The sequence below is a fragment of the Kitasatospora sp. MAP12-44 genome, from assembly GCF_029892095.1.
Classification (GTDB): Bacteria; Actinomycetota; Actinomycetes; order Streptomycetales; family Streptomycetaceae; genus Kitasatospora.
Genome location: NZ_JARZAE010000004.1, coordinates 3,036,372 through 3,092,470, shown reverse-complemented (window position 1 = coordinate 3,092,470; position 56,099 = coordinate 3,036,372). Strand labels below are relative to the sequence as shown.

At 71.7% G+C, this 56,099-nt stretch carries 50 protein-coding genes, 2 tRNA genes and 1 pseudogene (1 of these 53 only partly in view); 26 read left to right on the top strand and 27 right to left on the bottom strand.

What is annotated here, in order from left to right; genetic code table 11:
- Positions 1-40: 40 nt before the first annotated feature.
- The gene (locus P3T34_RS14410) at positions 41-295 is read left to right on the top strand and encodes a DUF2630 family protein (protein WP_280666438.1); all 255 of its coding nucleotides are present in this window, start codon (positions 41-43) and stop codon (positions 293-295) included.
- Between the two features lie 107 nt (positions 296-402).
- Here the strand turns inward: P3T34_RS14410 and P3T34_RS14405 are convergent, their stop codons facing one another.
- Entirely contained in the window at positions 403-1,224 is an 822-nt protein-coding gene (locus tag P3T34_RS14405) for an MBL fold metallo-hydrolase (protein WP_280666437.1), read from the bottom strand.
- Positions 1,225-1,544: 320 nt separating this feature from the next.
- Positions 1,545-3,065 carry a hypothetical protein gene (locus tag P3T34_RS14400; RefSeq protein WP_280666436.1) on the bottom strand — a complete coding sequence of 507 codons (1,521 nt, stop codon included), beginning with the start codon at positions 3,063-3,065 and terminating at the stop codon, positions 1,545-1,547.
- Between the two features lie 324 nt (positions 3,066-3,389).
- On the opposite strand from P3T34_RS14400, the gene P3T34_RS14395 reads away from it, so the two are divergent.
- The 3 genes from P3T34_RS14395 to P3T34_RS14385 all read left to right on the top strand — a co-directional run bounded on the left by P3T34_RS14395 (position 3,390) and on the right by P3T34_RS14385 (position 5,966).
- Complete coding sequence (locus P3T34_RS14395; RefSeq protein WP_280666435.1) at positions 3,390-4,169, top strand: HAD-IIA family hydrolase; 780 nt, start codon at positions 3,390-3,392, stop codon at positions 4,167-4,169.
- A 152-nt stretch (positions 4,170-4,321) separates the two neighbouring features.
- A complete protein-coding gene (locus P3T34_RS14390) occupies positions 4,322-5,017 on the top strand; it encodes a uracil-DNA glycosylase (RefSeq protein WP_280672088.1) in 696 nt (231 codons plus the stop codon).
- A 49-nt stretch (positions 5,018-5,066) separates the two neighbouring features.
- A complete protein-coding gene (locus P3T34_RS14385) occupies positions 5,067-5,966 on the top strand; it encodes an alpha/beta hydrolase (protein ID WP_280666434.1) in 900 nt (299 codons plus the stop codon).
- Positions 5,967-6,000: 34 nt separating this feature from the next.
- On the opposite strand, the gene P3T34_RS14380 is transcribed toward P3T34_RS14385, so the two are convergent.
- From P3T34_RS14380 to P3T34_RS14370, 3 genes are all read right to left on the bottom strand, one after another.
- The gene (locus tag P3T34_RS14380) at positions 6,001-7,293 is read right to left on the bottom strand and encodes a hypothetical protein (RefSeq protein WP_280666433.1); all 1,293 of its coding nucleotides are present in this window, start codon (positions 7,291-7,293) and stop codon (positions 6,001-6,003) included.
- A gap of 263 nt (positions 7,294-7,556) precedes the next feature.
- On the bottom strand, positions 7,557-8,159 hold the full coding sequence (locus P3T34_RS14375) for a VTT domain-containing protein (protein WP_280666432.1): 603 nt from the start codon (positions 8,157-8,159) through the stop codon (positions 7,557-7,559).
- A gap of 327 nt (positions 8,160-8,486) precedes the next feature.
- A complete protein-coding gene (locus tag P3T34_RS14370) occupies positions 8,487-9,779 on the bottom strand; it encodes a multidrug effflux MFS transporter (RefSeq protein WP_280666431.1) in 1,293 nt (430 codons plus the stop codon).
- A 148-nt stretch (positions 9,780-9,927) separates the two neighbouring features.
- Here P3T34_RS14370 and P3T34_RS14365 point away from each other — a divergent pair, with 148 nt between their 5' ends.
- A complete protein-coding gene (locus P3T34_RS14365; protein ID WP_280666430.1) occupies positions 9,928-11,004 on the top strand; it encodes an LLM class flavin-dependent oxidoreductase in 1,077 nt (358 codons plus the stop codon).
- 16 nt (positions 11,005-11,020) lie between these two features.
- On the opposite strand, the gene P3T34_RS14360 is transcribed toward P3T34_RS14365, so the two are convergent.
- The 3 genes from P3T34_RS14360 to P3T34_RS14350 all read right to left on the bottom strand — a co-directional run bounded on the left by P3T34_RS14360 (position 11,021) and on the right by P3T34_RS14350 (position 14,676).
- Positions 11,021-13,018 (bottom strand): GGDEF domain-containing phosphodiesterase, encoded by a 1,998-nt coding sequence (locus P3T34_RS14360; protein ID WP_280666429.1) that lies wholly within the window; start codon positions 13,016-13,018, stop codon positions 11,021-11,023.
- A 388-nt stretch (positions 13,019-13,406) separates the two neighbouring features.
- Positions 13,407-13,832, bottom strand: coding sequence for an OsmC family protein (locus tag P3T34_RS14355; RefSeq protein WP_280666428.1), 426 nt, complete (start codon positions 13,830-13,832; stop codon positions 13,407-13,409).
- Between the two features lie 79 nt (positions 13,833-13,911).
- Positions 13,912-14,676 carry a VOC family protein gene (locus tag P3T34_RS14350; protein WP_280666427.1) on the bottom strand — a complete coding sequence of 255 codons (765 nt, stop codon included), beginning with the start codon at positions 14,674-14,676 and terminating at the stop codon, positions 13,912-13,914.
- A 274-nt stretch (positions 14,677-14,950) separates the two neighbouring features.
- On the opposite strand from P3T34_RS14350, the gene P3T34_RS14345 reads away from it, so the two are divergent.
- The gene (locus P3T34_RS14345) at positions 14,951-15,286 is read left to right on the top strand and encodes a chorismate mutase (RefSeq protein WP_280666426.1); all 336 of its coding nucleotides are present in this window, start codon (positions 14,951-14,953) and stop codon (positions 15,284-15,286) included.
- Between the two features lie 17 nt (positions 15,287-15,303).
- On the opposite strand, the gene P3T34_RS14340 is transcribed toward P3T34_RS14345, so the two are convergent.
- The gene (locus P3T34_RS14340; protein WP_280666425.1) at positions 15,304-16,296 is read right to left on the bottom strand and encodes an EamA family transporter; all 993 of its coding nucleotides are present in this window, start codon (positions 16,294-16,296) and stop codon (positions 15,304-15,306) included.
- Between the two features lie 142 nt (positions 16,297-16,438).
- On the opposite strand from P3T34_RS14340, the gene P3T34_RS14335 reads away from it, so the two are divergent.
- A complete protein-coding gene (locus tag P3T34_RS14335; RefSeq protein WP_280672086.1) occupies positions 16,439-17,308 on the top strand; it encodes an alpha/beta hydrolase in 870 nt (289 codons plus the stop codon).
- 2 nt (positions 17,309-17,310) lie between these two features.
- On the opposite strand, the gene P3T34_RS14330 is transcribed toward P3T34_RS14335, so the two are convergent.
- A complete protein-coding gene (locus tag P3T34_RS14330) occupies positions 17,311-18,450 on the bottom strand; it encodes a histidine kinase (RefSeq protein WP_280666424.1) in 1,140 nt (379 codons plus the stop codon).
- A gap of 236 nt (positions 18,451-18,686) precedes the next feature.
- Between P3T34_RS14330 and P3T34_RS14325 the strand changes: the two genes are divergently transcribed.
- The gene (locus P3T34_RS14325; protein WP_280666423.1) at positions 18,687-19,082 is read left to right on the top strand and encodes a nuclear transport factor 2 family protein; all 396 of its coding nucleotides are present in this window, start codon (positions 18,687-18,689) and stop codon (positions 19,080-19,082) included.
- 83 nt (positions 19,083-19,165) lie between these two features.
- On the opposite strand, the gene P3T34_RS14320 is transcribed toward P3T34_RS14325, so the two are convergent.
- From P3T34_RS14320 to P3T34_RS14295, 6 genes and pseudogenes are all read right to left on the bottom strand, one after another.
- Positions 19,166-19,239: transfer RNA gene (locus P3T34_RS14320), tRNA-Lys, on the bottom strand.
- A 99-nt stretch (positions 19,240-19,338) separates the two neighbouring features.
- Positions 19,339-19,983, bottom strand: coding sequence for a LysE family translocator (locus tag P3T34_RS14315; RefSeq protein WP_280666422.1), 645 nt, complete (start codon positions 19,981-19,983; stop codon positions 19,339-19,341).
- A 91-nt stretch (positions 19,984-20,074) separates the two neighbouring features.
- Complete coding sequence (locus tag P3T34_RS14310) at positions 20,075-20,641, bottom strand: DJ-1/PfpI family protein (protein ID WP_280666421.1); 567 nt, start codon at positions 20,639-20,641, stop codon at positions 20,075-20,077.
- 128 nt (positions 20,642-20,769) lie between these two features.
- A complete protein-coding gene (locus P3T34_RS14305; protein WP_280666420.1) occupies positions 20,770-21,399 on the bottom strand; it encodes a DUF4232 domain-containing protein in 630 nt (209 codons plus the stop codon).
- A gap of 424 nt (positions 21,400-21,823) precedes the next feature.
- Positions 21,824-22,060 (bottom strand): annotated as a pseudogene (locus P3T34_RS14300) (helix-turn-helix transcriptional regulator); the annotation flags it as partial.
- A gap of 20 nt (positions 22,061-22,080) precedes the next feature.
- On the bottom strand, positions 22,081-22,647 hold the full coding sequence (locus P3T34_RS14295; protein ID WP_280666419.1) for an AAA family ATPase: 567 nt from the start codon (positions 22,645-22,647) through the stop codon (positions 22,081-22,083).
- A gap of 82 nt (positions 22,648-22,729) precedes the next feature.
- Here P3T34_RS14295 and P3T34_RS14290 point away from each other — a divergent pair, with 82 nt between their 5' ends.
- Positions 22,730-22,951, top strand: coding sequence for a hypothetical protein (locus tag P3T34_RS14290; protein WP_280666418.1), 222 nt, complete (start codon positions 22,730-22,732; stop codon positions 22,949-22,951).
- An 89-nt stretch (positions 22,952-23,040) separates the two neighbouring features.
- Here the strand turns inward: P3T34_RS14290 and P3T34_RS14285 are convergent.
- The 4 genes from P3T34_RS14285 to P3T34_RS14270 all read right to left on the bottom strand — a co-directional run bounded on the left by P3T34_RS14285 (position 23,041) and on the right by P3T34_RS14270 (position 27,207).
- A tRNA-Lys gene (locus P3T34_RS14285) sits at positions 23,041-23,114 on the bottom strand.
- A gap of 69 nt (positions 23,115-23,183) precedes the next feature.
- The gene (locus P3T34_RS14280) at positions 23,184-25,244 is read right to left on the bottom strand and encodes an ABC transporter ATP-binding protein (protein WP_280666417.1); all 2,061 of its coding nucleotides are present in this window, start codon (positions 25,242-25,244) and stop codon (positions 23,184-23,186) included.
- Positions 25,241-26,149 carry an ABC transporter permease gene (locus P3T34_RS14275; RefSeq protein ID WP_280672084.1) on the bottom strand — a complete coding sequence of 303 codons (909 nt, stop codon included), beginning with the start codon at positions 26,147-26,149 and terminating at the stop codon, positions 25,241-25,243. The genes P3T34_RS14280 and P3T34_RS14275 overlap by 4 nt, the downstream gene beginning before the upstream one ends.
- A gap of 74 nt (positions 26,150-26,223) precedes the next feature.
- Entirely contained in the window at positions 26,224-27,207 is a 984-nt protein-coding gene (locus P3T34_RS14270) for an ABC transporter permease (protein WP_280666416.1), read from the bottom strand.
- Positions 27,208-27,570: 363 nt separating this feature from the next.
- On the opposite strand from P3T34_RS14270, the gene P3T34_RS14265 reads away from it, so the two are divergent.
- The 7 genes from P3T34_RS14265 (at position 27,571) to P3T34_RS14235 (ending at position 34,880) form a co-directional block, all read left to right on the top strand.
- Positions 27,571-29,283, top strand: a complete 1,713-nt coding sequence (locus tag P3T34_RS14265) for an ABC transporter family substrate-binding protein (protein WP_280666415.1) — start codon at positions 27,571-27,573, stop codon at positions 29,281-29,283.
- 428 nt (positions 29,284-29,711) lie between these two features.
- On the top strand, positions 29,712-30,893 hold the full coding sequence (locus P3T34_RS14260) for a low temperature requirement protein A (RefSeq protein ID WP_280666414.1): 1,182 nt from the start codon (positions 29,712-29,714) through the stop codon (positions 30,891-30,893).
- Positions 30,894-30,946: 53 nt separating this feature from the next.
- Complete coding sequence (locus P3T34_RS14255) at positions 30,947-31,612, top strand: pentapeptide repeat-containing protein (protein ID WP_280666413.1); 666 nt, start codon at positions 30,947-30,949, stop codon at positions 31,610-31,612.
- Positions 31,613-31,851: 239 nt separating this feature from the next.
- Complete coding sequence (locus tag P3T34_RS14250) at positions 31,852-33,900, top strand: phospholipase C, phosphocholine-specific (protein ID WP_280666412.1); 2,049 nt, start codon at positions 31,852-31,854, stop codon at positions 33,898-33,900.
- 143 nt (positions 33,901-34,043) lie between these two features.
- Positions 34,044-34,298: a type II toxin-antitoxin system Phd/YefM family antitoxin gene (locus P3T34_RS14245; RefSeq protein ID WP_280666411.1), complete on the top strand. Its 255-nt coding sequence runs from the start codon at positions 34,044-34,046 to the stop codon at positions 34,296-34,298.
- Entirely contained in the window at positions 34,295-34,543 is a 249-nt protein-coding gene (locus P3T34_RS14240) for a type II toxin-antitoxin system RelE/ParE family toxin (RefSeq protein WP_280666410.1), read from the top strand. Before P3T34_RS14245 ends, P3T34_RS14240 begins: the two co-directional genes overlap by 4 nt.
- A 133-nt stretch (positions 34,544-34,676) precedes the next feature.
- Positions 34,677-34,880 (top strand): hypothetical protein, encoded by a 204-nt coding sequence (locus P3T34_RS14235; protein ID WP_280666409.1) that lies wholly within the window; start codon positions 34,677-34,679, stop codon positions 34,878-34,880.
- A 44-nt stretch (positions 34,881-34,924) separates the two neighbouring features.
- Here P3T34_RS14235 and P3T34_RS14230 read toward each other — a convergent pair whose 3' ends face one another.
- Positions 34,925-38,146, bottom strand: a complete 3,222-nt coding sequence (locus P3T34_RS14230; protein ID WP_348534659.1) for a S41 family peptidase — start codon at positions 38,144-38,146, stop codon at positions 34,925-34,927.
- A gap of 156 nt (positions 38,147-38,302) precedes the next feature.
- On the opposite strand from P3T34_RS14230, the gene aspS reads away from it, so the two are divergent.
- Positions 38,303-39,610, top strand: a complete 1,308-nt coding sequence (gene aspS, locus P3T34_RS14225; protein WP_280666407.1) for an aspartate--tRNA(Asn) ligase — start codon at positions 38,303-38,305, stop codon at positions 39,608-39,610.
- Between the two features lie 52 nt (positions 39,611-39,662).
- Here aspS and P3T34_RS14220 read toward each other — a convergent pair whose 3' ends face one another.
- Positions 39,663-40,103 (bottom strand): hypothetical protein, encoded by a 441-nt coding sequence (locus P3T34_RS14220; protein WP_280666406.1) that lies wholly within the window; start codon positions 40,101-40,103, stop codon positions 39,663-39,665.
- A 338-nt stretch (positions 40,104-40,441) separates the two neighbouring features.
- On the opposite strand from P3T34_RS14220, the gene P3T34_RS14215 reads away from it, so the two are divergent.
- The 5 genes from P3T34_RS14215 (at position 40,442) to P3T34_RS14195 (ending at position 46,159) form a co-directional block, all read left to right on the top strand.
- A complete protein-coding gene (locus P3T34_RS14215) occupies positions 40,442-42,271 on the top strand; it encodes a fatty acyl-AMP ligase (RefSeq protein ID WP_280666405.1) in 1,830 nt (609 codons plus the stop codon).
- Positions 42,271-44,094 (top strand): acyl-CoA dehydrogenase family protein, encoded by a 1,824-nt coding sequence (locus P3T34_RS14210; protein ID WP_280666404.1) that lies wholly within the window; start codon positions 42,271-42,273, stop codon positions 44,092-44,094. Before P3T34_RS14215 ends, P3T34_RS14210 begins: the two co-directional genes overlap by 1 nt.
- A gap of 62 nt (positions 44,095-44,156) precedes the next feature.
- A complete protein-coding gene (locus P3T34_RS14205) occupies positions 44,157-44,471 on the top strand; it encodes an acyl carrier protein (protein WP_280666403.1) in 315 nt (104 codons plus the stop codon).
- Positions 44,468-45,373, top strand: coding sequence for a 4'-phosphopantetheinyl transferase superfamily protein (locus P3T34_RS14200; RefSeq protein WP_280666402.1), 906 nt, complete (start codon positions 44,468-44,470; stop codon positions 45,371-45,373). The genes P3T34_RS14205 and P3T34_RS14200 overlap by 4 nt, the downstream gene beginning before the upstream one ends.
- Positions 45,374-45,550: 177 nt before the next feature.
- Positions 45,551-46,159, top strand: coding sequence for a response regulator transcription factor (locus P3T34_RS14195; protein WP_280666401.1), 609 nt, complete (start codon positions 45,551-45,553; stop codon positions 46,157-46,159).
- 42 nt (positions 46,160-46,201) lie between these two features.
- Here the strand turns inward: P3T34_RS14195 and P3T34_RS14190 are convergent, their stop codons facing one another.
- The 4 genes from P3T34_RS14190 to P3T34_RS14175 form a co-directional block, all read right to left on the bottom strand.
- Positions 46,202-47,485: a histidine kinase gene (locus P3T34_RS14190; protein ID WP_280666400.1), complete on the bottom strand. Its 1,284-nt coding sequence runs from the start codon at positions 47,483-47,485 to the stop codon at positions 46,202-46,204.
- Positions 47,486-47,558: 73 nt separating this feature from the next.
- Positions 47,559-49,064, bottom strand: a complete 1,506-nt coding sequence (locus P3T34_RS14185) for a SagB family peptide dehydrogenase (RefSeq protein ID WP_280666399.1) — start codon at positions 49,062-49,064, stop codon at positions 47,559-47,561.
- A 76-nt stretch (positions 49,065-49,140) separates the two neighbouring features.
- Entirely contained in the window at positions 49,141-51,426 is a 2,286-nt protein-coding gene (locus tag P3T34_RS14180; protein WP_280666398.1) for a TOMM precursor leader peptide-binding protein, read from the bottom strand.
- A gap of 2 nt (positions 51,427-51,428) precedes the next feature.
- Entirely contained in the window at positions 51,429-51,713 is a 285-nt protein-coding gene (locus P3T34_RS14175) for a TIGR04351 family putative TOMM peptide (RefSeq protein ID WP_280666397.1), read from the bottom strand.
- 335 nt (positions 51,714-52,048) lie between these two features.
- On the opposite strand from P3T34_RS14175, the gene P3T34_RS14170 reads away from it, so the two are divergent.
- The 4 genes from P3T34_RS14170 (at position 52,049) to P3T34_RS14155 (ending at position 55,297) form a co-directional block, all read left to right on the top strand.
- The gene (locus P3T34_RS14170) at positions 52,049-52,867 is read left to right on the top strand and encodes an AfsR/SARP family transcriptional regulator (RefSeq protein WP_280666396.1); all 819 of its coding nucleotides are present in this window, start codon (positions 52,049-52,051) and stop codon (positions 52,865-52,867) included.
- Positions 52,868-52,989: 122 nt separating this feature from the next.
- Positions 52,990-54,648: an acyl-CoA carboxylase subunit beta gene (locus P3T34_RS14165; protein ID WP_280666395.1), complete on the top strand. Its 1,659-nt coding sequence runs from the start codon at positions 52,990-52,992 to the stop codon at positions 54,646-54,648.
- A 27-nt stretch (positions 54,649-54,675) separates the two neighbouring features.
- Entirely contained in the window at positions 54,676-54,876 is a 201-nt protein-coding gene (locus tag P3T34_RS14160; protein ID WP_280666394.1) for an acyl-CoA carboxylase epsilon subunit, read from the top strand.
- Positions 54,877-55,018: 142 nt separating this feature from the next.
- The gene (locus tag P3T34_RS14155; protein WP_280666393.1) at positions 55,019-55,297 is read left to right on the top strand and encodes an acyl carrier protein; all 279 of its coding nucleotides are present in this window, start codon (positions 55,019-55,021) and stop codon (positions 55,295-55,297) included.
- 87 nt (positions 55,298-55,384) lie between these two features.
- On the opposite strand, the gene P3T34_RS14150 is transcribed toward P3T34_RS14155, so the two are convergent.
- Positions 55,385-56,099 carry the 3' portion of an MFS transporter gene (locus P3T34_RS14150; protein WP_280666392.1) on the bottom strand. The gene runs 650 nt beyond the window's last position, so only the last 715 of its 1,365 coding nucleotides appear in the window; the start codon falls outside the window, past its right edge; it ends in the stop codon at positions 55,385-55,387.

Sequence of the window (56,099 nt, the reverse complement as noted above, 5' to 3'; positions counted from 1 at the left end):
AGGATGGGCGGTGTCCACACGCCGCACCCAGGGAGGCCCGATGGCTGGCGAGCAGAACAACGACATCCTCGGCTCGATCGACCGGCTGGTCGACGCCGAGAAGCAGCTCCGCGCCCGGATCGCCGACGGCAGCGCGGACAGCGATGCCGCCCGGCAGGAGCTGGCCGCGCTGGAGGTGCAGCTGGACCAGTGCTGGGATCTGCTGCGCCAGCGCCGGGCCCGGACCGAGTTCGGCGAGGACCCGGGCACCGCGCGGGTCCGTCCGGCCGAGGAGGTGGAGGGATACGAGTCCTGACGGCCGAACGGGGCCGCTGGTGGCGGGCCAGCTGTGGCCTTGCAGCGTTGAGCGATCGCCGCGACAAGCCGGGACGATGCGGTCACCTGCGGCACATCACTCAGGCGTCACTGTGATGATGCCTTGGCCCGCTTCGCCCCACCCCAGAGTGAGCCTGGATTTGCTCGGTGCGGGTACAGCGCGAGCATCGCCTCGTACAGTTGGGCCGCGGTTTGGGTCTCGGCGTCGAGCCGGTTGAAGTCGGCCAGGTACTTCTTGGTCTCGGCCAGGATCTTCGGGTCGTCGGGCAGGTCGGGGTTCTTGTGGCCGGCGACGACGAAGGCGGGGTCGAGTGCGGCGAGCGTGTCGGTGGCGCGCATCCACTCCTCGCGCGAGGCGGTGGTGGTCTCGCCCAGGTACTGGTGGATGCCGTTGTAGGCGACGTCGCCGGCCACGACGAGCCGCAGGTCCGGCACCCACAGTGCGGTGCTGCCCGCGCAGTCGGTGAAGCCGGTCTCGACCGCCCGCAGCTGGTGCCCTTCGAGGGTGAACGTGTCGCCGTCCAGGACCTCCGGGAAGACCTGCGGCAGCGGGACCTGGCCCGGAAAGCGCGAGGTCCAGAAGGTGTCGACGTAGGGTGGTGTGCCCTCGAACCTCGCCTTGACCACGGCTGCGGCGGTCGAGACCGCCTTGGCCCCCGGAAATGCTTCGAGGAGCTGCTTCACGCCGAAGCCGTGGTCACCATGGCCGTGCGTGATGTAGACGTAGGCCAGATTGCGGTCGTGCGCCTTCACCCAGTCGACGAGCTGTTGGTTCTGTTCGACGGTGAGGAACGTGTCGACCAGCGCGGCGTCACGCTCACCGAAGATCAACGTCGCGGTGTTGACCACCCACTGGAGCTCTTCCGGAGTGCCGGGCGGTAGGTCGCGGGTCAGACCCGACCGGCGCATGCACAAAGTGTCGTACCGCAGTGCTGATGTGGGTTGCGGCATGTCGTGGTTCCCTTTCACTCTCGTTGAGGTCCGGGCCGACGCACTGGGCTGGTCGGTCGCGATGGCCTCGGAACGCGGGGGTGGGGACTCGACGAGCCGCCGACCTGATTCCCAAGAGCAATCCTGCGGGCCCGCATCCGATCCGCAACACGACGACCGGCCCGCCGCCACGCGCCCGCCCCGGAAGTGTCTCGTCGTTGTGGGTGGCGAGCGCGTCGAAGATCAGGTTCTCGCGGGTCTTCCATCGCTGGTAGACCGAGGTGCCGCTTCTGCGGGGGTCAGGGGTTTTCGACCTCGACGGCGTACAGGCCGCGGAGTCGGCCGTCGCCGGCTTCGGACTGCGACGGGTAGAGGAGTTGGACGTCGACGGGCAGCGGGGTGCCAGGGTCGATGGTGTGGCCGCCGCCGCTGGGGGACCCCAGGACGACCGTTCCCTCCAGGCCGTCCTTGATGACCCGGTACCACTGGGTCTGCGCGGGGTTGATGCGCGTGCGCGCGGGGACGTCGAAGGTGATCTCCCAGGCCACCACGCGGTGTTCGTTGGCGGCCAGAGTGAGGTTGTAGCTGACGAGCCAGCCCTTGGCGTCCTCGGGCCAGGTCTGGTCCCACTGCCCGGCGATCTTCTGGGCGACGGTGATCAGCGGCAGTTCGGCGGTGGTGGTGACCTGGCCGGACTGCTGGGCCGCGGTGTTGGCCCGGGTGGCCGAGGTGATCCGGCTCGTGGTGGTGAAGTCGCCTACGTAGTGGGGCTCGACGGTGCCCCTCAAGGTGATTACCGCCTTGCTGCCCTTGGGCAGGCTGAGCGGCTGGTGGAGTTCGCCGTCGGTGGCGGATCCGGGGCCGCACACCGCGCCGTTCTCCCCGCGGCAGGTCACCTCCACATCGAGCAGCTGGGCGGGTACGTCGCCGCGTACGACGGCGTCGGGGGCGTCGTTGGGCCCGTGGTTCTGGACGCCGACGGTGTAGGAGATCCGGTGGCCGGCCTTGGCGGTCAGCGGGCCGTTCATCTCCAGCGGCATGGCGACGGGCAGGGCGACGGTGAGGTTGCGGATGCGGTGGGCGGCGGTGGCGCTGCCTGTGCCGGCGGCGAACCCGAGCTTGAACGTCGCGGGCATCTGCACCTGGCCCGGGCCGGCGGCCAGGTCGAGATCCTCGATCAGCACCGCGCCGTTGGGGTCCGAGGCGCTGGAGTGCCGCACCGTCAGGCGCCCGCCGATGACGGTCACCTGCAGATGCGCCCCCGCCTGCCAGCCGCCCCGGAACCCGCCCGGCACCTCGACACCGGTCAGCCAGGCGAAGCCCGTGAGCAGGTCCCCGGAGCCGCGCACGCCCAGGGTGTCAGGGGTGCGGCCGGGACCGCCGGTACCGCAGGAAGGGGCAGCGAAGTTCCCGTGGTTGTCGAAGCCGATGCCCACGTAGCCGGCACTGACGCCGGGAAGGTTGTTCGAGCCGTCCTTGATGTAGGAGTAGCCCAACGCCCCGCCGCGAGCCCCGGGCTCCGTGGTGCGGCTCCCGTCGATCAGGTAGAGGCTGAACCCGTCCCCCAGGCCCTGGGCACCGCCGCCCTCACAGGAGTAGTCGAAGTCGATGCTCACTCCGAGCGAGGAGGAGAACGGCTGGTCCAGGAACGCCGTACCCGCCTTCCCCCCGGTGTTCGGCGTCAGCTCCAGAGCGCCCTCGTTCAGCCGCGCGCTGCCCAGCAGCTGCCAGTGCGGATTCGACGGGACTGTGCCGGTAAACGACTCGGTGATCGGGAACTGCACCTGCTGCTGTGCGGCGTCGGGCGTCTGACCTGTCATGGAGGACTCCTCTTCTTCGCTGGACTGGGCACCTTCTCGCGGCTCGCTTCGGACACGAACCGTAGGGGCCGCGATGCCCCCGGCGCTGACCATGCCCAAACCCCCGACGTCGTACGCATAGAAACCCACACAAAGTGATCGGGATGTCACCTTCGGTATCGCGTGGCTGCGCGAGGCGGACATAGTGAGGGCCTGGGGTCGGCGTAGGGCGACTAGGCTGATCCGCGTTGGGGCAGCCAGTGGCGCCCGGCCGGCCGACGGTGTCCGGTCCGGAGCGATGTACGAGATCGTTCAGAGCCGTTGCAAGACCAAGGAGACACCGACGTGGCAGAGCGCAAGCCCATCGAGTCGTGGTTGACCGATATGGACGGGGTCCTCATTCACGAGGGCACCCCGATCCCGGGCGCCGACGAGTTCATCCGCCGCCTCAAGGCGTCCGGCAAGCCGTTCCTGGTGCTGACCAACAACTCCATCTACACCCCGCGCGACCTGGCTGCCCGGCTGGCCGGGATGGGTCTGGAGGTGCCGGAGGAGTGCATCTGGACCTCCGCGCTGGCCACCGCCAAGTTCCTGGCCGGGCAGCGTCCGGGCGGCACCGCCTATGTGATCGGCGAGGCCGGCCTGACGACCGCGCTCTACCAGGTCGGCTATGTGCTGACCGACAGCAACCCGGACTACGTGGTGCTCGGAGAGACCCGCACCTATAGCTTCGAGGCGCTGACCAAGGCGATCCGGCTGATCAACAACGGCGCCCGGTTCATCTGCACCAACCCGGACGAGACCGGCCCGTCGCCCGAGGGCGTGCTGCCGGCCACCGGGTCGGTCGCGGCGCTGATCACCAAGGCGACCGGCGTGGACCCGTACTTCGTCGGCAAGCCCAACCCGCTGATGATGCGCGAGGCGCTGAACACCGCGGGGGCGCACTCCGAGTCGGCGGTGATGATCGGCGACCGGATGGACACCGACATCGTGGCCGGCATGGAGGCGGGCATGGAGACCGTGCTGGTGCTGACCGGGCTCACCGCGGCCGCCGACGTCGAGCGGTTCCCGTACCGGCCGACCCGGGTGGTCAAGTCGATCGCGGACCTGATCGAGCTGGTCTGACCGCTCGCCCCGCCCCTTGCCCGCCCCTCGACTCGACGCTTTGTCGGTGCCGCTGTGTACGGTGCGTGGTGAAGGAAGGGGCGGGGCTGCTGGGGCCGCGCCGGCGGAAGGTGGATCTGGTGACCGAGGTTGCTGACGTGAGTGCGGACACGCTGACGGATGAGACGGAGCTGGTGCTTCCGGAGTCCTGGCGCGAGGTGCTCGCGCCGGAGGTGGAGAAGCCCTACTTCGCCGAGCTGACCGCGTTCCTGGCGGCCGAGCGCGCCGAGCAGGAGATCTTCCCGCCGCGCGGCCAGGTGTTCTCGGCGCTGGAGGCGACCGACTACCACGGCGTCCGGGTGCTGGTGCTCGGTCAGGACCCGTACCACGACAACGGCCAGGCGCACGGCATGAGTTTCTCCGTCCTGCCGGGCACCAAGACGCCGCCCTCGCTGCGCAACATCTTCAAGGAGCTGAACGCCGATCTCGGCGTGCCGGTCCCGGACAACGGCTATCTGATGCCGTGGGCCGAGCAGGGCGTGCTGCTGCTCAACGCGGTGCTCACGGTGCGGGCGCACGAGGCCAACTCGCACAAGGGCAAGGGCTGGGAGAAGTTCACCGACGCCGTGATCAAGGCGGTCAGTGATCGGGAGGAGCCGTGCGTCTTCGTGCTGTGGGGCAACTACGCCAAGAAGAAGCTGCCGCTGATCGACACCGAGCGGCATGTGGTGGTGCAGGGGGCGCACCCGTCGCCGCTGTCGGCCAAGCTGTTCCACGGCAGCAAGCCGTTCTCGCAGATCGACGCGGCGCTGGACGGCTTCGGCCAGGAGCCGCTGGACTGGCGACTGCCGAGCCTCAAGGAAAGCTGACGCCGCATCAGCCTTCTCTCCGGGTCGGCCCGGATCTAGGCTGGGCGCCATGGCTGCGACGGCTGCGTACCAGGAGTTCGGATTCGCTGTGCCCGGTGGCGAGTTGGCGGTGCTCCGCTGGCCCGCCGCCGATCCGGCCGCGCCGACCGTGCTGGCCCTGCACGGCATCACCGGCAACGCCGCGTCCTGGACGGATGTCGCCGCCCGCCTGGCGGGCCGGGTCACGCTGCTGGCGCCGGACCTGCGCGGGCGCGGGGCGAGCGGCTCGGTCGCCGGCCCGTTCGGCCTGGCCCGGCACGCGGACGACGTCGCGCTGCTGATCGGCTCGCTGGGCCTGGGCCCGGTGCTGCTGGTCGGCCACTCGATGGGCGCGTGGGTGACCGCGCTGACCGCGGTGCGCCACCCCGCGCTGGTGCGGCGGGTGCTGCTGGTGGACGGCGCGGTCTCGTTCCCGCTGCCGGAGGGTGTGCCGGTGGACCAGGCGCTGGCCGCGGTGCTCGGGCCCGCACTGGCCAGGCTCTCGATGACCTTCGACGATCGGGAGGCCTACCACGCCTTCTGGCGCGCGCACCCGGGGCTCGGCAAGCTGGAGGCCCTCGGGTCGCTGTCGGTACGGGAGTTCGCCGAGCGTGATCTGGTCGGCACGCCGCCGGGGTTGCGCTCGGCCTGCGCCGACGAGGCGATCCGGGCCGACGGCGCGGATCTGCTGCTGGATCCGGCGGCCCGGCTGGCGATCCGCCAACTTCCCTGCCCAGCAGAGCTGTTGTGGGCCGAGCGCGGACTGCTCGACGAACCGAAGGGCCTCTACGACCAGCAGCGGCTGGCCGCAGCGGAGTTGGACGCGGACCGGCCGGCGGTGCGGCTGGTGCCGGACACCAACCACTACTCGATCGTGATGGGCCCGGCGGGTGCCGCGGTGGTCGCCGAGCGGCTGCTGGCGGCGCTCTGAGGCGCAGGCAGCCGGCAACCGCTCGGCGCGGTGGTCAGCTGGTGGGGGTGGGGGAGGCGGGGGAGGCCGGTGCGCCGGCCGCGCCGAGGAAGGTCTCCCAGCCGCCGGCCGGCGACTGGCCGACGTTCAGCGTGCGCAGCTGACGCAGCGTCGACTCGTCCTGGACCTCCAGCCACTCCACCAGCTGCCGGAACGACACCAGCCGGACCTCGGGCTTGCCCGCGATGGTCTTGAGGGTCTGCTCGACGGCGTCCATGTAGATGCCGCCGTTCCACTGCTCGAAGTGGTTGCCGACGAAGAACGGCGCCCGGTTGCTGTTGTACGCCCGGTCGAAGCCCGCCTGGTAGGCGGCGGCCGCCTCGCTGCGCCAGGTGTCGTACTTGGCCGGGTCGCCCTTGACGCTGCCGGCCGACTGGTTGGCCAGGATGTTGTAGTCCATCGAGAGCACCTGGAAGGTGTGCCCGGGGAAGGGTATGGACTGCAGCGGGAAGTCCCAGATCTTGCCGTCCTGCACCTTCTGCGGCCAGATCTGCAGGCCGCCCGGCGAGCTGGCGTCGTACTTCCAGCCCATCGCCGCCGCGGTCGGCAGCAGCGTCTTCTGCCCCTCCAGGCACGGGGTCCGACCGCCGATCAGCTCCTTCTTGTAGTCGAAGGGCAGCGGCGGCAGGTCGGTGAAGCCGGTGTTGGTCTTCCAGTTGGTCACGAAGGAGATCGCCTGGTCGATCTCGCTCTGCCAGTCCGCGGAGGACCACTTGTTGACGCCGTTGCCACCCGGCCGGCTGGAGCAGAAGTGGCCGTTGAAGTGCGTGCCGATCTCGTGTCCCGCCAGCCACGCCTGACTGACCAGCTTGATCGTGTTGCGGATGGCGCCGTCCGAGAGGTACGGGATGTCCGAGGCGCCCACCGAGTGCTGCGGCGGGTGGTAGAGGTCGGTCTTGGTCTTCGGCAGGGTGTAGATGCCCGACAGGAAGAAGGTCATGGTGGCCTTGTACTGCTCGGCCAGCTGCAGGAAGCGCGGGAACTGCTTGTCGTCCGTCGCGCCCGCACCGTCCCAGGAGAAGACCACGAACTGCGGCGGGCGCTCGCCCGGCTTCAGCTTCTCGGGCTTGGGCTGGTTGGGCTGCGCGCCGGTGTCGGAGGTCGAGCCGTCGCCGATCGGAGTGGCCTTGGCGGAGGGTTGCTGGGGGGTCCCCGGCGTGGCCGCGGTCGCTCTGGCATCGGATCCCGAGCCGGCGGTGCTGGTGGCACTGCCACAGGCGGCGACCGCTCCCAGGGCCGCGGTTGCTGCGGTGGCGCTCAGCACTGTCCTGCGCGAGATGTGGCTCATCGTCTCCCCTGCCATTGCGGGCAAATAATAATGATTTCTCAATCAGCATGTCATGGAGGTGTGGTCGGATCTACCGACCCCGCCCCCCACAACAGCCCAGGACGCGGGGTGTGGGCAGCACGGATCCGTGGACTGGTGTTCTGTTGCAGTCCTGAGACAACTCCGGCCCGCCGACGGGCGTCGAAGGGCTCAGCAGCGGACGGTTGGTCAGGTCGGGATCGTTAGGTCGGGATCGTCAGGCCGAGGTCGTCAGGCCGGGATTCTCAGGCCGAGATCGAGGAGAGCCGGCGGCTGCGCCGCACCAGGCGCGCGACGGCGGCACTGATCGAGGTGGCGGCCGCGCAGGAGACCGCGAGGCTCAGCCAGGCGGTGTTGAACCAGTGGCTGTTCAGCCAGCCCAACGTCACGATGTACGCGGCCCAGACCAGCGCGGCCAGCGCGGACCAGCGCAGGAAGCGGCTCGGCTGGCTCGGCGAGTGGCCGATCGCCAGGTCGAGCACCGTCCGCCCGCCCGGCACGAACCGGGCGACGATCACCATCACGGCGGCGGCCCGGCTGGTCCGTCCGTCCAGCGACTGCTGCACCCGCCGGATGCTGGCGGCCAGCTTCGGCCGCCCCTCTATCCGCCGGCGCAGGAACGGCGCGCCGCGGCGCGCCAGGGTGAGCAGCAGGACGTCACCGAGGAAGGAGGCGACGGCGACCGCGCCGGCCAGCATGACCGGGGCGCCGTTGATCCGCTCGGTCTTCAGGACGGCCAGGACGACCAGCGTGCCGCTCGGTAGAAAGGGGAGGAACGCGTCGCCGAGAACGGCCATCAGGGCCAGGACGCAGAACCACGCCGAGCTGACGAGCTGTGTCCTGTCCAAGGTCGAACTCCCTCCAGACCGCCCGGGGGAGACTCAGGTGGCTTCGGTTCTGAACGCTAGCCGCCCAACATTTGATGCCAGCAGGCACCCCCCAAGTGGCGGGGGTCACTCTCGTTCTGAGGGCACATGCGTGAGCCCCTGGACCGGGATTACCGGTACAGGGGCTCACGGGGGTCGGGCGGAACTGGTCCAGTCCGTCAACCTTGCTGGGGAGTAAGGCGTTGGTGCGCGCTCTTCACTGGTGATCAGACTGCCGGATCCGGCGCGTGCTGCGCGAGCTCTGCGGCTGGCGAGTTCCGGCGCTGGCGTCATCCCGCCACGCCGCCGTCACGCAGCGGAGTCGGCGGGCCCGGAGGTCGAGGGGAGCAGCGGGTCGGCGTCCGCTTGCCAGGGGCGGCAGCAGAGCACGAACGCGCCCAGCGCCAGCAGCGCCGTCCCCAGGATCACGGCGGCCATCGGCAGCGCGCTGTCCTGCCCGCCGAGGCCGACCAGGGCCGGGGCGATCGCCCCGGTCAGGAACTGCAGGGTGCCCAGCAGCGCGGAGGCGGTGCCGGCGGCGTGCGGGGCGCGCTGCAGGGCCAGCGCCGAGCTCGGCGGCGTGATCACGCCCAGCGAGCCCGCCATCAGGAAGAGGCCCGCGGTGATCCCGGGCAGCCCGGTGTGCCAGACCGTCGCCATCGCCAGCAGCAGGCCGCCGGAGAGGGTGAGCAGCAGCACGCCGGTCAACTGGATCCGGTGCGAGCGGAACCGCCCGAGCAGCAGCCGGCCGGTGACCTGCGTCATGCCCACCAGGGCGGCCTCGACCAGGGCGAAGAGCAGGCTGTAGGTCTGCGCGGAGCCGTGGTAGAGGTTCTGCACCACGTACGGCGAGGCGGCTATGAAGGCGAAGAGCGCCCCGAAGCCGAAGGCGACGGTCAGCACGTAGCCGCTGAAGAGCCGGTCGGCCAGCAGCGCGCGGATGGTCCGCGCGGTGTCCGGCAGCCCGCCGCGCCGGCGCCGGGCCGGTGGCAGTGTCTCGCGGACCAGTACGGCGGAGGCCAGCAGGATCAGCACGCCGAGGCCGGCCAGCACCACGAACACCCCGCGCCAGGAGGTGAATCGCAGCACCTGGCCGCCCAGCACCGGGGCCAGCAGCGGGGCCGCGCCGGAGACCAGCATCAGGGTGGAGGCGAACCGGGCGGCCTTCAGGCCGTCGAACAGGTCGCGCACCACCGCGCGGGAGATCACGATCCCGGCCGCGCCCGACAGCCCCTGCACCACTCGGCAGGCGATCAGCAGCCGGACGTCCGAGGCGAAGGCGCAGACCGCGGTGGACAGGACGTACAGGGCGAGCCCGGTCAGCAGCGGGCGGCGCCGGCCGAGCGTGTCGCTCAGCGGCCCGGCCACCAGCTGGCCGAGCGCCAGGCCCACCAGACAGGCCGTCAGGGTCAGTTGCACCAGCGCGTCACTGGTGTGCAGGCCGACCGTGATCCGGGGCAGTGACGGCAGGTACATGTCCATCGAGAGCGGCGCCAGCGCGCTCAGCGCACCCAGTACGAGGGTCAGCAGCAGGCCGACCCGCTGGGCGCCGGTGGGCAGGGACGGTATCGCGACGGGTACGGCGGCTGTGGACTCGGTCACAGGACTCTCGGTACGAAGCAGTGGGCGGGCCACTCCGGCCCCGTCACACCGTAGGCGGTGCCGGGAGCCGGGAACACCGCGCCCCGGACTCCGGTTGTCCCCGAACGGACCGGCGGGGATCCCGCGCACCGGCAGGAGGGCACAGGCGATGAGCAACGAGGACCAGCAGACCCGCAGCGACATCCGGGGGCAGGTGCGGGGCAGCGCGCCCGCCCCGCTGTCGATCCTCGACCTGGCCACCGTCGGCGCGGGCCGCACCCCGGCGCAGGCGCTCGCCGCCACCACCGAGCTGGCCCGCAGCGCCGAGCAGTGGGGCTACCATCGGTTCTGGGTGGCCGAGCACCACGGCATGCCGGGCGTGGCGAGCTCGGCCCCCGCTGTGCTGATCGCCCACCTGGCGGCCAACACCAGCACGCTGCGGCTGGGTTCGGGCGGGGTGATGCTGCCCAACCACGCCCCGCTGGCGATCGCCGAGCAGTTCGGGCTGCTGGAGGCGCTGCACCCGGGCCGGATCGACCTGGGCCTCGGCCGGGCGCCCGGCACCGACCAGGCCACCGCCCGCGCGCTGCGCCGGGGCCTGGCCACCGAGGGCGCCGACGACTTCCCGGAGCAGCTCGCCGAGCTCACCCACTTCCTGGACGGCGACTTCCCCGCCGGCCACCCGTACCACCGGCTCACCGCGGTGCCGCGCGGCGCCGAGCGCCCGCCGCTGTGGCTGCTCGGCTCCTCCGGCTTCAGCGCGCAGCTGGCCGGCCGGCTGGGCCTGCCGTTCGCCTTCGCACACCACTTCAGCGCCGCCAACACGGTGCCCGCGCTGGAGCTGTACCGGTCGAGCTTCCGGCCGTCCGCCGTGCTGGCCGAGCCGTACGCGCTGATCGGCGTCAGCGCGGTGGCCGTGGCCGAAGGCGGCCGGGCCGAGGCGCTGCGACTGGCCAGGTCGGCGGCGCTGGGGATGCTGCGGCTGCGCCAGGGCATGCCCGGGCCGATCCCGACGCCCGAGGAGGCCGCGGCCCACCGCTACAGCCCGGCCGAGGCGGAGTTCGTGGAGTCCTGGCTGGGCAACCTCGTGCTCGGCGAGCCCGGCGAGGTGGCGGACGGACTGGAGGAGCTGCGCAAGCGCACCGGCGCCGACGAGCTGATGGTCACCTCGCACATCCACGGCCACCAGGCCCGCCACCGCTCCTACGGCCTGATCGCCGAGGCCTACGGACTCACTGCTGCGTAAGGGTCATGCGTAAGGGTCAGTGGATCCGGCCCTTGCGCAGTATGGCGGCGACCAGCTCGGCCTCGCCGGGGCGGGCGAAGTACCAGCCCTGGGCGGTGTCGCAGCCGGTCAGCCGCAGCCGCTCGGCCTGCGCGGCGCTCTCGATGCCCTCCGCCGTCACGGTCAGCCCGAGGTCGTGGGCCAGCCGGACCATCGCGCGGACGATCTGCTCGTCCGCCTCGCTGCGCCGCGAGCGCAGGTCGGGGCGGCCGGTGGGGGCCGGGTCGCGGAAGCCCTCGATGAAGGTGCCGTCCAGCTTCAGCGCGTGCACGGGCAGCCGGGAGAGGTAGGCCAGGTTGGAGTAGCCGGTGCCGAAGTCGTCGATGGCGATCCGGATGCCCATGTCGGACAGCGCCTGCAGGGCCTGCAACGGGCGGCCGCCGGGGCCGAGGACGGCGCTCTCGGTGAGCTCCAGCTGGAGCAGCCTGGCGGGCAGCCCGGTGCGCTCCAGCACCTGGGCGACGTCGGCCACCACGTCGGAGTCCCAGATCTGGCGGGCCGCCAGGTTCACGCTGACGAAGGCCTCGGTGTCCGGGAACTCGGCCAGCCACTTGCGGGCCTGCCGGCAGGACTCCTCCAGCACCCACTTGCCGAGCGGGACGATCGCCCCGGACTCCTCGGCCAGCGGGATGAAGCGGTCGGGGGAGAGCGTCCCGTAGCGGGGGTGGCGCCAGCGGACCAGCGCCTCGGCGCCGTGCACCGTGCCGTCGGCCAGGCCGACCAGCGGTTGGTACTCGACGGTGAACTCGCCGCGCTCCAGCGCCGGCCGCAGCGCGGTGGCCAGCAGCTGGCGGGTCAACTGGTGGGCGCCGCGGTCGCGGTCGTAGAGCGTCCAGCGGGCGCGGCCGTCGGCCTTGGACCAGTAGAGCGTGGCGTCGGCGTCCTTGACCAGGTCGGTCGGGCTGGTCGAGCTGACCGGCCGCTCGACCACGCCGACGCTGGCGGTGACCACCAGCCGGTGGCCCGCCACGTCGAAGGGCTGCTCCAGCACGCCCAGCAACTGGGCGGCCAGCGCGGTGAGCTGGCCGCTGTTCTCGCTGTCGACGACCAGCACGGCGAACTCGTCGCCGCCCAGCCGGGCCACCAGGTGCCCGGCGGCCTGGGCGGCATGGCGCTCCAGCCGGGCGGCGACGGCCACCAGCAGCTGGTCGCCGATGTGGTGGCCGAGGGTGTCGTTGATGGCCGCGAAGCCGTCCAGGTCGAGGTAGCAGACGCCGACCCGGCGACCGCTGCCGCCTTCGTCGGCGGTCGGCAGGCAGGCCGCGTCCAACTGTTCGAAGAAGCAGGTCCGGTTGGGCAGTCGGGTCAGCGGGTCGTGCAGCGACTCGTACTCCAGCCGGTCGCCGAGCCGGCGCTGCTCGGAGACGTCCTCCAGCATGACCAGGGTGTACAGCGGACGATTGTTGCCGTCGCGGATCAGCGAGATGGTGACGTTGCTCCACACCGCCCGGGCCGGGTCGCGGTGTTTGAGCTTCTTCTCCACCCGCACCCGGTCGCGCTCGCCGGCCACCAGCTCGCGGTAGAGCCGCTGCGGGGTGTCCTCGGGGTCGATGATGTCGTAGATGTGCGTCTGCACCAGGTCGGCGACTTCGCGGCCGATCATGTTGGCGAAGACCGGGTTGGCCTCCAGCACGCAGTCGTTGGCGTCGATCAGCGCCATGCCGATGCCCGCGTCGGCGAAGGCGGCCCGGAACCGGGACTCGCTGGCGCGCAGTGCGGCGAGCAGCTGCTCGGTGTCGGAGACGCTGGCGGTGTTCGCGGCGTTCGCGGTGTTTGCGGCGTTTGCGGTGCTCGTCGTGCTCGTAGCGCTCGCGGTGTTGGCGGCGCTCGTGGCGCTCGTGGCGCTCGCGCTCGGCGAGGAAGTGCGGCCGGCCAGCCCGACCATGGCGATGTCCAGCGGCTTCGAGCAGGTGGGGCAGAGCGCGAGCGGCAACGGCCGGGCCGCGGGCGCCGGTTCGTGGAATGCGTCCGGCACGGCAGCGCGCAGCCGACCGTCCGGTCCTGCGGTAGGGTCGAGCAACTCTTCGCGCCGCACCCCGTGGTGGTGTGCGTCGGCCCCCTCGTTCCGGCCCCGCACGGCACGCTCCCGTCCGCTGCTGACGCTGTTTCGGCCAGTGGCCCGCGCCGGGCCCGCCGACTCCCCGCACTGCTGCGAGAACTTGCGAGTGCGCCTGCTCCCCGGTAAGGGGCGAGGGCACTGTGGCCGATCATAAGGCGCGCGGAGAAGTGGCGGCCACAGCCGGCAGGGTGATTCGCCGGGTTTCGGGTGAAGCGGGCGGTAAACAGCTGCGCCCCTGGCGTACACCGGTCGGTGCGCGCCAGGGGCGTACGCGGGCCTCAGCAGGCCTCAGTGCTGGGCCGGGTCAGGCCAGCTTGGCGGTCAGCGTGATGGTGGTGCCGGACAGCGCCTGGCTCACCGGGCAGTTGGCCTTGGCGTCCTCGGCGGCCTTCTGGAAGCCCGCCTCGTCCAGGCCGGGGACCTCGCCGGTGACGGTCAGGTGGATGCCGGTGATGCCGGTGCCGGGCTGGAAGGTCACGTCGGCCTGGGTGTCCAGCTTGGTGGGCGGGGTGCCCGCGCCGGTCAGGCCGTGCGACAGCGCCATCGAGAAGCACGCCGAGTGCGCGCCCGCGATGAGCTCCTCGGGGCTGGTCTTCCCATTGGCCTGCTCCGCGCGGGAAGGCCAGGAGACCGGGTACTCGCCGATGCCGGAGGAGACGAAGGTCACTTCGCCCTTGCCCTCGATGAGCGAGCCTTCCCAAGCGGTGCGGGCGGTGCGGGTGGTAGCCACGATCGGGTTCCTCCTGTGTGGAAAGGGACTGTCGGAGTGTCAGTTCCGGTCACGCCGCCCCCACCCTACGTGTCCGGCGTTACGGACGGCAGAACGTGACCTGTGCGCCGCCGCGGTCGGTGCACGGGACCATCCGCCCGTACGGCGTGTCGAAGGGCTCGCGCACGAGGCGCCCGCCGAGTTCGCGGACCTGGGCCGCCGCGCGGTCGGCGTCGGCCACCGCGAAGTACGTCGACCAGTACGGCTGCGCGACGGCTGTCCGGTAGCGCCCGCAGACCGGGGTTTCCGGCGCGGCGGGCAGGCGCCAGTCGGTGTAGTCGAAGTCCGCGCCGTCGCCGATCTGCTCCTGGCGGTAGGGGAAGAGCTGGGCGTAGAAGGCGTCGGCCACCGCGCCGTCGGGGGTGTTGAGCTCGTTCCAGCACATCGCGCCCGGCTCGCCGTAGAGGGCGGCGCCGATGTGCCCGGCGGGCTGCCAGAAGCCGACCGAGGCGCCGGTCGGGTCGAAGGCGAAGGCCATCCGGCCGGCGCCGGGCACGTCGTGCGGGCCCATCACCGGTTTGCCGCCCGCCGCGTCGACCTTGCCGTAGACCGTGTCGAGGTCGCTGGTCGAGAGGTAGACGTTCCACATCGTCGGCAGCTGCTCACCGCCGGGCGGCGGCGGCATCAGGGCGGCGACGGGCCGGCCGCCGCTGAGGCACATCTGGTAGCCGCCGTATTCCGGGCCGTTGTCCTGGAACTCCCAGCCGAGGATCGGCCCGTAGAAGGCCCGGGCGCCGGCCGGGTCGGAGGTGGTCAGGTCGGTCCAGCAGGGGGCGCCGTCGGGGTAGGAGTCGCGCATGGGCATGGTCGGGTGGGCCTTTCTCGCAGCGGACCGGTCCGACCGGAGGTCGGGCGGGGCGGGGTGAATCCGTGCGGTCAGAATCGGCCCGGTCGTGACGGAGCGCAACATCTTCGTGGCGGACGGTGGTATGCCGGTGTGTCTCACCGGACTGGTCCACCATGCGGACGATCACCGTAATCGGCGCGATTCGTCGGTCGACGTGCTGTTAGATTTGCCCGGCCCAAGCCAGCCCAGCCCCGGCCCAGCCTGCCGGAAAGCCCGAACCGGAGCGGACGCGATGACGGAGCAGCCCACCCCCGACCAGGCCTCCTCGCTGGAGGAGGTCGACGAAGCCGTCCGGGCCGAGTTGGCCGGCCTGCGCCAGAGCATCGACAACATCGACGCCGCCGTGGTGCACATGCTCGCCGAGCGGTTCAAGGCCACCCAGCAGGTCGGCCGGCTGAAGGCGGCGCACAAGCTGCCGGCGGCCGACCCGGCGCGCGAGCGGGACCAGATCGAGCGGCTGCGCGAGCTGGCGAACGGGGCCCACCTGGACCCGGTCTTCGCGGAGAAGTTCCTCAACTTCATCATCGCCGAGGTGATCCGCCACCACGAGGCGATCGCGCGCTCGTAGCTCCTGGCTCGTAGCTCCTAGCGGAGTGTCGGGGCTGGGCGGTCGTGTTCGGGTTCCGGCTCGGTGGCGGGTTCGGGCGCGGGTGCCGTCGAGCGGCCGGCCTGGGCGGCGAAGGCGCCGGTCAGCACCAGCAGGCCGCCCACCAGCTGCGGTCCGCCGAGATGCTCGCCGAGCAGGACCCAGGCCAGCACGGTGGCGACCACCGCCTCCACGTTCGCGATCACCCCGGCCACCGGCGGCGACAGGTAGCGCACGGACAGCACGCCGGTGAGATAGGCCAGCACCGTCGCCACCAGCACCATCCAGGCCGCGGGCAGCAGGGCCGGGATCCGGTGCCCGTTCATGGTGACGTCCCCGGCCAGCCGGCCCCAGTCGGCCGTCCACGGCTGGGTGACCGCGGTCAGCACCACGGCCCCGATCAGCAGCCCGTAGGCGCTCACGGCCAGCGGGTGGACCGGGTTGTCGCCCTGGCTGCCGGCGTCCGCGAGGACGAAGTAGCCGCACTGGCAGCAGGCCGACGCCAGGGCGAAGAGGACGCCGAGCGGGTCGAGGGTCATCCCGTTCCAGGCCTCCACCACGCAGACCAACCCCGTCAGCGCGACCGCGGCCCCGATCGCCGAGCCCCGGCTCACCGGCTTGCGCTGGACCAGGCGGACGTAGCCGAGCAGCAGCAGCGGGCCGAGGTACTCGATCAGCAGCGCCACCCCGACGGGTATCCGGGATATCGCGGCGAAGTAGCACGCCTGCACCCCGGTGACCCCGAGCAGGCCGAACCCCAGCAGCAGGGCCGGCCGCTGCCGGACCACGGCGCGGTGGCGCCAGGCCACCGGCAGCAGGATCACGGCGGCCGCGGCGGAGCGCAGCCACGCCACGTGCAGCGGTGACAGGCCGGCGTCGATCAGCGGCTTGGCCGCCGTGCCGGAGCCGCCGAAGGCGCAGGCCGAGATCAGCGCGAGGGTGAGCCCGCTGGCGCGGCGGGAGGGTGGGGCGGCGGGCGTTGAGCTGGACATCGGGGCATTGTGCCACTTTGGCCGGGTTGGTCGGATTGGCGTCTCGAATTCGGCACCGGTAGGCTTTTTGTCCCCTTTTGATCGGTCCTGGCCAGACTGGAATCCGATGTCCGAGACGGTGAAGACGAGCCCGATGACCTCGATGACCTCGATGCCCCCCGGCGGCGGGCGGCTGCTGCGGATCGACGGCGCCGCGCTGCACGTGCTGTGCGAGGGCAGCGGGCCGGTCTGCGTGCTGGCCAGCGGGCTCGGCGGCGTCTGGTTCGACTGGGATCACGTGGTCCGCCGGCTCGTCGCGCACCGCACCGTGGTCCGCTTCGACCGCCCCGGCTACGGCCTCAGTGCCCCCGCCCCGCCCGGCCGCGACGTCCCGAGCGCGGCCGGTGAGGCAGAGCGGATCCGGCGGATCCTGGACGCCCTCGGCCTGACCGGCCCGTGCACCGTCGCCGGGCACTCGCTGGCCGCGTTCCACGTCGAGGCGTTCGCCCGGCTGTACCCCGAGCGCACGGCCGGCCTCGTCCTGCTGGACGGCAGCACCGAACCCGAGCCCCGCCCGCGCCCGCTGCCGGCCGTACGCACCGCCGCGGCGCGGACGACCGCCCGGCTGATGACCGCCGCCGCGCTGCCGTACCTGGCCGGGCCGACCGGCCGGCGGCTGGTGGTGCGGGCCTGCACCGTGCGGCGCCGCGACCCGGCGCCCGACGCGCTGGTGCGCCGCTGCTACCGCCCCGGCCGCGCGCTGGCCGCCGTCCTGCTGGAGAACACCCACTACCTGGACGTCGCGGCTCAGCTCGCCGCGCTGCGCACCCGGGCGCCGCTGCCGGACGTCCCGGTGACCGTACTGGCCGCGTACGACCGCAGCGGCTCGCGGCGGGCGCTGGACTGGCTGCGGCGCCAGGAGCGGCTGGCCGAGCAGCTGGGCGGGACGCTGCGGATAGCCGCCCCGGCCCGGCACCTGCTGATGCTGGACCGCCCGGAAGCGGTGGCGGCCGCGGTACTGGACGGCGGCTGAGGTCAGTCTGCTGCTGTGGCCGGCACCCGGGTGAGCGGCAGCCAGAGCCGCACCGCGAAGCCGCCGTCCGCCGCGGGCTCGGCGCTGATCGTCCCGTCCAGCAGCGCGGCGCGCTCCCGCAGGCCCACCAGGCCGTGCCGTCCGCCCGGCAGCTGGGGCTGTTCGGCGCGCAGGTTGGGCGCCGCGTTCTGGATCTGGACCCGCAGGGAGTCCCCGCCGATCTGCACCAGCACCTGGGTCGGCGCGCCCGGCGCGTGCTTGCGGACGTTGGTCAGCGCCTCCTGCACCGTCCGGTACGCGGTGCGCTCGACGGGCTCCGGCAGCGCGCGGTCCGTCTCGCCCTCGACCAGCAGCGTGGCCGCCACCTCGGCGGCGGCCACCAGGCGCGGCAGATCGGCGAGTTTGGGCTGCGGGACGAGCTCGGTGGGCCCCGCGCCGGCCGCCCGCAGCACCAGGATCATGCTGCGCAACTCCTCCAGGGTGGCCACCGCGAGCTTGCGCAAGGTGCCTGCCACCTCCTTGACGTGCGGGTCCTTGGTCGTCACCTGGAGCGCCCCGGCCTGCACCGCGATCAGTCCCGCCTGGTGCGAGACCACGTCGTGCATCTCGCGGGCGATCCGGGCGCGTTCCGCGGCGACCACGGTCTTGGCGTAGAGCGCGCGCTCGTGGTCGCGCAGGACGGCCAGCTCGGCGACCCGCTCCGAGAGGTCCTTGCGGGTCTGCGCGAGCAGCCCGAGCACCACCGGGCCGGTGCCCAGCATGGCCGCGTAGATGAGGTGCTGGGTGATGTCGCTCGCCGTCTCCAGCTTGAAGTCGGTGATCGGCCAGGGCAGGAAGCTGCCGACCGTCACCGCCAGCGCGACGAGTGCCTTCTGCCAGGTCGGCCGCCTGGTTCCGGCCACGCTGCAGGCCGCGACCATGGCGGCGACCATCGCGTTGCCCGCGTACAGCCCCGGCAGGGTGGCCAGCAGGACGGTCAGTGGAAAGCGTCGCCGGAGCACCAGCACGGCCGCCGCGACCAGCGAGACCGCGAAGTGCCAGTCGCGCGGGGGCGGGAAGTTCAGCACCGCGTCGAGGCCGGCCGTGACCACCAGGACCAGGTCGACCGCCCAGGCGTGCCATCGTCGCTGCGGCTGCCACACCCTGCGGACCAGCCGCTCGGCTCGGCTGCCGCCGGTCCGTATCGGCGCTGTCTGTCTGGGAATCGTGCCACTCCTGTTCTGACGTGGGACTGCTGCTCCGCCCGGGTGGAGCTGGTGGAGCTGGTGGAGCTGGTGGGGCTGGTGGAGCGGGGGGACGGTGGACCAGGGCTTCGGGTGGTGACAGGGTTGATGGGTCAGCCAGTGTTCCGGTCTGTCCAGGAAGGTGGCGAAATACCATGGCTGAGCATCCGCATGCCGCACTGATCCGCAAGGGCTACGCGGCGTTCTCGCGCGGCGACATGGAGACCCTCGGTGGGATCATGACGTCCGACTGTACGCACCACGTGCCGGGAAGTCACCAGCTGTCCGGCGACTTCAAGGGCCGGGACGCCGTCCTCGGCTACTACGGCAAGCTTGCCTCCGAGACCGGCGGCTCCCTGCGGGTCGAGCTGCAGCAGGTCCTCGTCGACGGCCGGGGACACGCGATGGCGATGCACCGGATCACCGCCGAGCGGGGCGGCAAGAGCATCGACATGGCCGGCGGCATCGTCTTCCGGGTGGTGGGAGAGAAGGTCACCGACCTCGACGAGTGTGTCGAGGATCTCGCTGCTTCGGACGACTTTTGGTCCTGACCCGGTCGCGGCTACGGCTGGGATACGACTGAGGGCGTCCCCATCGGAATGGGGACGCCCTCAGTCGTACTGGTGTTTCACGGTGCGCCGCCAGGGACTCGAACCCCGGACCCGCTGATTAAGAGTCAGCTGCTCTAACCAACTGAGCTAGCGGCGCTTGTTTCAACGCGGAGAACATTACCTGATCAGCGGCGGAACTCCGAATCCGAGGTGGCGGGGGTGTCCTGTTGAGCGGGCGGCTCCGGTCAGGGAGCGGTCAGGAACCGGCGGCGAGGCGCAGGCCGAAGCCGACGATGGCGGTGCCGGTGATCCGGTCGAGGAGACGGCGGGCGGCGGGTCGCTGGAGCTTGACCCGCAGGGCCCGGGCGAAGCCGACCAGCACCGTCGACCAGAGCAGGCCGAGCAGCACGTGCACACAGGTCAGCAGCACGCCGGTGGTGAAGTGCGGCGCGCCGGCCGGGATGAACTGCGGCAGCACGGCCACGTAGAAGACTCCCATCTTCGGGTTGAGCAGGTTGGTCACCGTGCCCTGGCGCCAGCCGCCGTACCAGGAGTCTGCGCTGTCCACGCCGTCCACGTTGTCGGTGGGGTCGGCCTCGGCCGGGGTGCGGCGGCGGGTGTTCCAGAGCATCCGGGCGCCCATCCACAGCAGGTAGCAGGCGCCGCTGACGCGCAGCGCGTCGTAGGCGAGGTGGGAGGCGGTCAGCAGTGCGGTGACGCCGAGCGAGGTGAGCGCCCCCCACAGCAGCGTGCCGGTCTGGATGCCCAGCACGACGCCCCAGGCCCGGCGGCGCCGGCCGAGGGCGGCGGTGCGCAGGATGAGCGCGCTGTCCAGGCCGGGGGTGAGCGTGAGGAGGCCGACGACCAGGGCGAAGGACCACAGTGCGGTGGTGAGGGTCATGGCTCGTCACCGTATCGCCGGCGCGGGCTGCGCTCCCGGGCGGGTTCTCCCCCTGCCCGCTTTCGGGCAGGGGGAGTTGGGGGGATCACGGTCAGGAGGCGGGGGCCTTGGTTCGCAGGATCTCGATGAAGGCGCGCAGCCAGGCGGGGTGGTCCGGCCAGGCGCGACCGGAGACCAGCACGCCGTCCACGACCGCCTCACCGTCCTCGTAGGTGGCGCCGGCCGCCGCGACATCGGGCTCGAGCGCCGGGTAGGCGGCGGTGCGCCGGCCGCTCAGCACGCCGGCCGCGGCGGTGATCAGCGGGCCGTGGCAGAGCTGCGCGACGGGCTTCTCGGAGCTGAAGAAGTGCTGGACGATGCGCTGGAGGTCGGCGTTGTTGCGCAGGTACTCGGGGGCCCGGCCGCCGGGGATCACCAGCGCCGCGTACTCGGCCGGGTCGACCTCGGCGAAGGCCAGGTCGGCCGGCCAGGTGTAGCCGGGCTTCTCGGTGTAGGTGTCGAAGCCGTCCTCGAAGTCGTGGACCACGAACTGGAGCTTCTTGCGGGCCGGCGCCGCGATGTCGACCTGGTAGCCCTCCTCGCGCAACCGCTGGTACGGATACAGCACCTCCAGCGACTCCGCCGCGTCCCCGGTGACGAGCAGGATCTTCACAGCCATGGCCGGCCTCAATTCTGATGCTGGGTCAACTGTCGTCACAGTACTGCCCCGAGTGGTCACAGGCAGTGCCGATGGTCAACCTCGCGCACCAGCGCTCCGGTGCGCAACAGGGCGCACCGACCGGGTGGTCACTTGCCGGCGCCCACGGGGTCCACCGTGATGGCGGGGCTGGAGCCGCTGTCGGCGGGAACGTTGAAGCCGAGTGACATGGTGTGGGAGTGCGTCTCGTTCGGCGGGGTGACCACGGCGCTGGTGAACGTCACCCCACTGCCGCCGGTGTTGTTCACCGGGTAGTGCAGGGTGAAGTTGGTGGTCTGCCCGGGCGAGAGGCTGACCGTGGGCACGGCCATCGTGCTGCGCACCGCGCTGACCGTGCCGTACTGGCTCTTGAGGTCCACGCCGGGGAAGCCGTGCAGCGAGCAGGTCGTGGACCCGACGTTCTTCAGGTTGATCAGCACCTCGCCCTGCGCCATGCCCCCGGAGCTGCTGAACGACAGGTTCACGGTGTGGCAGTCCGCCCCCGCCGAGGAGCCGGCCCCCGTGCCGGAGCCCTTTCCGGCGGAGCTGGAGCCGGTCGGAGTGGTCGACCCGTTCGACGCCGAGGTGGTGCCCCCCGTGGAGGACTGCGTGGCGTTCGAGCCGGTGGAGGAGGAAATCGTGGCGCTGACCGAACCGTTGGGACCGCACGCGGTCAGCATCAGCCCCGCGGCGACGAGCACGGTAGCCGACAGACCCTGGCGGGCGATCTTCGTACGCATGGTGTCCCTCTTTCGCTTTCGGTGTCGTCGCCCCGCATCCGGTGGCGACGTGTCCGGTCCGACCCGCGGATAAACGCGATCACCGGCGGCAGCAACGACTTTGGCACGCACAATCGCCCAGATCAGCGCCTGTTACGGCCCTGTAGCACAACGTCATAGACCTGACGACAATCGACACCCGAGCATTGCCCAAGCCATCGGCGTCGCCTATTTCGAGCAGGTGTTCCGGCCCGCGGCGGCGTGCACGTCAATGGACGCCGCTATCGCGCGGGCCGTCCCACCCGCTGAGTACCGTTCGATCAGCGGCAGTTGGAGTTCGTTGTGTGGGTCGATCACCCGGCACAGCCGTGTTCGGCGTCGAGGTTGGCTTTGGCTACGCGGCCGCGCAGGGTCGAGGGGTGGTTCATGGGTTCAGTCCGGGCGGTTCGGCGTCCCCGGTGGATGGAACGGCCGGCGGGTCGCCCAGGAGGGACGTGAGTTCCACGCCCAGCCCCTTGGCGAGAGCGTGCAGCGTCGGAAGTCGAGCGGAGTGCTTGCGCTTCTGCTCCAGTTTCTTTACGACATCGGCGGACACCCCCGATTTCTCCGCCAGCCCTTCCTGCGTCAGGCCGGCCAACCGGCGCAGCCGGGACAGCCGGTCCCCGAGGTGTTCATTCGCCATGCATCAGACGGTACGCCCGCTCACGCGTGGGACGCGGAGAGGTGGACCGTGCGCAGGCGGGTGAAGGCGGTGGGGGTTGGGCGGTGGGGGAGGAAGTCCTTGATCTGCTGGGCGCATTGGCGCGGGGTCGCCGTGCTGGTGTCGCATTCCAGGTCGTAGTCGCCGTGGCTGTGGACCAGGTCGTACTGGAGTGCTGCCAGGCCCGCCGGGCGGTCGCCCCGGGCCTGCTCGCGGCGGGTCAGTTCGTCCAGCGAGCAGTGGACGCCGACGAACAGCACGTCCTCCGGTCGCAGCACGGTCAGGCAGTCGAGCAGCCGCCACGGCTCGCTCAGCACATGGTCGACCACGACGTCGTTGCCCACCTCGGCCATGGCCGCGATCGAGCGGTGGAAACCCAGCCTGGTCCGCCGCAGTGCGGCGTCGAGCTCCTCCGCGTCGAGCGCCCGCTTGGTGCGGGTCGCGTTGAAGCCGTCCACCGCCAGGTGGAAGAAGACGCCGTCGTCCAGGATGTCCAGGAGTTCCCGAGCGATGCTCGTTTTCCCTGAGCTGGACGTGCCGTTGAGGAAGATGATCCGACCAGGTTCCATATCGCTAATGATCTCAGTACGCGCGGGCACCGGGTGGGGTGGGTGCGCGTTGGTCATAGCGGGACGGCACGGAGGAGTGGTGATGGGCGGCGAGGAGATTCCGCAGGGGCGGGACTGGGACGAGGTCGAGCTGAACGAGGATTTCGTGCGATCGGCGCCGGTGGCCGAGCCGTCCGGTCGCGCGCGGATGCTGGCCGCCCGCTGGCGGCGCGAGGCGCCCGAGCCGCAGCCGTGGCGTGCGGACCGTCCGCCGGCGGGCTGGTTCTGGGGCCGCGCGCGCAAGCCCCGCCGCTGGCGCCGCTGAGCGGGGGAGGTGAGCGGGGGAGGGGGGAAATGGAGGGGCGGAAACGCCGTAGGGCCCCTCGCCTGAGCGAGGGGCCCTACGGTTGTCTGTGCGCCGCCAGGGACTCGAACCCCGGACCCGCTGATTAAGAGTCAGCTGCTCTAACCAACTGAGCTAGCGGCGCGTGCTGACCCCGAGAACATTACACGCAGATGAGGGATACGCCGAATCGTGGTGGCGCGGCCACAGGGAGTCATCGGGACAGCGGGTAGTGGCAGGCGGCGGCGTGGTCGGCGTCCGGGGCGGCGTCCAGCAGGGTGGGGGAGTCCTGCTCGCAGCGGGTGCGCAGGTCCGGGGCGAGTGCGGTGTAGACGGCGCAGCGGCTGCGGAAGCGGCAGCCCGCGCGGCGCTCGGTGGGGCTCGGCGGGTCGCCGGCCAGCAGGACGCGGGTCCGGGCGCGCTCGGCGACCGGGTCGGGCAGCGGGACGGCGGAGAGCAGGGCGCGGGTGTAGGGGTGGCGCGGGGCGTTGAAGACCTCGTCCACCGCGCCCTGCTCCACCGTGCGGCCCAGGTACATCACGCTGACCCGGTCGGCCAGGTGCCGGATCACCGACAGGTCGTGCGAGACGAACAGGTAGGCCAGGCCGAGCTCGGCCTTCAGTCGCTGCAGCAGGTTCAGCACGCCGGCCTGGATCGAGACGTCGAGGGCGGACACCGGCTCGTCCAGCACCAGGAGTTGCGGCTCGACGGCCAACGCCCGTGCGATGGAGATGCGTTGGCGCTGACCGCCGGAGAACTCGTGTGGGTAGCGGGCCGCGTGGTCGGCCTCCAGGCCTACCAGGCGCAGGAGTTGGGGGATCCGCTGGGCGATCGAGTCCTTCGGTGCGCCCTGGGCGCGCAGCGGTTCGGCGATCACGTCGCCGATCGGCATCCGCGGGTCGAGGCTGGCCATCGGGTCCTGGAAGACGATCTGCAGCTGGGCGCGCAGCCGGTGCGCGGTGGACCGGTCCAGGGCGGCGGTGTCCTGGCCGAGCAGTTCGATCCGGCCCGCCTCGGGCTTGGCCAGGCCCAGCACCTCGAACAGCGTGGTCGACTTGCCGGAGCCCGACTCGCCCACCAGGCCCAGGGTTTCGCCGCGCCGTACGTCCAGCTCGACGCCGTCGACGGCGTACACCTCGCCGACCTTGCGCTTGAAGACGGCGCCCTTCAGGACGGGGAAGGTCTTGGTCAGTCCGGTGACCCGCAGCACCGGCTCGCGGTCCTCGCGGGAGGGGGGCAGGGCGGCTGGCGGGACCGCGGGTACGGGGTAGACCTCGGCGGGGGCGGGGCGCCGCTCGGCCAGCTTGTCGGCCCGTATGCAGGCGGCCAAGTGGCCGTCCGCGCCGGTGAGTTCCGGCTCCGCGGTGCGGCAGCGGTCCTCGGCCAGCGGGCAGCGCGGGGCGAACGGGCAGCCGGTGGGCAGCTGGGCGGGGGCCGGCGGGTTGCCGGGGATCGGGACGAGCGGGCCGCCGCGCGCGTCCAGCCGCGGGACGGCGCCGATCAGCCCGAGCGTGTAGGGGTGGCGGGGAGCGGCGAACAGCTCGTCCACCTCGGCGCTCTCCACCACCCGCCCGGCGTACATCACCGCGACCCGGTCGGCCATCTGGGCGATCACCCCGAGGTCGTGGCTGACCAGCACCAGCGCGGCGCCGGTCTCCCGCTGGGCGGTCCGGAGCACGTCGAGCACCTGCGCCTGGATGGTGACGTCCAGCGCGGTGGTGGGCTCGTCGGCGAGCAGGATGTCCGGTTCGTTGGCCACCGCCATCGCGATCATCGCGCGCTGGCGCATGCCGCCGGAGAACTCGTGCGGGAAGCTGTCGAGTGCGCGGAGCGGGTCCGCGATGCCCACCAGGTCCAGGAGTTCGGCCGCCCTGCGGCGGGCGGCGGCCTTGTCGACGCGCTGGTGGACCTGCACCGCCTCGGCGATCTGGTCGCCGATCCGGTAGACCGGGGTGAAGGCGGAGAGCGGGTCCTGGAAGACCATCGCGATCCGGCTGCCGCGGATCCTGGCCAGCTCGCGGTCCGGCAGCCCGACCAGCTCGCGGCCGTCCAGCAGGACCGAGCCGCCGACGGCGGCGGTGCCCGGCAGCAGGCCGAGTACCGCCAGCGCGGTGACCGACTTGCCGGAACCGGACTCGCCGACGATGCCGAGCGTCTCCCCCCGGCGCAGCGCGAGGTCGACGCCGCGGACGGCCGCGGTGGCGGCCCGGCCACGGGCTCCGGCGAACTCGACGCGCAGGTCGCGGACGGTCAACAGCGCTGCGGGGGAGGTCATCGGGAGCCTTTGGGAGTGCGGTGGGAGCGACGGGTGGTGCGACGGGAGGGTGTGCGGCCGGCCTCGGCGGTCGGGTCGAGCGCGTCCCGCAGGCCGTCGCCGATCAGGTTGACCGCCAGCACGAAGAGCACCAGCAGCCCGGCCGCGAAGTAGAACATCCAGGGATAGGTGGGCGCGGCGTCCGTCCCGTCGGCGATCAGGGTGCCGAGCGAGACGTCCGGCGCCTTCACGCCGAAGCCGAAGTAGGAGAGCGCGGTCTCACTCATCACCGCGCCGCCGACCGCGATGGTGGCGTCCACGATCAGGTAGGAGGCGGCGTTCGGCAGGATGTGCCGCAGGATGATCCGCAGCGGCCGCACCCCCATGAACTGGGCGGCGCGCACGAATTCGCGCTCCTTGAGGGAGATCGTCATCGAGCGCACCACCCGCGCGGTGATCATCCAGTTGAAGGCGGCGAGCAGCACCACGAAGGCGATCCAGCCGGTGTTCTTCAGTCGCGGCGAGATGATGGTGATCACCAGGAAGCTGGGGAAGACCAGCATCAGGTCCACGAAGAAGATCAGCACCCGGTCGGTCCAGCCGCCGAAGTACCCGGCGCAGGCGCCGACCAGCCCGGCCACCACCGTCGAGAGCAGTGCCACCAGCAGGCCGATGATCAGTGACTTCTGCAGCCCGCGCAGGGTCTGCGCGTAGACGTCCTGGCCGAGCCCCCCGGTGCCGAACCAGTGGGTGGCGGAAGGGGGTTGGCGCAGCGCCGCGTAGTCGATGTCGGTATATCTCCAGTGCGTCAGGTACGGCCCGACAAAGGCCAGCAGGAAGAGCAGCAGCACGATCACCGTGCCGACCAGCACCCCCCGCGCGGCCAGCAGCCGCCCGAGCACCAGTCGGCCGCGGCCGGAGCGCACCGCCCGCTCGGGGGTCGGGGGCGCGTTGTCGATCACTGCGTCGGCGGTGGTCACGGTCGGTCCGGCTCCCGTCATCAGTGCCGGACCCTCGGGTCCAGCGCGGCGTGCAGCGCGTCGGCCAGGAAGCCCGAGGCCAGCACCACCACGGCGGCGAAGAGGTTGACCGCGATCACCGCGTTGGTGTCGTTCTCGTTGATCGCGTTGATGAACCACTCGCCCATGCCGTGCCAGCCGAAGATCACCTCGGTGAAGGTGGCGCCGGTCAGGATGCCGAGGAAGCTGTAGGCGAAGAGTGTGGACATCGGGATGACGGCGGTGCGCAGCCCGTGCTTGACCAGCGCCCGGCGCCGGCTGAGGCCCTTGGCCTGGGCGGTGCGCAGGTAGTCGGAGCCGAGTACGTCGAGCATCGTGCCGCGCTGGTAGCGGCTGTAGGTGGCCAGGCCGCCGAGCGCCAGCGACAGGGTCGGCAGCAGCAGGTGGACGGCCCAGTCGGAGAGGTGCGCGCCGAGACCGCCGCTCAGTCCGGGGGTCTCGTAGCCGGTGAAGTTGATCAGCTGGTGGCCGGAGGCCTGGTTGAGCGCGATGGCGCCGTTCTTCAGGAAGAGCGCCATCAGGAAGACCGGGGTGGACAGCACCACGAATGAGAAGACCGTCAACGCCCGGTCGGAGACCCGGTATTGGCGCACCGCGCTCCAGGCGCCGCCGGCCACCCCGAGCAGCATGCCCAGCAGGCTGCCGATCAGCATCAGCCGCAGCGAGACCCAGACCCGGCGGCCGAACTCGGCGTTGATCGAGGTGTCGTGGATGCTGCGGCCGAGGTCGCCGTGCAGCACCAGGCCGCTCGCCCAGTGGCCGAACCGCTCGACCACCGGGGTGTGGTCGTTGATCCCGAGCTCGGTGAGCTGGCGGTCGACGGAGGCGGCCGACGGGCGGGGCTGCTTGGCCTCGAAGTAGGCGCGCGGGTTGAGCGAGGCGCTGGAGAGCGCGTAGGCGAGGAAGACCGAGACGACCAGGAGGACCAGGTAGTAGGCGAGACGCTTCGCCAGATAGCGGAGCATCAGCGGCGCCAGAGCCGACGGGGCCTGATCATCATGACGTTTTGCCTTCGCTCTCGGGGTGTTTGGAGCAGGTTCGTGCAGCGGAATTCTGTGACCGGCGGTCGGCCCGGTCAATACCCGTGCAGCGAGCCGCTTCGCGGGATATGCGAAGCGGCAGATCAGAGTCTTGCAGTGCTCTGCTGACGGGGTATGTCGGCAGTGTTTCGGCGCATTTCGATTCGATCAGTTCTGAACACCGACCCCTGGTGGGCGAACTGATCCGCTGTTACCTTCTGCTGGCTGGACACCGACTTGGCTGCCCACGCTCAAGCGCCGCCACACCTGGCGGCGGACACCTGTTTGAGAACCTGGGGGAACCCCGCCATGGCCGTCACCGCCCCGCGTCGCCGCAGACTCGCCCGTTCGACGACGGCAGCCACCGCCACCGCCCTGGTGCTGCTGGTCGCCGGCTGCAGCTCCAGTGGTTCGGGGGCCGGCGCCGGCGCGACCAAGAGCGCCCAACCGGGCCTGCAGAGCAGCGACATCAACCCGCAGCCGCTGGCCCAGGTCAAGGACGGCGGCGAGCTGCGGCTGCCGCTCGAGCAGTGGATCGACCAGTGGAACCCGATCCAGGTGGACGGCACGTACGGCGACTCGGTCGAGATCATGAAGATGATCGAGCCGGAGCTCTTCCGGGTGGACACCACCGGCACCTTCCAGCCGGTGGCGGACTTCCTGGTCTCCGCCAAGGTGGTCTCCACCTCGCCGCAGGTGGTGCTCTACACGCTCAACCCGAAGGCCAAGTGGTCGGACGGCAAGGCGCTGAGCTACCTGGACTTCAAGGCCGAGTGGCAGGCCGCCAACGGCACCAACCCGGCCTTCAACGTCTCGTCCACCACCGGCTACGACCAGATCAGCGACGTCTCGCAGGGCGCCGACCCGACCCAGGTCAAGGTCACCTTCAGCAAGCCCTTCGCCGACTGGCAGAACCTGTTCTACCCGCTGCTCCCGGCCGCCGGCATCTCCACCCCGGACCAGTTCAACAAGGGCTGGATCGAGAACGTCCCGATCACCGGCGGCGCCTTCAAGATCGGCAGCCAGGACAAGGCCGCGCAGACCATCACCGTCGTGCCGGACCCCAACTGGTGGGGCACCAAGCCGAAGTTGGACAAGTTCACCTACCGGGTGCTGTCCAGCTCGGCGATCACCCAGGCGTTCCTGAACAACGAGATCGACGTGGCCAGCGCCGGTCAGGCGGACACCTACAGCCAGCTCAAGGCCGACGCCGACGCGGTGATCCGCTCGGCCAGCCCGTGGGACGAGGTGCACATCTCGCTCGGCTCCAACGGCCCGCTCGCCGACCTGCACGTGCGCCAGGCGATCGACAAGGCGGTCGACCGCGACGCCCTGATCAAGGTGATGAACCAGGGCGTCCCGGTGGCGTTCCCGAAGCTCGGCAACCACATCCTGATGACCAACCAGGCCGGCTACCAGGACAACTCCGGCACCTGGGGCACCTATGACCTCGCCGCGGCCCAGAAGCTGCTGACCGACGCCGGCTGGCAGGACGCCGGGGCCGGCAAGCCGCGGACCAAGGACGGCCAGACGCTGGAGCTGCACTTCGTCGTCTCGCAGGGCTCCTCGCAGGCGACCGCCGACATGGCCGCCGCCACCGCGAACATGCTGCTGCAGGCCGGCATCAAGCTCGACGTGGACCGGGTGCCGGACAACGACTTCTTCGAGAAGTACGTCAACGTCGGCAAGTTCGACCTGGCGAGCTGGCGCAACACCGGCTCGTTCCCGCCCTCGGCGATCATCCCGTCCTACCAGGAGCCGGTCGGCGACAACGTCTTCTCCAACTACTCCAAGCTGAGCACGCCGGAGATCGACAGTCTGCTGAAGCAGGCCGCCGCCACCCTGGACCCGGTCGCCGCTGCCAAGCTCTACAACCAGGCGGACGCCGACATCTGGGCGCTGGGTCACACCATCGAGCTCTACCAGCGCCCGAGCGTAGGCGCTTACCGCAAGGGCCTGGCCAACTACGGCGCCTCCGGGCTCGCGGACTTCGACTACACGGCGGTGGGTTGGCAGAAGTAGCCGGCCGCCCGTACGCGGGCAGCCTGCGGTGCTGTCGGGCAGCGCGGTGATCACGAGCCCGGTGCGACAGGGAGGCAGCGGTGCCGCCCCCGTCGTCGCCGATCCGGCCTTGACCTTCCGCGTTGCCCGCAGGACGCCCTTCCCGTCGTTCCACTGAGCAGGAATGTAGTCGGGCGCCGCGGTCCCGCGCAGTCGGCCGCGCGGGGCGCGCCCGGTGGTGGGCTTGCTGTCACCCGGTTCGCGCACTGCGGCGTCAACTCTCCTTGACAGCGGCGGCTGTTCGGCGCTTGTCGGCGCGTACGCTCGGCGGCCGGGGTTGCGCGAGCCAGGTGACCGGCCCCGGGGTCTGCGGGCGCGGTGCGTGCGCCCGCTGGTCCGGGGTGCCACCATCGCGGGAGTCGCCCGTCCGACGTCCCGAGAGGGCCCCGATGACCGCAGGACCCGCCCCCGCCACGCCCGCGGATCCGGTGGTGCGCCGCATGGTGCGCCGCAGCCGGGCGGAGGCGCACCGGGCGTCCACCCCGCTGGAGCTCTTCTTCGACCTCTGCTTCGTGGTCGCGGTCGGCCAGGCCGGCCGGCAGCTGGCGTTGGCGCTCGGCGAGGGGCACCTGCGGGTGGCGCTGGTCGGCTATGTGTTCAGCTTCTTCGCCGTGTGGTGGGCCTGGATGAACTTCACCTGGTTCGCCTCGGCCTATGACTGCGACGACGTCCCGTACCGGATCACCACCCTGGTGCAGATCACCGGCGTGCTGATCCTGGCGGCCGGCATCCCGCGGCTCTTCACGGGCGGCGGCTACGGGCTGTCGGTGGCCGGTTATGTGGTGATGCGCCTGGCGATGGTGACGCAGTGGCTGCGCGCCGCGCAGGGGGAGAGCGGCGCGGCGCGGACGATGGCGCGGCGCTACGCGGCCGGGATCACGCTGGTGCAGCTGGGCTGGGTGCTGTTGCTGCTGGTGCCCCACACGGTGACGCCGTACCTGATCCCGCTGGGCGTGCTGGCCGAGTTGGCGGTGCCGGCGCTGGCCGAGCGGTCGGTGCAGACCAGCTGGCACCCCGGGCACATCTCCGAGCGCTACGGGCTCTTCACCCTGATCGTGCTCGGTGAGACGGTCTCGGCGGCCACCGTCGCCGTGCAGGCGGCCGTCGACGAGCACGAGGCGCTGGGCAAGCTGGTGCCGATCGCGATCGGCGGCATCCTGCTCTGCTTCTCCGCGTGGTGGATCTACTTCGCCCGCCCGGTGCACGAGCACCTGCGCTCCAACCGGCAGGCCTTCCTCTGGGGTTATGGGCACTATCTGATCTTCGGATCGGCGGCGGCGATCGGCGCGGGACTGGAGGTCGCCGTCGAGTACGCGGTCGGCGCCGCGCACATCTCCGCCACCGCCGCCACCGCCGCGGTGACCGTGCCCGGTGCGCTCTACCTCTTCACGGTCTGGGCGCTGCACTCCCGGCACACCAAGACCGGCACCGCCCAGTGGGTGCTGCCGCTCGCCTCGCTGGCCGTGCTGGCTTGTACGGCGCTCGGCGAGTCCGGCGTACTGGCCACCGGGCTGGTCGCCACCGCTGCGGTTGCCGTCGGGGTCTGGCTGCACGCCCGGCCCGCGTCCTGACCGCTGCTCTGTCGGCGGCGCGTGCGACGATCGCCAGGACCCGCCCCCGCACCGTGATCGAGGCCCCCGCCGTGCCCCAGCAGCTCGCCGACCTGCCGTACGCCCATCTGCTCCAGCCGCACCGCGGCCCGCTCAGCCGGGACGCCCGCTACGACACCGTGCACTTCGACGGTGGGCAGTACGACGGCGCCCAGGCGGGCGGGGCGACCTTCCTGGAGTGCGCGTTCACCGGTGTCTCGATCACCGAGGCCCGGTTGCGCCAGGCCCGCTTCAACGAGGTCTGGCTGGACGGCTGCCGCTGGGTGGCGACCGACCTGGCCGAGAGCGAGTGGCAGGACGCCACCGTGCAGGCCGGCCTGCTGGCCGGGATCGCCGCCTACGGCTCGCAGCTGCGCCGGCTGACGGTGCGCCAGTGCAAGCTGGAGGCGATCAACCTGCGCGGCGCAGTGCTGCGCGAAGTGGTTTTCGAGGACTGCCAGTTGAAGGACATCGACTTCGGTGGCGCGAAGCTCACCGAGGTCTCCTTCCCCGGCAGTTCGCTGGAGGAGGTGCGGTTCGGCGGGGCCACCCTGAAGAAGGTCGACCTGCGCGGCGCCACCCGGCTCGGCCTCCCCGACGGCCACGAGGGCCTGCGCGGCGCCGTCATCTCCTCAGCTCAACTCTTCGAGCTGGCACCGCAGTTCGCGCAGGCACTGGGTGTCCAGGTGAAGGACGCCTGATCCACTCACAAACGACAGCCGGGGTTCACCCGCGCGCCGTCCGCTGACCGCTGGGCGAACAGTTCGCCAAACTCCCTCCCGCACCCTGGTGCGGCACCTTCGGCTGGGCCAGGATGGCGCGCGGCTCATGTTGTACACACAACCTGTGTATGCGGCATGCGGACAGGGCCTGGGCGCGCGCATCCGCGGTGCGTCGGCGTGCCGCCGGGTGCGGCGAGATCGAAGGGTTGGCGAGCCTGATGACAGAGCTGAGCCGCAGAAAGTTCATGGCGTTGTCGGCGAGCGCGGCGGCGAGTGCGGCCGTGGTCGGGACGGTCGGTGCCACCACCGTCCCCAGCACCACGCTCACCAGCACGGGCACCATCACCGACGTCCAGCACATCGTGATCCTGATGCAGGAGAACCGCAGCTTCGACCACTACTTCGGCATGCTGCAGGGTGTGCGGGGCTTCGCCGACCGCAGCGCGATCCAGATCGCCGGCGGCTACTCGGTCTTCAACCAGCCCAACGGCTCCGGCCGCCAGTACCCGTGGGCGTTCAGCGCCACCAGCCCGGCCGGCGGCGCCGACCCCGAGCGCCTCGCGCAGTGCAACGGCGACCTCTCGCACGCCTGGAGCGACCAGCACGCGGCCTGGAACAACGGCAAGATGGACTCCTGGGTCTCGGCCAAGGGCAACGTCCGCGCGCTGGGCCACCTCGGGCGCGCCGACATCCCGTTCCACTACGCGCTGGCCGACAACTACACCGTCTGCGACGCCTACCACTGCTCGATCCTGAGCGCCACCGGCCCCAACCGCACCTACCACTGGAGCGGGTGGATCGACCCGGCCGGCAGCGCGGGCGGCCCGGCCTACGACGGCGGCGACGAGTCCGGCCTGCGCTGGCAGACCTACGCCGAGGCGCTGCAGAGCGCCGGGGTGAGCTGGAAGGTCTACCAGAACGCCTCCGACAACTTCGGCGACAACGCCCTGGCCTACTTCAGCCAGTTCGCCAACGCGCCGGCCGGCAGCGCGCTCGCCACCCAGGGCATGGGCTCGGTGCCGAGCACCGGCAACACCCCGGTCGACATCGCCGCCGCGATCAAGGCCGACGTGCTGAACGGCACCCTCCCGCAGGTCTCCTGGGTGGTCGCCGACCAGGGCTCCTCCGAGCACCCGTACGCCACGCCCGAGGACGGCGCGCACTTCGTGCACATGGTGGTCGACGCGCTGAACGCCGACCCCAATGTCTACAACTCCTCGATCCTCTTCCTGAACTACGACGAGAACGACGGCTTCTTCGACCACGTCCCGCCGCCGGTCGCCCCCTCCGGCACCGCGGGCGAGACCTACAACGGCACCCCGATCGGCCTGGGCTTCCGGGTCCCGATGATCGCCGTCTCGCCGTGGAGCCGCGGTGGCTGGGTCAACTCCGAGACCTTCGACCACACTTCGGTGCTTCGTTTCCTGGAGACCTGGACCGCCGCGATCGGTAAGCCGGCCACCTGCCCCAATATCAGCGCCTGGCGCCGCAAGGTCTGCGGTGACCTCACCTCGGTCTTCGACTTCGCCAACCCGGTCTACGACCTGCCCGCGCTGCCCGACACCTCGGCCACCATCGGTCTGTCCGCCTGCGGCCCGCTGCCCAACCCGGCGCCGGCGAACAACGCGCTGCCCGTCCAGGAGTCCGGCACCCGTCCGGCCCGCGCGCTGCCGTACCAGCCGAACGCCAACCTGGACCACCTGGAGTTCGACGCCAACGGCAAGACGCTGGTCTGGCTCTCCTTCGCCAACCAGGGCGCCGCGGCCACCAAGTCGGCGCACTTCGCCGCGTACGCCAACGCCTACCGCAGCGGCGGCCCCTGGCAGTACACGGTGGACCCGGGCAGTGCCACCAGCGACTACTTCAATGTCGGCACCGGCTACGGCAATGGCGCCTACGACCTGAGCGTCACCGGCCCCAACCGCTTCCTGCGCCGCTTCACCGGCAACACCACCAAGGCCGGCAAGAACGCCGCCGTCGCTGCCAGCTACGCCATCGAGCCGGGCAGCGGGCAGCTCGCCGTCTACTTCAAGATGGCCAACAGCGCCGCCAGCACGCTCACCTTCACCATCGCCGCCAACAACTACCGCACCGACGGCCCGTGGACGTACCACGTGCCGGCCGGCGGAAACGTCAGCGACTACTTCAACGCGGTCGCTGACACCAACGGCTGGTACGACTTCACCGTCACCGTCGACGCGGACACCACCTGGTCCCAGCGCTTCTCCGGCCACCTGGAAACCGGCACCCCGAGCATCACCGGCTGACCGCCGGCTCATGACCGACACGGAACCCCGGGGCGATCAGCGCCCCGGGGTTCCAGTCGGACCAGGCGCCATCGGCGACGCTGTTGCCGGGCTGATACTGCGATGTTCTGCGCTGAAGTGCGCACTATTGCTATGTTGGTCAGATGGACACCTATCCGATCACCGAGGCCCGCAACAAGCTGGGGGCCCTGGCGCGGCAGGTCAGCGCCGAACAGAAGCGCATCGCCCTCTCGGACCGGGGCCAGACCATGGCCGTCCTGATCAGTCCGGCCGAGCTGGAGGAGCTGGAGTACCACCGGGCCACCGCGGAGTACCTGGCGCGCAAGGCACGCGGCGAGACCGGGCCGAGTGTTCCGCACGATGAGGCCCGCCGCCAGGTTCTCGGAGAGGCTTCGTGACCTACGGCATCGTCTGGGAGCCCGAGGCATTGGCCGTGGCGCAGAAGTACGCGGCCGGCGATCGGGCAGGGATCCAGCAGGTCTTCCAGGCTGTCGACCTGCTCGCTGACAACCCCCGTCCGGCGGGTGCCTTCACGGTCGGGGTCAGCGGGATCTACCGCATTCAGGTCGGCTTCTACCGTGTCCAGTACGAGGTCCACGACCAGACGGTCACGGTCACCGTCTTCCACCTCGGCCGGGCCTGACGGGGGGCACCGATGACGCGACGGCCCGGTTTCGTCTGGGTGGCTGACCAGGGGATCTCTCGACGTGCGGGGGTGGGGGAGCGGTGACATGTTGGTCACAGCCCATTGCCGGACGAGACCCGCAGGAGGAGTCATGGGCGTCTTCGAAAAGTTCAGGGACAAGGCCGACGAGGCGCTGGAGCAGGCCAAGCAGGCGATGACCGGTCACCGGCACCAGCCTTCCGACGCGATGTCGGAGGGTGGTCGGAAGGCGGCCGAGCGGATGGAGAGCGGGCCGGACCCGCTGGAGCAGGCCGAGAGCGACATGGAGAGTGAAGGCGGGCACGAGCCGATGTAGTTGGTAGGGGGAATGGAGGGGCGCACCCAGGAGGGTGCGCCCCATCAGCGTGGTGGTAGCGGGGGGCGACGCAGGTCGGGGCGGGGTTCGGTGGGGGGCGGGGGTGCGGTGGCGGGGGTGTGGCGCAGTAGTTCCAGGGCGACGCGGACGGCCTCCGCCAGCTCGGTGTTGCGCCCGGCCGCCCAGTCGGCGGGGGTGCGCAGCACCGCGATGTCCGGCTCCACCCCGTGGTTCTCCACCGCGAAGCCGTAACCCCCGGTGAACCAGGAGGCGTTGGCGGGTACCGAGATCTGGGTCCCGTCGCCGAGCGGGTAGCGGCCCAGCGTGCCGACCACGCCGCCCCAGGTGCGCTGGCCCAACACCGGTCCCAGGCCCAGGAGTTTGACCGCGGTGATGATGACATCGCCATCCGAGCTGGTCGCCTCGTCGGCCAGTGCGACCACCGGGCCGCGCGGCGCGTCGCGCGGGTAGCGCGCCGGGCGGCGGCCGCGGCTGAAGTCCCAACCGAGCACCCGGCGGGTGAGTTTCTCCAGGACGAGTTCGGAGACGTTGCCGCCGGCGTTCCCGCGGACGTCCAACACCACGGCGGGGCGGTCGAGTTCGCTGCGCAGGTCGCGGTTGAACTGGGCCCAGCCGGAGCCGCCGAGATCCGGGATGTGCAGATAGCCGCACAGCCCGTCGCTGAACTCCCGTACCAGCGCCCGCCGTCGCACCACCCAGTCCTGGTAGCGGATCGGCCGCTCGTCGGTCAGCGGGGTCACCGCGAGGCGGCGCACCGGCCCGTCCGCGCCGCTGCGGACGGTGAGTTCGACCGTGGTGCCGCCGGTGCCGGCCAGCAGCGGCATTGGGCCACGCACCGGGTCCAGCGGTCGCCCGGCCACCGCGAGCAACTCGTCGCCGTCGCGCACGCCGTGGCCGGCCAGCGGGGCGCGGGCGCGCGGGTCGGAGGACTCGCCGGGCAGGATCCGCTGCAGCAGCCAGCGCCCGTCGGGCGTCCGGCGGGCCGAGGCGCCGAGCAGTCCGAGCGGCTGCTGCAGCGGAGCCGGGCCCTCGCCGCGCCGCGAGGGCGTCACATACGCGTGCGAGGTGCCCAGCTCGCCGAGGAGTTCGCGCAGCAGGTCGGCGAAGTCGTCGGGGGTCGCGACGCGCTCCAGCAGCGGCGCGTACTGCTCGGTCAGCGCCGGCCAGTCCAGGCCGCCGAGGCCCGGGTCCCAGAACTGGTCGCGGACGATCCGGGCCGCCTCCCGGTAGGCCTGGCGCCACTCGGCGGCGGGGTGCACGGTGTGCGTGATCCGGCGCAGGTCGACGGTGACCGGGTTGTGCGGCGAGGAGAGCGGCAGCAGCTTGAGGGTGCCGGCCAGGAAGGTGGTCAGCGCGCTGCCGTCGCCGGCCACCGCGTACCCGTCGACCTGCTCCTGCAGCGTGCTGCGGGTGGCGGTGGCCAGGTCGAAGTGCTCCAGCGCCGGGCGCCCGGAGGTGTCGGTGGGGTTGGCGAAGGTCTGGCCGAGCGTCCCCGAGATCGGCCAGCGCAGCCAGATCAGGCCGCCGCGCACCGCCGCCGGGGAGGAGTACTTGGAGGCGATCACCGGGAACGGCACCAGCCGGGTGGCCAGTTCCTGCGGGTCGACCCGCACCGTGCCGTCGCCGCCGGCCTCCTGCGGGTCGAGCCCGCCGACCGCCGGGCGGCCGTCCACCGGCGCGGCGAACGGCGACGGCGTGTCCGCCGCCAGCGGCACCAGGTAGGGGCGGCAGCCGAGCGGGAACGACAGGTCGCCGGTGTGCACGTCGTGCACCGGGTCGAAGCCGCGCCACGAGAGGAAGACCAGGAACCGGCCGTCGCGGGTGAACACCGGCTGCTCGTCCTCGAAGCGGCCGCTGGTGACGTCGACGATCTGCTCGGGTGTGTCGGTGCGCACCAGCCGGATCCGGCGCAGCGAGCGGCCGGCCACCGGCTGCGACCAGGCCAGCCAGCGCGAGTCGGGCGAGAAGGCCGGCCCGCGCACCGGACCGTACGCCGAGCGGGCCAGCTCGCGGACCGTGCCGTCCTCGGCGTCGACCAGCAGCAGCCGCCCGTCCGAGGCGGTGGCGGCCAGGGTGCGGCCGTCCGGGGCGGCGGCCAGCTCCAGGACCCGGCCCAGCTGCCCGCTCGCGATCCGGCGCGGCGGCTCGGCCCGGCGCCCCGCGGCGTCCTCGCCGGGCAGCGCGACCTGCTCGATCGCGTCCTCGCCCTCGGCGTCGGTGACCCAGGCGATCCGCGCGGTGTGGCCGAGCAGCACCGGCAGCCGGACCCGCACCCCGGGCGTGTCGGCGAGCGCCCGGACCGGTCCGTCCCGGTGGGTCAGCCAGTAGAGGCTGCCGCGCACGCCCACCACGCCGGCCCGGCCGGTGGCGTCGCAGACCAGGTCGTTGACGTGGCGCGAGGCCGTCACCTGGTACGGGCGCCGGCCCGCCCGCGCGCCGCCGAGCGGCACGTCGAGCCGGTGCGGCGCGGGCGCGTCCAGTGAGTCGAGCAGCCAGAGGTCGCCGGCGTGCTGGTAGACGATCCGCCGGCCGTCGGTGGCGGCCTCGCGGGCGTAGCAGGACGCGTGGTCGGTGTGCCGGCGCAGGTCGCTGCCGTCCAGCCGGCAGGAGTAGAGGTTGCCGACGCCCTCGTGGTCGGCGAGGAAGGCCACCCGCCCGCCGAGCAGCATCGGCGAGGAGAGGTGGCCCGCGAGGTCGGCCAGCAGCCGCTCGCCGTCCAGCCAGAGCCGGCCGGTGGCGCCGCCGCGGTAGCGCTTCCAGGCGGCCGGCTCGTGCGGGGCGGCGGCGGTCAGCAGCAGGGTGTGCTCCGCGTCCTGCTGCGCGTCGCGGACCGGCCCCCAGGGCTGCCGGCGGCCCGGTGAGCCGTCCAGCGGCAGCGCGTGCGCCCAGGTGTAGTGCGCGAACGGTTCGTGGAACGAGGTCACCGCCAGCACCTCGCCCTGCGGTGTCCAGCCGCGCACCCGGGTGTCCTGGCTGCCCCAGTACGTCAGCCGGACCGCCTCGCCGCCCTCGACCGGCGCCGTCCAGACCTCCGGGGTCAGCGCGGCCGAGCTGGTCCAGGCGACGGTGGCGCCGTCGGGGGAGAGCCGCGGGTGGCTGACCCTGGTCCGGTCGCAGCTGACCCGCCAGGCGCGGCCGGTCCGGGTGCCGTCCAGCGGCGCGAGCCAGACGTCGTCCTCGGCCGTGAACGCGAGCAGGCCGTCGTGCAGGTGTGGGAATCGCAGGTAACCCGGCTGAGTGCTCACCCGGTCCATCCTTCGACCGGCCAGGCGGCCCGGCAACCTGGGCGAAAACCAAGTGACCTGTGGTGATCGCGGTCGCTACGGTGGGCGAGCCCTCAGGTGGCCGTCTACCACCTGCCGAGTGCGCGAGCAACGCGCCAGCGAACCATGGAGCCCGTCATGGCCCGTACCCTGATCCGCGAGCTCGGCTCGCAGCCGGACGCGACCGTCACCGTCCACGGCTGGATCACCACCCTGCGCCGCCAGCGCCGCATGCAGTTCGTGGTGCTGCGCGACCACACCGGCCAGGTGCAGATCACCCACCGCCGGGGCGGCGAGGCGGATGAGGTCGAGGCCGCGCTGGAGCAGCTGACCCCGGAGTCCGCCGTGAAGATCACCGGACGGGTGGTGGCCAACCCGGTCGTCAAGCTCGGCGGCCTGGAGCTCGTCCCCGAGCGGGTGGAGATCGTCTCGCTCGCCGAGGCCGGACTGCCGATCGACGAGCACTCCGGGCCCGACCACCGCCTCGACTGGCGCTTCCTGGACCTGCGCCGGCCGGCCGCGCAGCTGGTGATGGCTGTGCAGACGACCGTCGAGCAGGCGATGCGCGAGGTGGCCGCCGAGGAGGAGTTCACCGAGCTGCATACCCCCAAACTGATGGGCACCGCCTCGGAGTCCGGCGCCGAGGTCTTCGAGGTCGGCTACTTCGACCGCACCGCCTACCTCGCCCAGTCGCCGCAGTTCTACAAGCAGATGGCCATCGCCGGCGGCATCGACAAGGTCTTCGAGATCGGCCCGGTCTTCCGCGCCGAGCCCTCCTTCACCTCGCGGCACGCCACCGAGTTCACCGGCGTCGACGTCGAGATCGCCTGGATCGAGGACGTCGAGGAGGTGATGGCCTTCGAGGAGCGGATGCTGCACCGGGTACTGACCCGGGTCGCCGAGCGGCACGGCGAGGCGATCCGCGAGCAGTTCGGCGTCGAGGTCACCGTCCCCGCACTGCCGTTCCCCCGGATCACCATGGCCGACGCGCTCGCCCGGCTGCGCGCCACCGGCTGGGACGCCGAGGGCGCCAAGGAAGACCTCGACCCCGAGGGCGAGCGCCGGCTGGCCGCGCTGATCGCCGAGGAGCACGGGCACGCGTTCGTCTTCGTCACCGACTACCCGGCGGCGGTGCGCCCGTTCTACCACCACCGGCGGGCCGGCGACCCGAGCCTGACCGCCAGCTTCGACCTGCTCTGGCGGGGGTTGGAGATCACCACCGGCGCGCAGCGCGAGCACCGCTACGAGGTGCTCTGCGCGCAGGCGCGGGAGAAGGGCATGGAGCTGGCGCCGCTGGCGCGGTACCTGGACTGCTTCCGCTACGGCATGCCCACGCACGGTGGCTTCGGGCTGGGTCTCGGCCGGGTGCTGATGGTGCTGCTCGGGCTGCCGTCGATCCGCGAGGCGACCTTCCTCTTCCGCGGGCCGCACCGGCTGACGCCCTGAGTAGCGCGACCCGGACCCCCGCGCGGGGGTCCGGGCCGCTCGAAGAAGCTGGTCAGGGCCGTTCGCAGCCGTCCGGCCAGATCTCGTGCACCCAGAGTCCGGCCTTGCGGGTGAGCGCGGCGATCTCGGCCGGTTCGCTGCCGGGCGTGCCGTCCCAGACCGCGATCAGCTCGTCCACCATGCCCACCAGTGCCCGGCCGACGTCGTCGCCGAGACCGCCGTCCGCCACCGCGGCCAGCCGGTGCACGGCGGTGGCCTCGCGGACGATCTCGGTGCGCGGTAGCGCGGGTGCTCCGGCGGGCAGGACGATCTCGACCTTGCCGCCGTGTTCGCGCACCGCCTGCGCGAACCAGGTCTCCGGACCCGGCCGCAGACAGGTCACCCCGACCAGCTCGTACGGCCCGTAGGTGGTCACCAGCCGCCAGAGTTCGCCGCGCACCAGCATCTCGGAGATCTCCGACAGCCCCTGATACCCGGTGATTCCCACTCGCATGCAGTCCTCCTGACGCCAGGCCGTGCCGCAGCAAGTGTAGGAGGACTGTCCACGGGCGAAAGCGCAGGTCCAGGCCCCCTCCACCGGGTTGCGAGATACCGAGCGCGGGTCGAGAAGGATTCGAGCGCCGCCACCAACGCTAGGGGACGGCGGGACTCTGACACAGGCCCTCGGGCCTGCCCGCCGCCCGCGGCTGTCGCGCAATCCGGCCGCGACTCCTGGACGCACGGACGGGACCGCCCTGGTCGCTCGCCCTGGGCCCGCTCGTCGCATCGGCCGTGCCGCCAAGAGCCGTGGCCGACTACGAGCCGCCCCACACCGAGAAGCGGGGGAAGACGATGACCGGACGACCAGCCACGTTCGTCGAAGCACTGACGGCCCATGCGGAGCAGAGACCGGAACAGGAGGCACTGCTCTTCCTGTCGGACGCCACCGCGCCCGGCTCCCGCAGCGGGCCGACCGCGCACAGCGGCGCGCTGCATGCCGAGCGGCTGAGCTACGCCGAACTCGACCGGGCCGCCCGGCAGGTGGCCGGCTGGCTGGTGGACCGCGGGCTCTTCCGCGAGCACGTGCTGATCGTCCAGTCCGACCCCGAGCGCTTCGCGGTGAGCTTCCTCGGCTGCCTCTACGCGGGTGCCGTCGCGGTGCCCGCGCCGCCGCCGGTGGGCCGGCGCAGCCACCACGACCGGGTGCTCGGCGTGGTCAAGGACGCCGGCGTGCGGCTGGTCCTCACCGACCGCCGATCCGCCCCGGACGTCTCGCAGCTGCTGGCCGCGGCGGGCAAGGGCGAGGTGCCCTGCCTGGCCGTGGACGGCGCCGAGCTGCCCGATCCGGACGACTGGCGGATGCCCGACATCGGCTCGCGCGACCTGGCGGTGCTGCAGTACACCTCCGGTTCGACCAGCGAGCCGCGCGGCGTCATGGTGAGCCACGGCAACCTGCTGGCCAACCAGCGCGAGATCGCGAGCCTGCTGGGCACCGCCCCCGGCACAAGGATCGGCGGCTGGCTGCCGTTCCACCACGACATGGGCCTGGTCGGGCAGTTGCTGCACCCGCTCTGGCAGGGCGGCACCGGCGTGCTGCTGCCGCCGGACCTCTTCGTCCGCCACCCGGTGCACTGGCTGCAGGCCATCACGACCTACGGGATCTCGGTCAGCGGCGGCCCCGACCTGGGCTACGAGCTGTGCGTGCGCCGGGTCACCGACCGCCAGCTCGAAGGGCTCGACCTGTCCGGTTGGCAGACCGCCGTGAACGGCGCCGAGCCGGTGCGCGCCGACACCCTGCGGGCGTTCGCCGAGCGGTTCGCCCCGGTGGGCTTCCGCGCGCAGGCCTTCGTCCCCGCGTACGGGCTGGCCGAGGCCACCCTGCTGGCGGTCGGCCACCGCTCGCGCGCGGCAACCGACTCGGTGTCGGGCGGCAAGCCGCTGGAGCGCGAGGTGGACGCCGCCTCGCTGCAGCGCAACCAGCTGACCGATCCGCACCCGGGCGAGCCCACCCGCACCCTGGTGAGCTGCGGCCGGCCGAGCTCGCCCGGGCCCGACCTGCGGATCGTGGACCAGAAGAGCTTCCGGACGCTGGGCGAGGGCCGGATCGGCGAGGTCTGGATCCGCGGCGCGAGCGTCGCCGGCGGCTACTGGAAGCGGCTGCTGGAGACCAACCGGACCTTCGGCGTCAGCACCGCCGAGGGCGACAGCGGGTTCCTGCGCACCGGCGACCTCGGTGTTCTGAGCGACGGCGAGCTGTTCATCACCGGCCGGATCAAGGACCTGCTGGTGGTCGCCGGGCGCAACCTCTACCCGCAGGACATCGAGCACACCGTGCAGCAGGTCAGCAGCCTGTTCGCGTCCGCCGTGGTGTTCGCGGTGGAACCCGACCGCAGCCACGTCGTGGTGGTCCAGGAGGTACGCACCGGCAGCCGCTACGACCTCGACCTTCCCGCTCTCAACCTGGCCGTGCGGCGGTGCGTGGCCAAGGAGTTCGAGGTGAAGGCGGGCAGCGTGCTGCTCGTGCGGCCGGGCACCGTGCGTCGTACCACCAGCGGCAAGCTGGAGCGTTCCGCGATGCGCAAGCTCTTCCTCACCGGACGGCTGCAGGCCCTGCACCAGGTGGTCGAGCCCGCGGTGGCCAACCTGCTGGCCGCAGCCCCGCCCTACCTGGAGGTCTCCTGATGGACCGTCGGACCGCCGCAACGGCGACCCTCGACCAGTCCGCGCCCGTCACCGCGCCCGTCACCGTGGTCGGCCCCAGCCGGTCCGAGTCGGCCGTCCGGCGGCGGACCGCCGAGCTGGAGAGCGCGCTGGGCGACCCGTGGGACCCGGACAACCCGCACGGCTACCGCGCCGTGCTGGCCGCCGACGACCGCTCCGAGCTGCCCGGCGAGTCGGTGCGGCTGCTGCACCGGCTCGGCCTGAACGCGGAGTTCGTGCCCGAGCGGCTGGGCGGGCGGTTCGACCGGGTGGACGTGCTGGCGCGGATGCTGCGCCCGGTGTTCCGGCGCGACCCCTCGCTCGGCGTCGGCTACGGCGCCGGGTCGTTCCTGGCAGCCATCTCGGTCTGGGCCGGCGGCACCGAGCAGCAGCAGCGGCAGGCCGCCGACCTGCTGCTCGCGGGCGGTCGGCTGGCCGTGGCCTACCGCGACCTGGCGCATGGAAACGCCTTCCTGCGCGACGAGTTCAGCCTGTCGGTCGGCTCGGCCGGGGGCGGCATGCTGCTCAACGGCGACAAGCGGGTGATCGTCAACGGCGCGCACGCCGACGCGCTGGTGGTGTTCTGCCGCACCGACTCGCGGGCCGGCAGCCGCAGCCACTCCGCGGTGCTGCTCGACCGCGCCGAGCTGCCCGCCTCGCGGGTGCGCGACCTGCCCAGGTATCCGACGGTCGGGCTGCGCGGCTGCTGGATGAGCGGCATCGCCTTCGACGACTGCCCGGTGCCACCGCAGGCGCTGCTCGGCGAGTTGGGCGACGGGGTCGGCCTCGCGCTGAGCTCGTTCCAGCTCACCCGCAGCGTGCTGCCCTCGATGGTGCTGGCCGGCTGCGACACGGCGCTGCGCACCGCGCTGCGGTTCGCCCTGGAGCGCGGTGTGCACGGGCGGCCGGTGATGCGCAACCCGCAGGCCAGGGCCAGCCTCTCCGGTGCCTTCGCCGACCTGCTGGTCTGCGACAGCCTGGCGCTCACCAGCACCCGCGGTGTGCACCTCTACCCGGAGGCCACCGGGGTCTACGCGGCGGCCACCAAGTACCTGCTGCCGATCCTGCTCAGCGACACCGTGTACGACCTCTCGGTGCTGCTCGGCTCCAGCCTCTACGTGCGGGAGGGCGAGTACGGGATCTTCCAGAAGCATGTGCGCGACCTGCCGATCACCAGCCTGGGGCACTCCGGCACGGCGGCCTGCCAGTCGACCATCATCCCGCGGCTGCCGGTGCTGGCGGGCGGGGCCTGGTTCGCCGAGCCCCCGGCCGAGCCGGCGCTCTTCCAGCTGCGCGAGGACCTGCCGCGACTGGACACCTCCCGACTCGGCCGGGCCGGCAACAACGATCCGCTGGCCGCCGAACTGGCCTGGTCCGCCGAGAGGTTCGACCGCCTGGGCGCCACCAGCGAGTACCGCGACCTGCTGCGGGTGCTCACCCGCACGCTGGTGGAGGAGCTGCGCGAACTCCAGGACGTCTGCCGGGGGATGTCGGCACACGATCGCAACGGCCTGGCCAACCCGCGCAGTTACGCGCTGGCCGACCGCTACACCCTGCTGCTCGCCGCGGCGTCCTGCCTGGGCGTCTGGTGGCACCAGCAGGGCAGCGAGCAGGACGCCTTCCTCGGGCGCCCGGCCTGGCTGGTGACCGCCCTGCTGCGGATCTGCCGGCGCCTGGGCGTCGGCCTGCCGGACCGCGCGGCCGGCGCCGACGACCAGATGGTGGACGAGCTGATGCGCCGCCACCGCGAGGGCGGCAGCTTCGACCTCTACGACAGTCCGACCGCGGCGCGACCGGCCGGCTGACTCCGTCAACAGCGAAGGGACGTCAAGGACATGACGATCAATCAGCGAGAGCGAGTGCTGTCATGACGCCGGGTGCGGAGCAATCCGGTGCGGTGCTGGCCCGGCCGCAGGATGTCTGGCTGGAGCCGGTCACCCTGGAGGTCGCGGCCGTGGTGGCCGCGCAGGACCCGGACCGGGTCGGGCTGCCGGCGGTGGACGCGCGCTTCTACGACGACCTGGGCTTCGACTCGGTGATGCTGATGCAGCTCAAGTACCGCCTGGAGACCCGCTTCCCGGAGCTCGGCATGCTCTCGCTCTCCGACATGGTGGGCAGCCTGCTGAGCGTCGGGACCCTGGTGGAGTACCTGTCGGATCTGGCCCAGGAGCAGCAGCCGTGACGGCGTACGCGGGCCCCGGTCCCGGCCTGCTGGCGGGGGAGCCGCTACGGGTGTACGGGCCGGCCGGGCCGTGGGACGCGGTGCGCGAGGCGCTCGCCGAGCGGGGCAGCGCCGTGCTGGTCTCGCGGCTCGGCGACTGGCTGCCGGCCGACCCCGACCCGGTCTCCGATGGGTCCGGGGCGGCGGACGCCGTGGAGGCCGCGGACGACTGCGCGGTGCTCGGCCGTGACTGGGCCCGCTACCAGGCGATGTCGCACGACCAGGTCCGCGCCCGCTTCCTGGCCTCCCGGCTGCTGCTCAAGCACGCGGCCGGCGAGGTGCTGCAGGCCCGTCCGGAGACCGTCGACCTGGCCTACAAGCTGGGCGGCCGGCCCTACCTGCGCGGCTGCGACCAGGTGGACATCAGCCTCAGCCACACCGAGGACCTGCTGGTGGTCGGCCTGACCCGGCGCGGCTGGATCGGGGTGGACGCGGAGTTGGCCGCGCGCCGGCTGCTGGGGACCGGGGCGGAGAAGCAGATCTGCACCCCGCACGAGATCTCGCTGCTCGAGGCCGAGCCCGAGCACCGGCGCAATCCCGCGCTGGTCCGGCTGTGGACCCTCAAGGAGGCCTACAGCAAGGCGATCGGCCAGGGGCTGCGGTTCCGCTTCACCGAGTTCGGCTTCGCCCCGGGCGCCGAGCGGGTGCAGGTGCTGCGGCCGGACGGCTCGCCGGGAACCGGCGAGGAGTGGAGTTTCGGCACCTGGGAGATCGACCGGCTGTACACGGTCAGCGTCGCGCTCTTCGACGCGGGTTTCGGTGACACCGCCGACATCGCGGCGCGCACCATGCTGGACGACGGTCTGGTGGACGCGCTGATCGCCTCCGGCGGGCGGGAGGGAGCCGCCGAAGCCCAGTCGTAGCAGCCGTAGTTGCCGTAGAGCCCCTGCGCCGTAAGCGTCTCGTAGGGTGATTGCCATGTTGCCTTCCGCGATCTTCCGGATAAAATCGCGGAACTGGCGGGTCCGCGCCAGGGAAAAGTCTGCGGTGAGGCCTCCCGGGGGAGGGTTTGGCGGCAGTGCAACGGGGCGGGGGGCTCAGTGATCCGGATTCTGCTGGCCGAGGACATGAACATGGTCCGCGGTGCGTTAGTGGCGCTGCTGGGGATGGAAGAGGACATCGAGGTGGTCGCCGAGGTCGAGCACGGTGACCTGATCATTCCCCAGGCGCTGTCCCATAGACCGGACATCGCCGTGCTCGACATCGACCTGCCCGGGATGGACGGCCTGACGGCGGCCGCCGCGCTGCACGAGCAGCTACCGGAGTGCAGAGCGCTGATCCTGACCAGCCTGGGCAGGCCCGGCACGCTGCGCCGGGCGCTCAGCGCGCATGTCTCCGGCTTCATCCTCAAGGACGCGCCGCCGGACCAACTGGCCAGCGCCATCCGCAAGGTGGCGGCCGGCGAGCGGGTGATCGACCCGAAGCTCGCGCTGGCCGCCTGGGACTACCTGGAGAGCCCGCTCACCAAGCGGGAGGTGGAGGTGCTGCGGATGGCCGCGGGTGGGGCGGAGGTGGTCGAGATAGCCTCGGCGCTGTTCCTCTCGGCGGGAACCGTGCGCAACTACCTGACGACCATCGTCACCAAGCTCAACGCCCGCAACCGGGTGGACGCCATCCGGATCGCCGACGAGGCGGGCTGGCTCTCCTGACGACCCCGGCTCCGGGGCCGCTCCCTAGGGCCTGTCCGGGCCCTAGGCGGCTTCGGCCCGGAGGTCGGCGGCCTCGCTGCCGGCGGTCCGCAGCACCGGTCGGGTCGCCTCCATGGGGATCTCGGCGAGCACCTCGAATCTGCCGTCCGGTCTGACTCCGGCGGCCAGCCGTCCGCCCAGGGCTCGGACCCGGCTGTCCAGGTTGCCCAGGCCGCTCCCCGCCCGGGTGCCCTGCCGCTCGGAGTCGGTCGGCTTCTCCTGCGAGACGCCGTCGTTGACGATCCGCAGCCGGACCGTCCGGTCGTGCTCCAGGACCTCGATCAGGCAGTGCTGGACCTTGCTGTGGCGCAGCATGTTGGTGACGGCCTCGCGCAGGACGGTGGCCAGCACGGTGTCCGCCCGGCCGGCGATCGGCGGCCCGGAGATCTCGGTCTTCACCTCGATCTCGGCGGTGGCCAGCATTGCCCCGGCGGCCTCCACCTCGGTGGTCAGCGACATGTCGCGGTAGCTGCTGGCCACCTCGCGGACATCGGACAGGGCCTGCCGCGAGATGCCCAGGATGGACGTCAACTCGTCCACCGCACGGCTTTGGTGGTGGTTCACCAGACGGATCGCCACCTCGCTCTTCAGGGTGATCGCGGAGAGGCTGTAGCCGAGCAGGTCGTGCAGGTCGCGGGCGAACCGCAGCCGCTCCTGGGCGACCGCCATCCTGGCCAACTGGCCGCGTGCCCGGTGCAGTTCGATGAGCAGGGTGACCATCTTGCTCAGCGAGTAGACCATCAGGCCGGTCGCCACCGTGGAGATCGTGATGTAGAGCCACTGGTCGAAGGTGCTGCCGTTGAGCGCGCCGATGACCGAGACCGCGGTCGCCACCAGGGTGAACATGCTCCAGCCGGCCAGCGGCGGAAGGACCAGCAGGGCCGAGCCGCACAGGAACCCGCCGACCGAGCCCCAGATCCGGCCGTAGAGCACGATCGGCGCGAAGGTGAGCACGGCCTGGGCGGCCAGGGTCCAGCGGCCGTAGCGGTTGCGCAGGGCCTGGGCGCGCGGCAGGGAGTGGACCATCTGCAGGGCGTCGACGGCCAGGAGACAGGCCAGGCCGACGAACGAGGCCGAGCTGCCGGGCCTCACCACCAGGAGGTTGACGCCGATCTGGAAGGAGTAGGTCCCCAGCATGACCAGCAGGATGACGACGGCGAACCGTGGCGCCGGCTGCTCGGGGCCGGCGGCTGGGCGGCGCAGGGCTGCCCAGCGGGTACGAGGTGCCGGTTGCCCGTCCTGTTCGGAGCGGCTGGTGCTCGCCGCCTCGTCCGTTGCGATGATCACTGGACCCCCCTCCACCAAAGCTGCTCAGGAGGTCGAGACTACGGGGTGGAACAGACCACGGCACAGTCTTTGCTCAACCGGTGGGACTCGCTGGATGGGTTCCCAGGACGAGTTGACCGACCGTTGACTCGACCCGCCAGTCCGTCCCGACGGTGCGCGGTCCGACCTCGATGTCGCCGGTCCCGACGGCGACGGTGGCCAGCCCCAGGGCGGCGGCCACCAGGCTGAGCAGTTGGATGGCGGCGCCGCTGTCGCGCAGCACCAGCGCGTAGCCCTGGCCGCTGTACTTCCAGGTGGCCCGGGAGAACCGCGCGGTCAGCGTGAGGACGGCGGCCGGCGGCCCGCTCAGGCCGGCCGCCGCCTGAGTGCACTGCAGCAGCTCCGCCAGCTCGGCCTCGCCGGAGTGCAGCAGGGTGAGCGTGTGCAGCACCGGGTCGTAGTGGAACGTGCCCCGCGGCAGCCCACGACATCGGTTGACGGAGACGTACGCCTCCAGTGGGTGGGTACCGCTGACGCGCGCGCCGGGCCGGTCGCTGACCTCGTAGCGGATCGGACCGGCCGGCTGGGTGTCGACCGAGCGGACCCGCATCGATCGGTACAGCAGCTCGCCCAGCTGGTCGATGGTCAGTTCGTCGTGCTCCGCGTCGGGGCGGATGGTCGGCCAGGGGGCGTCCAGCAGGGCGAAGAGCGAGGTGTGGGCGGCGTCCTGGCCGGATGAGCCGGATGAGCCGGATTGGCCGGCTGGGCCGGGTTGCGGTAACGCGTAGCGCGGCCCGGCCGGGGTCGGTTTGACGGCCGGAGCCGGCGCGGAGCGGCCGAGCTGGGCGAAGGTCGCGCCGAAGTCGTTGTTGTGCCGGCCGGTGGTGCTGCGGGTGTGGAACAGCAGGTCCACCGGGGACCAGGCCGCGAGCACCGGGTCGTTGTCCTCGGCGAACCGCGCTTCGGTCTGCGACCGCGACTGCGGTGCCTGGGCCGCGATCGCCATGCCGGTGGCCAGCAGCTGGGCGACGATCTCGGCGACCGCCGGGCCGTGCAGCGGCACGCCCTTCAGCAGGTCCTCCAGCGTGGTCGTCCAACTCAAGGCGCCCAGCAGGTCGGCGGCCGCCGCGCGGTGCGCCTTCACGCGGAACAGCGAGAGCGGCGACTCCATGACGAAGCCGTCACCCTCGCTGTGCAGGGTGGCGAAGCGGGACAGCCGGATCGGTTGGTCGGGGTCGATCCGGTGCGGGCCGAGCCGGGCCTGCGGGGTCATCGGGCTGGCCGAGAGCAGCGGGATCTCCGTGTCGGTCAGCCCGATCGAGCGGACCACCAGGTGCTGGATGTCCTCCAGGACCTGCTCGAGCCGCTCCTTGGCCGCGCTGTCCCCGTCCTCCAGCACGTTGCGCAGCGAGATCGGGCCGAAGCTCATCCGCCGCAGGGCCTCCCGGGTGGTCCGGTCCGGACGGGTCACCCGGTGGGTGCTCCAGCGGCTGTGCAGCAGGATGTCCTCGTCCGTCTCCGAGAACTCGACGTGCACGTCCTCGGTCAGCGACGCCAGCAGACGGAGTGCAGGCGTCTCGTCCCCGGACAAAGGCCGCATGTCAGTTCCCCGCTGGTTGTTGATGAGCCGACGATCCGCTCAGATTCGGCGACGCTACTTGATTCCCGGTGGACTCTCAGACGAACAGTGGAATCGGGTTGAGGTCCTCGTATCGCGTCGGTGCGTCGAGCCGGCCGGTGCGGACCGGGACGTCGAAGAGCCGTCCGGGGGCGAAGCGGGTCCAGAAGTGCCGCAGCCCCGGCACCACCACGCGGGCCACCGGGAGTCCGATGTCCGGGCGGGTCTGGTCGAGCACCAGCAGGTCCATGCCGTTGCGGCTGACCAGGTCGCAGGCGGCCTCCACATCGTCGCGCAGATCCGGCCGGGCTGTCCACGGGTGGCTGTCCGGCCGGCTGCACTGCTGGCGGGGATCGCCCATCAGGTACGGCTGGTTGGCGATGGTCGCGGTGCGCCACCAGCCCAGGGCGTCGGGATCCCCCTGGGCGTAGCCGGCCCCGTCCGGACCGACCTCGACGACGGCGGGGAGCAGCTGGTTCATCTCGGTGAGCGCGCGGCGCAGTGCCACCTTGGGGTCGAGGTGCGCGCCGAAGCCGAAGATGATGTCCTCCTGCGGCTTGTCGGTCCGCCGGGAGAACGCGGCCATCACCGGGATGCCCAGGTCGCAGGTCAGGTCCAGCGCCCAGACCTCGCGGTTCAACTTGCCGTGCACCTGGTGCAGTTCGCCGATCCACGGGTCGGCGAAGGCGGCGAGGGCGACACCCGGCTGACGGGTGCGGTTGTACCACCACTGGGCGACCGCGTCCCGTTCGACCAGTTCGAGGAAGCCCTGCAGGATGGCGTCCTCCAGGCTGCTGCCGGCGGCGCAGCCGTTGGAGTCGGCCACGGCGTAGCGCCGGCCCGGTCCCTCGTGCGGGGCGTCGTAGTAGAGCATCGAGGTGGGCAGCAGGCGCTGGTCGCCCGTGACCAGCGACCAGACCGGGGTCCAGTCGATCGGGGTGTCCTCGTCGAGCGGGTCGCAGACCTGCTGGAAGCCGGAGTGCTGTGCGTTCCACCGCTTGCGGTCGCGGTACTGGCGCTCGTCGTAGAGCTGGCAGCTGTTGGGGTGGATCGCGGCGTCCCCGAGGCCGCGCAGTGTCTCCCGGATCCGCGGCTCGTCGCCCTGGAAGGTGCCCGAGTGGCGTTCCAGCGCCTCGCACAGCGCGCCGACCCGGGCGTCTAGTTCGGTGGTCCCCTTGCCGCCACTGAACATCCGCATCACCGGGCCCGCGGCTGAGCCGTTCTGCTGCGCGGCGGGATTGTGTCCCGCGACAAAGGAGTTGAGGAAGGCCGGTCCGTGCGGATGGCGGCGGATGTCGCGCACCGGTCCGGTCACCGGGCTGACCAGATGGCCGTACCGCTCCATCACCTGCTGCGGCGTCAGGGCGCGGTGCCCCTGTCCGTTCTGGTGCGTCTTGGGGCGCGAGCGCAGGACGACCGGCCGCGTGGTGGGCGCCGCGCCGATCGCCGGGTCGCCGCAGGTCGGGCACTGCGGTCTGCGCACCAGGGTGTGGTGGCGGCCCTGCACGTCCAGCGGGTCCAGGGTGAGGACCGACTGCTGCCCGGGGTGGCGGTAGCCGGCGAGCCATTTGACGGCCTCCAGCGCCACCAGCTGCAGCCCGAGGTCGCGGGTCAGCGCGAGCGAGGCCTCGGGGCAGCGCGAGCGGCTCTCCTGAGCAGCGGTCATCTCAGCCAAGCGATTGGCCCGCAGCGGGTGCGCCAGGCAGGACCAGCAGCCGCTGGTGCCCGGCTGGAACACCGGCCCGACCCAGAGCGTCGAGCCGCTGGGCTTGGCGAGCAGCCAGGGCCGTCCGGCGGCCCGCTGGTCGGCGTCGATCTGCTGGAGCCCGGGGGTCAGGTAGTCGTCGCAGACGACCACGGTGAGCACGGCGTCCTCGACGCCGGCCCCGGCCGGGGCGCAGGTGAGGCCGGCCGCCCGCATGGCGGCCCGGACCTGGGCGGGGGAGTGGCTGCCGAGGGTGATGATCCGTACCGAGCCGGTCGTGGTCTGTGCTGCCGAGTGCGCGCCGTCGAGGCCGGCGAGCTCCCAGAAGGCCTCGGCGGGGCGGTCGCCGGCCGAGGTGGGCTGCTCGGTGGGGCGGTAGGTCACCAGACCGGCCTCGGAGAGGGTGCCGAGCAGGTGGCCGAGCTGCTGGGTGGTCATGGCGGAGCCGGTCTCCCGGACCAGGGCCGACAGGTCCCGGGTGCCGTCCAGCAGCGGGGCGAGCGTCTCCAGGTGGGCGCCGCGCAGATGCGTCACCCCGCGGTCGGAGACCAGGTAGGCGTTGTCGGGGGAGACCACGTGGGCTCGGAGGTGCCTCTTGAACCCGACCAGCGGGCCGCGGCGTTCAGAGGTCCGTATCATCCTCAGACGCCCCTGCCGGAGACCTGGCAGAAGCTGGTGATGCCTTCGGCGGTCAGATCGTCGGCGTTGGTGATGACGAGGCCACCGCCAGCCGGTCCGTCCAGCGACGGCGCGGCGGTCCCGGCTGGCAGGAGCAGGCCGAACTCGGCCAGCACAGCGGCCGGTTCGACGGTGTAGCGAGTACGCAGTGTCGGGTCAAGGTAGGTCCACACGACAAGTTCGGCGAAACGCCAGTCGCACTCAAGGGCGTTGGTGGACGGTGCATCGGGAACAGTTGCGGTGATCACGAAGACACTCCGGTGGCCGAGAGGTTGATCGAGGCTTGAGCGGTGATGTTGGTACGTCACGGAAGTCTGTGTGAAACCACTCGCGCTCGGACAGTGGAACGCTCATGGGTTGAGGGTGAACTTCTCATGCCCCGACACTGCCCGTCCGTGAGGCCAAAGCCGTGAGGATCTCACTGTTGGACGGCCCCGGGTGCGTGCCAAGCTTTCTCAAGCGCACTCGATGCGGCGGCAGCGGAAATCGAACCGGCAGGGAGGCCCGTGCGGGCATGTCGGCCCGTGGCCCGTGCCACCGCTCCGCCCGGAGTGCCATCCAGCTCTCGAAAGGAGGCGGATCCGTGCAGATCAAGCTTCTGGGCCCGTTCGTCGCTCATGAGCAGCAGACGTCCATCGTCCCCAGCGCGCCCAAGCCTCGGCAGATCCTGGCCCTCCTGGCTCTCCAGGCGAACCAGGTGGTGACCGTTCCGACCCTGATGGAGGAGATCTGGGGGGAGCGGCCGCCGCGCAGTGCGGCCACGACCCTGCAGACCTACATCCTGCAGCTGCGCCGCCGGCTCGCGACCGCCTTCGGCGCCGAGCGCAGCGGCTCCGCCAAGGAGGTGCTCGTCACCCGGCACGGCGGCTACCTGCTGGACGTCCAGCCGGGTGAGGTGGACACCAGCGAGTTCGAACGGACACTCGGGCTCGGGCAGGCGGCGCTGGCCGCCGGCGACGACTCCACCGCGTCGCTGATGCTGGGTCAGGCCCTGGCCCTGTGGCGCGGTCCCGCGCTGGTGGACGTGCAGACCGGCCGGGTGCTGGAGATCGAGGTGCTGCGCCTCGAGGAGGCCCGGCTCGGCGCCCTGGAGGGCCGGATCGCCGCGGACCTGCGGCTCGGCCGGCACGCCGGGATGCTCAGCGAGCTGACCGTGCTGGCGGCCAGGCACCCGATGCACGAGGGGTTGCACGCCCAGTTCATGCTGGCCCAGTACCGCTCCGGTCGGGCCTGGCAGGCGCTGGAGACCTACCAGCGGCTGCGCGGCACGCTGGTCGCGGAGCTCGGCATCGAGCCCTCGGCCCGGCTGCGCCGACTGCACGGCGCGGTGCTCGCGGCCGATCCGCGGCTCGACCTGGTCGGCGAGGAGCTGGTGCTGGAGTCCGCCCGCGCGGTCGGCTGAGACCAGTCGGTCCAGGATCGACCGGTCCGAGCCCCACCCCGGCGGAGTCCGACGTCCGTCTCCACCGGGGTTCCAGGCCGAGACCAGCCAGATGCGAGAAGCCGTTTCTACGGTCCGCTGTCATGGCCATCATCGAGGATCTGGAGGTCGGCTCCGCTGAGATCGGGGTCGGCAGTACACCGACGGCGCCACAGGCGCCCCTAGCAGTCGACGACCCACCCACCCGGCCCGCCGAAGCGCGCGGCCGGGTGGTCGCGTTGCACGAACTGCGTGAGCAGGTGCGGCGTGGTCCCAGTGACCAGGCGACCGAGGCGCAGCATGCCAAGGGGAAGTTGACGGCGCGTGAGCGGATCGATCTGCTGTTGGATGCGGGGTCGTTCCATGAGGTGGAGCCGTTGCGTCGGCATCGTGCGACGGGGTTCGGTCTTGAGGGGAAGAAGCCGCACACCGATGGTGTGATCGTGGGGTGGGGCACGGTGAACGGCCGGACGGTGTTCACCTACGCGCATGACTTCCGGATCTTCGGTGGGGCGCTGGGTGAGGCGCATGCGCAGAAGATCCACAAGATCATGGATATGGCGATCGCGGCGGGTGCGCCGCTGGTGTCGCTGAACGACGGAGCGGGTGCGCGGATCCAGGAGGGTGTCACGGCGCTGGCCGGGTACGGCGGCATCTTCCAGCGCAACACCAGGGCGTCGGGGGTGATCCCGCAGATCTCGGTGATGCTGGGCCCCTGCGCGGGTGGCGCCGCCTACAGTCCCGCGCTGACCGACTTCGTGTTCATGGTCCGCGAGACGTCGCAGATGTTCATCACCGGTCCCGACGTGGTGCAGGCCGTCACCGGCGAGAAGATCAGCCAGAACGGTCTGGGCGGTGCGGACGTGCACTCCGCCGTCTCGGGTGTCTCGCACTTCGCCTACGACGACGAGCCCTCCTGCATCGAGGAGGTCCGCTTCCTGCTGTCGATGCTGCCGCAGAACAACCGCGAGATGCCGCCGGCGACCCCCGCCGAGGACCCCGTCGAGCGGCGCTGCGAGGCCCTGCTGGACCTGGTGCCCGCCGACGGCAACCGCCCCTACGACATGCGCAAGGTCATCGAGGAGATCGTCGACCACGGCGAGTACCTGGAGATCCACGAGCGCTGGGCCACCAACGTCATCGTCGCCCTCGCCCGCATCGACGGCCACGTCGTCGGTCTGATCGCCAACCAGCCTCAGTCCCTGGCCGGCGTCCTGGACATCAACGCCTCGGAAAAGGCCGCGCGCTTCGTGCAGATGTGCGACGCCTTCAACATCCCGCTGGTCACCCTCCTGGACGTCCCCGGCTTCCTGCCCGGCGTCGACCAGGAGCACGACGGCATCATCCGCCACGGCGCCAAACTCCTCTACGCCTACTGCAACGCCACCGTCCCGCGCATCCAGCTGATCCTGCGCAAGGCCTACGGCGGCGCCTACATCGTCATGGACTCCCGCTCGATCGGCGCCGACCTCTCCTACGCCTGGCCCACCAACGAGATCGCCGTGATGGGCGCCGAGGGCGCCGCCAACGTCATCTTCCGCCGCGACATCAACGCCGCCGAAGACCCCGAGGCGATGCGCACCCAGAAGATCAAGGAGTACAAGAGCGAGCTGATGCACCCGTACTACGCGGCCGAACGCGGCCTCGTCGACGACGTCATCGACCCCGCCGAGACCCGCACCGTCCTCGCCGCCGCCCTCGCCATGCTCCGCACCAAGCACGCCGACCTGCCCTCCCGCAAGCACGGCAACCCGCCCATGTAGCAACGGAAAACGACGGAAGGACCGCCCATGACCACCATCACCCTCACCCGCGGCACCCTGGCCGACGACGAACTCGCGGCGCTCACCGCCGTGTTGATGGCCCGCCTCGGCACCCGTACGGCTCCGGAGGCCGAGCCGGCCGGTGCGGCCGGCGGGGTCGTCGTCCGGCTGCGCACCTGGGCCCCCGCGGGCTACTCCTCACCGCTGAGTTGGCAGGACGCGGCCTGACCAGCGGAAATCGGCCGAGCGGCGCGATGACCGGACCTGCGCGCAGGGTCCGGTCTGCCCGGGCGTCCAGACCGGTTCGAGTCGGTTTTGAGTGCCGCCGTGCACGCTGCGCAGAGACGCCGCCACTGCGAAGGAGCATCTGATGACAGTTCCAGGATCGGTCCACGAGCAGGAGATCAAGAGCTGGCTGACCGAGCGGCTCAGCGCCCACTTGTCCCGGCCGCAGTCCGAGATCAACACTGAGGTGCCGCTGGTCGAGTACGGCCTTGACTCGGTTGCCGCGCTCAGCCTGTTTGGAGACATCGAGGAGAAGTTCGTGCTCTACCTGGAGCCCGCGGTGGCCTGGGAACACCCGACGGTGACGGCGATGGCCGCCTTTCTTGCCCAGGAGCAGCAGGCCGCGGCCAACCGCGAGAACTGAGGCCGGGGCGGCTCCGGCCGCCACCGCGTCGAAGGGCCCGTTCCCAGTCTCTGGGGAACGGGCCCTTCGAGTCTCGCCTGCGCCGGCTCAGCGGTCCACCGGCTCCCCGGTGGTGCGGTCGCCGAGCAGCAGCACGGTGGCGGTCAGCGCCGCCATCGCACCGGCGATCACCGCGAACAGCGGCCCCGCGCCGTGGTCCTGCAGCACCGGCAGCAGCACGAAGGGCAGCGCGGCGGCGCTCAGCTTGGAGAGCGAGTACGCCGCGCCGGAGGCCGCGGCCCGGATCGACGTCGGGTACTGCTCGGCCAGGTAGACGTGCGAGACCGTCGAGAAGACGTTGCTGACCACCGTGTAGCCGAAGCCGCACAGCACGATCAGCTCCCCCGAGCCCGCGTACGCGAAGCCGAGCCCGAACAGCGCCATCGCGATCGCGGAGGCCGCCACCAGCAGCTTGCGCTCGACCCGGTCCATGATCGGGACCGAGATCAGCGAGCCGATCGGGTAGCCGACGAAGGAGAGCGCGGTGAAGCCGAGGCCGGCCACGATGCTGTAGCCCTTGGCTGCCAGGATCACCGGGGCCAGCGAGCCGAAGCCGTAGTAGCCGACCGCCGACAGGATGCAGAAGATCCACAGCATCGCGGTCCGGCGGCGCAGCGGCGCGCTGAAGACGTCCCGCACCCGAGCCCTGACCGGTGCCGGTTCGGCTGCCCCGCCGCTCGGCACGGCGATGGCGCGGTAGTGCGGCCCGGCCAACTCGGCCACCAGGTGCTCGGCCTCCGCGTGGCGGCCGACCGAGGCGAGC

Excerpts from the sequence above, each read along its gene's own strand:
- P3T34_RS14410 (WP_280666438.1), top strand. The coding sequence starts at position 41 with ATGGCTGGCGAGCAGAACAACGACATCCTCGGCTCGATCGACCGGCTG.
- P3T34_RS14185 (WP_280666399.1), bottom strand. The coding sequence starts at position 49,064 with ATGCGGCCTTTGTCCGGGGACGAGACGCCTGCACTCCGTCTGCTGGCG.
- P3T34_RS14155 (WP_280666393.1), top strand. The coding sequence starts at position 55,019 with ATGACAGTTCCAGGATCGGTCCACGAGCAGGAGATCAAGAGCTGGCTG.
- P3T34_RS14400 (WP_280666436.1), bottom strand. The coding sequence starts at position 3,065 with ATGACAGGTCAGACGCCCGACGCCGCACAGCAGCAGGTGCAGTTCCCG.
- P3T34_RS14260 (WP_280666414.1), top strand. The coding sequence starts at position 29,712 with ATGACCGCAGGACCCGCCCCCGCCACGCCCGCGGATCCGGTGGTGCGC.
- P3T34_RS14405 (WP_280666437.1), bottom strand. The coding sequence starts at position 1,224 with ATGCGCCGGTCGGGTCTGACCCGCGACCTACCGCCCGGCACTCCGGAA.
- P3T34_RS14205 (WP_280666403.1), top strand. The coding sequence starts at position 44,157 with ATGACGCCGGGTGCGGAGCAATCCGGTGCGGTGCTGGCCCGGCCGCAG.
- P3T34_RS14345 (WP_280666426.1), top strand. The coding sequence starts at position 14,951 with ATGACGGAGCAGCCCACCCCCGACCAGGCCTCCTCGCTGGAGGAGGTC.
- aspS (WP_280666407.1), top strand. The coding sequence starts at position 38,303 with ATGGCCCGTACCCTGATCCGCGAGCTCGGCTCGCAGCCGGACGCGACC.
- P3T34_RS14180 (WP_280666398.1), bottom strand. The coding sequence starts at position 51,426 with ATGATACGGACCTCTGAACGCCGCGGCCCGCTGGTCGGGTTCAAGAGG.
- P3T34_RS14210 (WP_280666404.1), top strand. The coding sequence starts at position 42,271 with ATGGACCGTCGGACCGCCGCAACGGCGACCCTCGACCAGTCCGCGCCC.
- P3T34_RS14385 (WP_280666434.1), top strand. The coding sequence starts at position 5,067 with ATGGCTGCGACGGCTGCGTACCAGGAGTTCGGATTCGCTGTGCCCGGT.
- P3T34_RS14340 (WP_280666425.1), bottom strand. The coding sequence starts at position 16,296 with ATGTCCAGCTCAACGCCCGCCGCCCCACCCTCCCGCCGCGCCAGCGGG.
- P3T34_RS14250 (WP_280666412.1), top strand. The coding sequence starts at position 31,852 with ATGACAGAGCTGAGCCGCAGAAAGTTCATGGCGTTGTCGGCGAGCGCG.
- P3T34_RS14245 (WP_280666411.1), top strand. The coding sequence starts at position 34,044 with ATGGACACCTATCCGATCACCGAGGCCCGCAACAAGCTGGGGGCCCTG.
- P3T34_RS14220 (WP_280666406.1), bottom strand. The coding sequence starts at position 40,103 with ATGCGAGTGGGAATCACCGGGTATCAGGGGCTGTCGGAGATCTCCGAG.
- P3T34_RS14305 (WP_280666420.1), bottom strand. The coding sequence starts at position 21,399 with ATGCGTACGAAGATCGCCCGCCAGGGTCTGTCGGCTACCGTGCTCGTC.
- P3T34_RS14290 (WP_280666418.1), top strand. The coding sequence starts at position 22,730 with ATGGGCGGCGAGGAGATTCCGCAGGGGCGGGACTGGGACGAGGTCGAG.
- P3T34_RS14380 (WP_280666433.1), bottom strand. The coding sequence starts at position 7,293 with ATGAGCCACATCTCGCGCAGGACAGTGCTGAGCGCCACCGCAGCAACC.
- P3T34_RS14295 (WP_280666419.1), bottom strand. The coding sequence starts at position 22,647 with ATGGAACCTGGTCGGATCATCTTCCTCAACGGCACGTCCAGCTCAGGG.
- P3T34_RS14165 (WP_280666395.1), top strand. The coding sequence starts at position 52,990 with ATGGCCATCATCGAGGATCTGGAGGTCGGCTCCGCTGAGATCGGGGTC.
- P3T34_RS14315 (WP_280666422.1), bottom strand. The coding sequence starts at position 19,983 with ATGACCCTCACCACCGCACTGTGGTCCTTCGCCCTGGTCGTCGGCCTC.
- P3T34_RS14325 (WP_280666423.1), top strand. The coding sequence starts at position 18,687 with ATGGCTGAGCATCCGCATGCCGCACTGATCCGCAAGGGCTACGCGGCG.
- P3T34_RS14160 (WP_280666394.1), top strand. The coding sequence starts at position 54,676 with ATGACCACCATCACCCTCACCCGCGGCACCCTGGCCGACGACGAACTC.
- P3T34_RS14235 (WP_280666409.1), top strand. The coding sequence starts at position 34,677 with ATGGGCGTCTTCGAAAAGTTCAGGGACAAGGCCGACGAGGCGCTGGAG.
- P3T34_RS14270 (WP_280666416.1), bottom strand. The coding sequence starts at position 27,207 with ATGCTCCGCTATCTGGCGAAGCGTCTCGCCTACTACCTGGTCCTCCTG.
- P3T34_RS14280 (WP_280666417.1), bottom strand. The coding sequence starts at position 25,244 with ATGACCTCCCCCGCAGCGCTGTTGACCGTCCGCGACCTGCGCGTCGAG.
- P3T34_RS14310 (WP_280666421.1), bottom strand. The coding sequence starts at position 20,641 with ATGGCTGTGAAGATCCTGCTCGTCACCGGGGACGCGGCGGAGTCGCTG.
- P3T34_RS14350 (WP_280666427.1), bottom strand. The coding sequence starts at position 14,676 with ATGCCCATGCGCGACTCCTACCCCGACGGCGCCCCCTGCTGGACCGAC.
- P3T34_RS14215 (WP_280666405.1), top strand. The coding sequence starts at position 40,442 with ATGACCGGACGACCAGCCACGTTCGTCGAAGCACTGACGGCCCATGCG.
- P3T34_RS14265 (WP_280666415.1), top strand. The coding sequence starts at position 27,571 with ATGGCCGTCACCGCCCCGCGTCGCCGCAGACTCGCCCGTTCGACGACG.
- P3T34_RS14365 (WP_280666430.1), top strand. The coding sequence starts at position 9,928 with ATGAGCAACGAGGACCAGCAGACCCGCAGCGACATCCGGGGGCAGGTG.
- P3T34_RS14335 (WP_280672086.1), top strand. The coding sequence starts at position 16,439 with ATGACCTCGATGCCCCCCGGCGGCGGGCGGCTGCTGCGGATCGACGGC.